At 55.5% G+C, this 57,671-nt stretch carries 45 protein-coding genes (2 of these 45 running past the window's edge); 21 read left to right on the forward strand and 24 right to left on the reverse strand.

Going from position 1 to position 57,671, the window contains the following annotated elements; all coding sequences use genetic code 11:
- The 9 genes from LAO21_01830 to lpxD all read left to right on the forward strand — a co-directional run.
- Window positions 1-1,095, forward strand: partial view of a pyridoxal-phosphate dependent enzyme gene (locus tag LAO21_01830; GenBank protein MBZ5551430.1) — the 3' portion only. The gene continues 363 nt to the left of window position 1, outside the view; the window shows 1,095 of its 1,458 coding nt (coding positions 364-1,458); its start codon lies off the left edge, out of view; the stop codon is at window positions 1,093-1,095.
- Window positions 1,096-1,190: 95 nt separating this feature from the next.
- Window positions 1,191-2,171, forward strand: coding sequence for an aspartate carbamoyltransferase (locus LAO21_01835; GenBank protein MBZ5551431.1), 981 nt, complete (start codon window positions 1,191-1,193; stop codon window positions 2,169-2,171).
- Between the two features lie 248 nt (window positions 2,172-2,419).
- Window positions 2,420-3,400, forward strand: a complete 981-nt coding sequence (locus LAO21_01840; protein MBZ5551432.1) for an ornithine carbamoyltransferase — start codon at window positions 2,420-2,422, stop codon at window positions 3,398-3,400.
- Between the two features lie 78 nt (window positions 3,401-3,478).
- Complete coding sequence (gene arcC / locus LAO21_01845; protein MBZ5551433.1) at window positions 3,479-4,498, forward strand: carbamate kinase; 1,020 nt, start codon at window positions 3,479-3,481, stop codon at window positions 4,496-4,498.
- 230 nt (window positions 4,499-4,728) lie between these two features.
- Window positions 4,729-5,961 carry a threonine synthase gene (thrC, locus tag LAO21_01850; GenBank protein MBZ5551434.1) on the forward strand — a complete coding sequence of 411 codons (1,233 nt, stop codon included), beginning with the start codon at window positions 4,729-4,731 and terminating at the stop codon, window positions 5,959-5,961.
- A 289-nt stretch (window positions 5,962-6,250) separates the two neighbouring features.
- Complete coding sequence (locus tag LAO21_01855; GenBank protein MBZ5551435.1) at window positions 6,251-6,748, forward strand: hypothetical protein; 498 nt, start codon at window positions 6,251-6,253, stop codon at window positions 6,746-6,748.
- Between the two features lie 9 nt (window positions 6,749-6,757).
- Window positions 6,758-7,066, forward strand: a complete 309-nt coding sequence (locus tag LAO21_01860; GenBank protein MBZ5551436.1) for a DUF84 family protein — start codon at window positions 6,758-6,760, stop codon at window positions 7,064-7,066.
- Between the two features lie 12 nt (window positions 7,067-7,078).
- Window positions 7,079-7,651: a thymidine kinase gene (locus tag LAO21_01865; protein MBZ5551437.1), complete on the forward strand. Its 573-nt coding sequence runs from the start codon at window positions 7,079-7,081 to the stop codon at window positions 7,649-7,651.
- 214 nt (window positions 7,652-7,865) lie between these two features.
- On the forward strand, window positions 7,866-8,978 hold the full coding sequence (gene lpxD / locus LAO21_01870; GenBank protein ID MBZ5551438.1) for a UDP-3-O-(3-hydroxymyristoyl)glucosamine N-acyltransferase: 1,113 nt from the start codon (window positions 7,866-7,868) through the stop codon (window positions 8,976-8,978).
- 12 nt (window positions 8,979-8,990) lie between these two features.
- Here the strand turns inward: lpxD and LAO21_01875 are convergent, their stop codons facing one another.
- Window positions 8,991-10,814 carry a VWA domain-containing protein gene (locus LAO21_01875; protein ID MBZ5551439.1) on the reverse strand — a complete coding sequence of 608 codons (1,824 nt, stop codon included), beginning with the start codon at window positions 10,812-10,814 and terminating at the stop codon, window positions 8,991-8,993.
- 262 nt (window positions 10,815-11,076) lie between these two features.
- On the opposite strand from LAO21_01875, the gene LAO21_01880 reads away from it, so the two are divergent.
- Window positions 11,077-12,309 carry a serine/threonine-protein phosphatase gene (locus tag LAO21_01880; protein MBZ5551440.1) on the forward strand — a complete coding sequence of 411 codons (1,233 nt, stop codon included), beginning with the start codon at window positions 11,077-11,079 and terminating at the stop codon, window positions 12,307-12,309.
- Here the strand turns inward: LAO21_01880 and LAO21_01885 are convergent.
- The 9 genes from LAO21_01885 to LAO21_01925 all read right to left on the reverse strand — a co-directional run bounded on the left by LAO21_01885 (window position 12,306) and on the right by LAO21_01925 (window position 28,876).
- Window positions 12,306-12,827, reverse strand: a complete 522-nt coding sequence (locus LAO21_01885; GenBank protein ID MBZ5551441.1) for a GNAT family N-acetyltransferase — start codon at window positions 12,825-12,827, stop codon at window positions 12,306-12,308. The two genes, LAO21_01880 and LAO21_01885, sit on opposite strands and share 4 nt — an antisense overlap.
- Window positions 12,828-12,987: 160 nt before the next feature.
- Window positions 12,988-14,466, reverse strand: coding sequence for an NAD-dependent dihydropyrimidine dehydrogenase subunit PreA (gene preA / locus LAO21_01890; GenBank protein ID MBZ5551442.1), 1,479 nt, complete (start codon window positions 14,464-14,466; stop codon window positions 12,988-12,990).
- Window positions 14,467-15,912, reverse strand: a complete 1,446-nt coding sequence (locus LAO21_01895) for an NAD(P)-dependent oxidoreductase (protein MBZ5551443.1) — start codon at window positions 15,910-15,912, stop codon at window positions 14,467-14,469. It lies immediately after the preceding gene.
- Between the two features lie 74 nt (window positions 15,913-15,986).
- The gene (locus tag LAO21_01900) at window positions 15,987-16,433 is read right to left on the reverse strand and encodes a hypothetical protein (protein ID MBZ5551444.1); all 447 of its coding nucleotides are present in this window, start codon (window positions 16,431-16,433) and stop codon (window positions 15,987-15,989) included.
- Between the two features lie 77 nt (window positions 16,434-16,510).
- Window positions 16,511-18,010 carry an aldehyde dehydrogenase family protein gene (locus LAO21_01905; GenBank protein MBZ5551445.1) on the reverse strand — a complete coding sequence of 500 codons (1,500 nt, stop codon included), beginning with the start codon at window positions 18,008-18,010 and terminating at the stop codon, window positions 16,511-16,513.
- A 114-nt stretch (window positions 18,011-18,124) separates the two neighbouring features.
- Window positions 18,125-19,420, reverse strand: coding sequence for an aspartate aminotransferase family protein (locus LAO21_01910; protein ID MBZ5551446.1), 1,296 nt, complete (start codon window positions 19,418-19,420; stop codon window positions 18,125-18,127).
- 174 nt (window positions 19,421-19,594) lie between these two features.
- Entirely contained in the window at window positions 19,595-20,977 is a 1,383-nt protein-coding gene (locus LAO21_01915) for a glycosyltransferase (GenBank protein MBZ5551447.1), read from the reverse strand.
- 333 nt (window positions 20,978-21,310) lie between these two features.
- A complete protein-coding gene (locus tag LAO21_01920; protein MBZ5551448.1) occupies window positions 21,311-24,688 on the reverse strand; it encodes a carboxypeptidase regulatory-like domain-containing protein in 3,378 nt (1,125 codons plus the stop codon).
- Window positions 24,689-25,528: 840 nt separating this feature from the next.
- The gene (locus LAO21_01925; protein MBZ5551449.1) at window positions 25,529-28,876 is read right to left on the reverse strand and encodes a carboxypeptidase regulatory-like domain-containing protein; all 3,348 of its coding nucleotides are present in this window, start codon (window positions 28,874-28,876) and stop codon (window positions 25,529-25,531) included.
- Window positions 28,877-30,232: 1,356 nt separating this feature from the next.
- Here LAO21_01925 and LAO21_01930 point away from each other — a divergent pair.
- From LAO21_01930 to leuD, 5 genes are all read left to right on the forward strand, one after another.
- A complete protein-coding gene (locus LAO21_01930) occupies window positions 30,233-31,378 on the forward strand; it encodes an isocitrate/isopropylmalate dehydrogenase family protein (protein ID MBZ5551450.1) in 1,146 nt (381 codons plus the stop codon).
- Window positions 31,379-31,443: 65 nt separating this feature from the next.
- A complete protein-coding gene (locus LAO21_01935) occupies window positions 31,444-32,379 on the forward strand; it encodes a hydroxymethylglutaryl-CoA lyase (protein ID MBZ5551451.1) in 936 nt (311 codons plus the stop codon).
- A 242-nt stretch (window positions 32,380-32,621) separates the two neighbouring features.
- The gene (locus LAO21_01940; GenBank protein ID MBZ5551452.1) at window positions 32,622-33,815 is read left to right on the forward strand and encodes a CoA transferase; all 1,194 of its coding nucleotides are present in this window, start codon (window positions 32,622-32,624) and stop codon (window positions 33,813-33,815) included.
- 156 nt (window positions 33,816-33,971) lie between these two features.
- The gene (locus tag LAO21_01945) at window positions 33,972-35,264 is read left to right on the forward strand and encodes a 3-isopropylmalate dehydratase large subunit (GenBank protein MBZ5551453.1); all 1,293 of its coding nucleotides are present in this window, start codon (window positions 33,972-33,974) and stop codon (window positions 35,262-35,264) included.
- Window position 35,265: 1 nt separating this feature from the next.
- Window positions 35,266-35,802 (forward strand): 3-isopropylmalate dehydratase small subunit, encoded by a 537-nt coding sequence (leuD, locus tag LAO21_01950; GenBank protein ID MBZ5551454.1) that lies wholly within the window; start codon window positions 35,266-35,268, stop codon window positions 35,800-35,802.
- 55 nt (window positions 35,803-35,857) lie between these two features.
- Here the strand turns inward: leuD and LAO21_01955 are convergent, their stop codons facing one another.
- Complete coding sequence (locus tag LAO21_01955; GenBank protein ID MBZ5551455.1) at window positions 35,858-36,088, reverse strand: hypothetical protein; 231 nt, start codon at window positions 36,086-36,088, stop codon at window positions 35,858-35,860.
- Window positions 36,089-36,536: 448 nt separating this feature from the next.
- Between LAO21_01955 and mscL the strand changes: the two genes are divergently transcribed.
- The 4 genes from mscL (at window position 36,537) to yedA (ending at window position 40,235) form a co-directional block, all read left to right on the forward strand.
- Window positions 36,537-36,974 (forward strand): large conductance mechanosensitive channel protein MscL, encoded by a 438-nt coding sequence (gene mscL / locus LAO21_01960; GenBank protein MBZ5551456.1) that lies wholly within the window; start codon window positions 36,537-36,539, stop codon window positions 36,972-36,974.
- Between the two features lie 249 nt (window positions 36,975-37,223).
- Window positions 37,224-37,505, forward strand: coding sequence for a hypothetical protein (locus LAO21_01965; GenBank protein MBZ5551457.1), 282 nt, complete (start codon window positions 37,224-37,226; stop codon window positions 37,503-37,505).
- A gap of 114 nt (window positions 37,506-37,619) precedes the next feature.
- Window positions 37,620-39,002 carry a type I glutamate--ammonia ligase gene (gene glnA, locus LAO21_01970; protein MBZ5551458.1) on the forward strand — a complete coding sequence of 461 codons (1,383 nt, stop codon included), beginning with the start codon at window positions 37,620-37,622 and terminating at the stop codon, window positions 39,000-39,002.
- A 243-nt stretch (window positions 39,003-39,245) separates the two neighbouring features.
- A complete protein-coding gene (gene yedA / locus LAO21_01975) occupies window positions 39,246-40,235 on the forward strand; it encodes a drug/metabolite exporter YedA (GenBank protein ID MBZ5551459.1) in 990 nt (329 codons plus the stop codon).
- An 88-nt stretch (window positions 40,236-40,323) separates the two neighbouring features.
- On the opposite strand, the gene LAO21_01980 is transcribed toward yedA, so the two are convergent.
- The 9 genes from LAO21_01980 to LAO21_02020 all read right to left on the reverse strand — a co-directional run bounded on the left by LAO21_01980 (window position 40,324) and on the right by LAO21_02020 (window position 51,028).
- The gene (locus tag LAO21_01980) at window positions 40,324-40,629 is read right to left on the reverse strand and encodes a helix-hairpin-helix domain-containing protein (protein ID MBZ5551460.1); all 306 of its coding nucleotides are present in this window, start codon (window positions 40,627-40,629) and stop codon (window positions 40,324-40,326) included.
- Between the two features lie 16 nt (window positions 40,630-40,645).
- Window positions 40,646-42,430: a cytochrome b N-terminal domain-containing protein gene (locus tag LAO21_01985; GenBank protein MBZ5551461.1), complete on the reverse strand. Its 1,785-nt coding sequence runs from the start codon at window positions 42,428-42,430 to the stop codon at window positions 40,646-40,648.
- A gap of 126 nt (window positions 42,431-42,556) precedes the next feature.
- Window positions 42,557-43,081, reverse strand: coding sequence for a Rieske 2Fe-2S domain-containing protein (locus LAO21_01990; protein MBZ5551462.1), 525 nt, complete (start codon window positions 43,079-43,081; stop codon window positions 42,557-42,559).
- A gap of 303 nt (window positions 43,082-43,384) precedes the next feature.
- On the reverse strand, window positions 43,385-44,161 hold the full coding sequence (gene pgl / locus LAO21_01995) for a 6-phosphogluconolactonase (GenBank protein ID MBZ5551463.1): 777 nt from the start codon (window positions 44,159-44,161) through the stop codon (window positions 43,385-43,387).
- A gap of 83 nt (window positions 44,162-44,244) precedes the next feature.
- On the reverse strand, window positions 44,245-45,426 hold the full coding sequence (locus LAO21_02000; GenBank protein ID MBZ5551464.1) for a glucose-6-phosphate dehydrogenase assembly protein OpcA: 1,182 nt from the start codon (window positions 45,424-45,426) through the stop codon (window positions 44,245-44,247).
- 70 nt (window positions 45,427-45,496) lie between these two features.
- Complete coding sequence (gene zwf / locus LAO21_02005; protein ID MBZ5551465.1) at window positions 45,497-47,032, reverse strand: glucose-6-phosphate dehydrogenase; 1,536 nt, start codon at window positions 47,030-47,032, stop codon at window positions 45,497-45,499.
- Between the two features lie 25 nt (window positions 47,033-47,057).
- Window positions 47,058-48,029 carry a decarboxylating 6-phosphogluconate dehydrogenase gene (gene gnd / locus LAO21_02010; GenBank protein ID MBZ5551466.1) on the reverse strand — a complete coding sequence of 324 codons (972 nt, stop codon included), beginning with the start codon at window positions 48,027-48,029 and terminating at the stop codon, window positions 47,058-47,060.
- Between the two features lie 86 nt (window positions 48,030-48,115).
- Window positions 48,116-50,134: a transketolase gene (gene tkt, locus LAO21_02015; GenBank protein MBZ5551467.1), complete on the reverse strand. Its 2,019-nt coding sequence runs from the start codon at window positions 50,132-50,134 to the stop codon at window positions 48,116-48,118.
- Window positions 50,135-50,209: 75 nt separating this feature from the next.
- The gene (locus tag LAO21_02020) at window positions 50,210-51,028 is read right to left on the reverse strand and encodes an HAD family hydrolase (GenBank protein MBZ5551468.1); all 819 of its coding nucleotides are present in this window, start codon (window positions 51,026-51,028) and stop codon (window positions 50,210-50,212) included.
- A 509-nt stretch (window positions 51,029-51,537) separates the two neighbouring features.
- On the opposite strand from LAO21_02020, the gene LAO21_02025 reads away from it, so the two are divergent.
- Window positions 51,538-51,990, forward strand: coding sequence for a MarR family transcriptional regulator (locus LAO21_02025; protein ID MBZ5551469.1), 453 nt, complete (start codon window positions 51,538-51,540; stop codon window positions 51,988-51,990).
- Window positions 51,991-52,462: 472 nt separating this feature from the next.
- Here the strand turns inward: LAO21_02025 and LAO21_02030 are convergent, their stop codons facing one another.
- The 4 genes from LAO21_02030 to LAO21_02045 form a co-directional block, all read right to left on the reverse strand.
- Window positions 52,463-52,840: a hypothetical protein gene (locus LAO21_02030; GenBank protein ID MBZ5551470.1), complete on the reverse strand. Its 378-nt coding sequence runs from the start codon at window positions 52,838-52,840 to the stop codon at window positions 52,463-52,465.
- 189 nt (window positions 52,841-53,029) lie between these two features.
- Window positions 53,030-53,965, reverse strand: a complete 936-nt coding sequence (locus tag LAO21_02035) for a class A beta-lactamase-related serine hydrolase (GenBank protein MBZ5551471.1) — start codon at window positions 53,963-53,965, stop codon at window positions 53,030-53,032.
- A 34-nt stretch (window positions 53,966-53,999) separates the two neighbouring features.
- Complete coding sequence (locus LAO21_02040; protein ID MBZ5551472.1) at window positions 54,000-55,208, reverse strand: DUF1343 domain-containing protein; 1,209 nt, start codon at window positions 55,206-55,208, stop codon at window positions 54,000-54,002.
- Between the two features lie 344 nt (window positions 55,209-55,552).
- Window positions 55,553-57,007: a sigma-54 dependent transcriptional regulator gene (locus LAO21_02045; protein MBZ5551473.1), complete on the reverse strand. Its 1,455-nt coding sequence runs from the start codon at window positions 57,005-57,007 to the stop codon at window positions 55,553-55,555.
- 240 nt (window positions 57,008-57,247) lie between these two features.
- Between LAO21_02045 and LAO21_02050 the strand changes: the two genes are divergently transcribed.
- Window positions 57,248-57,671: the start of an ABC transporter substrate-binding protein gene (locus tag LAO21_02050; GenBank protein MBZ5551474.1), read on the forward strand. Its footprint extends 1,373 nt past the window's final position; the window shows 424 of its 1,797 coding nt (coding positions 1-424); the start codon lies at window positions 57,248-57,250; its stop codon lies beyond the right edge, outside the window.

The following is a 57,671-nucleotide window of genomic DNA, read 5'->3' on the forward strand; positions in this document are numbered from 1 at the left end:
GGCGAATTCGACCCGGACAAAAACAAGGCCGTCTGGCCCTCGACGGGCAACTTTTGCCGAGGTGGTGCGTTCAACTCTGTGCTTCTTGGATGTACGGGAGTTGCCATTCTGCCGGAAGAAATGTCGAAGGAGCGCTTCACGTGGCTGAGGGAGATCGGCGCTGAGGTGATCGCCACACCGGGCTGCGAATCGAACGTGAAGGAGATCTACGACAAGTGCTGGGAATTGAAAAAGGATCCGTCAAACTTCATCTTCAACCAGTTCGAGGAGTTTGGCAACCCGATCTGGCATTATAATGTGACTGGTCCTGCAATCGAGGAAGTCTTCAACCGGTTGAAGCTCAAAGGGAAGCGCGCGGCAGCGTTCATCTCCGCGACCGGATCTGCCGGAACGATCGCTGCCGGCGACCACCTGAAGAAGCAGTTTCCCCACCTCAAGGTGGTTGCCACCGAAGCTCTTCAGTGCCCGACCCTGCTGATGAACGGATTCGGCGGACATCGCATCGAGGGGATTGGTGACAAGCACGTGCCGTGGGTGCACAACGTTCGAAATACCGATGCCGTAGCGGCGATCGACGATGAGGACTGCATGCGGGTTTTGCGCCTCTTCAATGAAGCCGCCGGCCGGAAATACCTGGAGGGCGAGGGGATCTCCGACGCCGAGGGGGGCATGCTGCCTCTGCTGGGCATCTCGTCGATCGGAAACCTGCTCGCGTCCATCAAAACGGCGAAATATTTCGAGCTCGATGAGCAGGATGTTGTCTTTACGATCTTTACCGACTCGGTCGAGCTGTATGGTTCCCGTCTCAAGGAGCTCGAACACGAACGCGGAAAGTATTCGACGATGGATGCGGCAAAGGACCACACCGCCTCCATTCTGCACCAGGGCATCGATCACTACAAGGAACTGACACACTACGAACGAAAGGCGATCCACAACCTCAAGTACTTCACCTGGGTCGAACAGCAGGGGAAAACCGTGGAGGAGCTGGATGCGCAGTGGAATCCGGACTACTGGCGGAAGCTGCTGGAAGACGAAGTGGTGGAGTTTGACAAGCTGATCAATGAGTTCAACGTCACGGTCGGCCGTGCGTGATGGCAGGGCTGCCTTCGTTTCACGGGCTGGATCGGTGAAAGGAAGGGCGGCTCAGCTGAAAGCGAGATTCACTCAAACACAAGGAGACATTCACCATGCGTAGTTTTATCGGTCGCGATATCCTGTCGCTGAAGGAATTCGAGCGGAGCGAGTTCTTGCGCATCTTTGAAATCGCGGAACGTCTGGAGCCCATCGCGCGCGATCGCCGCAACAGCGACCTGCTCAAGAACAAAACGCTCGTGACGGCGTTCTACCAGCCCAGCACGCGCACCCGTCTTTCCCACGAAGCCGCCATGCACCGCCTCGGCGGGCACGTGACCGGCTTTTCAGACGCGAAGATGACTCGGGCCGGCGATTATTATCAGGAGAGCATCAAGGACACCGTTAAGATGCTTGAGTTCTACGGCGATGTGATCGCCATGCGCCATTTCCAGAAAGGGGCGCCCCAGGAAGCTGCCAAATGGTCCTCTGTACCGGTCATCAATGGAGGCGATGGCTGGGGCGAACACCCCACCCAGATTCTCACCGACCTCTACACCGTTCTGCGCGAACGCGGCCGGATCGACGGCTTGCGGTGGCTCGCCCTGGGGGATATGCGAATGCGCACGATGCACTCGCTCGGATATGCGCTGACCCAGTTCGATTGCCCGGTCACCTTCGTCGGCCCCCCCGCGAATGCGCTCTTCCCCACCTCTCCCGATATGCGAATGCCGGAGGAATACAAGGCGGATTTTCGACAGTACGGTCTGAACTTCAGCGAAGCCGAGCACGTCGAGCAAGCCATTGCGAATGCCGATGTGATTCTGGTCGAGCCGGTGATTCAGGCCGATTATTCACAGTCGCGACAGGAGGCCCCCAAGGAAAGGCCGCTCACGCCGTCGAATTTCAAGATCACCCGCGAACTGTTGGTGAGCAAGGCGAAGAGCGATATGGTGTTGCTCCACTCGCTCCCCCGCATGGACGAGATTCCGCCGGATGTGGACATCACCCGCTGGTCGCGTTACTGGCAGGAGGCATTCTACGGCGTCGTCCTGAAAATGGGGTTGTTCGCGCTCGTCCTGGGCGCTGTCGAATAATCCCCAGCTGGTTTGTTGAATAGTTGAATAGTTGCAAAGACGGGGCGCTTCCATGGCAAAGATCCAACGATTTGAAGATTTGAAGAGTTGGCGAAAGGCCCGTCAGTGGGCTCATGCAATCTACGATCTTACCGAACCAGCTCGCTTCGCCAAGGACTTCCGTTTACGGGATTAGATTCAGGCTGCGGCGGGTTCCGTGATGCATAACATCGCACCATCAAACCAAACAGGAAAGGGAAACAGCAATCATGCAGACATACTTACACGGTCGCGATCTGATCGGAGATCTTGATTTCAGCCGGGAAGAGGTTGAAACGGTGCTTGAGGTCGCCTTCGACCTGAAACGCAAACGCGCCCTGAATGAACCGCACGCACTTCTCCGCGACAAAGTGCTTGCCATGATGTTCTTTTTCTCCAGTACTCGCACGCGCGGATCGTTCGAAGCCGGGATGGCGCAACTCGGAGGGCATGGCGCCTTCATTGAATCGCGCTCGACGCAGATTGCGCACGGTGACACCCCCAAGGAAATCGGCGAGATTTTCGGCCGCTACTTCGACGGGATCGCGATTCGCCACGTCGATTGGAAGCTCGGCAACAAGTATATCAACGAGGTGGCGAAGCATTCCCGCGTCCCGGTACTGAACATGCAGTGCGACATCTACCACCCGTTCCAAATTCTGGCTGACCTGATGACGGTCATCGAGAAGAAGGGACGCGATTTGCGCCGGAGAAAGATGGTGGTCTCGTGGGCGTTTGCCTCGTCGTACCAGAAGCCGATGTCAGTCCCGCAGTCGCTCATCCTGCAAATGCCGCGTTTCGGACTGGATGTCGTTCTGGCGCATCCCCCGGAGTTCAAGCTGATGCCCGAGATCATGGACCAGGCCCGAGAGCAGGCCAGGAAGTTCGGGTCGGGATTCGAGGTCGTCGACGATATGGATGCGGCGTTCAAAGACGCTGATGTCGTGTATGCCAAGTCCTGGGGCGCCATGGTGCACACGTCGGACGAGAAGGAAGGCGCCCGGATTATCAGCAAGTACTCGTCGTGGATTACGGATGAACGGCGATTGAAGCTGGCGAAACCGGACGCGATCTACATGCACCCCCTTCCCGCCGACCGCAACATTGAAGTGACGGACGGGGTCATGGATGGGCCCAACTCGGTGGTGTACGACGAAGCCGAAAACCGCATGCACGTTCAAAAAGCGGCGATGGCGCTGACCATGAGCTAGACGGTCCGAGCGTCGCGGGATTCAGGGGTTCGATTTTTCAACCACGACCCCTGCGACAGAAGGAGGCCAATGAGAGCGATGAAAAAGAGAATCGTCAGGAAGATCAGCCGGCCAGCCGCGAAAAAACCGGCCCGGAGTGCACTGAAACGCAAGCTCGCGGTCATCGCGATCGGCGGCAACTCACTGATCAAGGATTCGCATCATCAGACGGTGGAGGATCAGGAAAGCGCGCTACGGGAAACCGCACGTCACATCGCCGATATGATCGAACAGGGTTGGGATGTTGCGATCGGCCATGGCAACGGACCGCAGGTCGGCTTCATTCTCCGCCGTTCCGAAATCGCAGCCAAAGTCGAGGGGATGCACGAGGTTCCGTTGGATGTGTGTGGCGCCGATACGCAGGGCGCGATCGGATACGAGCTCCAGCAGGCCCTGCAGAACGAGTTGCATCACCGGAGGATCAAAAAGAATTGTGCGACGATCATTACCCAGGTCCTGGTGAATCAACACGACGCCGCCTTCAGCCATCCCTCCAAGCCCATCGGCGGCTTTATGGATCAGCCCGAGGCGATGCGGCGGAAGGACACGATGGGGTGGAGCGTCGTCGAGGATGCAGGACGGGGCTGGCGGCGCGTCGTTCCTTCCCCTCTCCCGGAAGAAATTGTCGAGCTCGAGACCATCCAGGCCGTCCTCAACCAGGGGATCATCGTCATTACGGTCGGGGGCGGCGGCATACCCGTCGTTGATGTCGGGAGCGGCGAATATCGCGGCACGGCAGCAGTCATCGATAAGGATCTCGCGAGCAGTCTGCTGGCACGCGAGGTCAAAGCGGATTTGTTCCTGATTGCGACGGCTGTTGAAAAGGTGGCCATCCACTTCGGCAAACCGAATCAGCAGTGGCTTGACCGGATGACCATGGCCGAAGCGAAACGGTACCTGGCCGAAGGGACGCATTTTGCCAAGGGCTCGATGGCGCCCAAGATTGAGGCAATCCTGTTGTTTCTTGAAGCGGGCGGCAAACACGCGATCATCACGAATCCGGAAAATATCGGCCGCGCCCTGCGGGGTGAAACTGGCACGCACATTCTCCGCGGCTAGGTTCTTTCTGTACGCATCCCGCATGACATATTCAGGGTGCGGCGGGATCGATGGAACCCTGCCGGGGGACTCCGCGAATCCCCTCCTTTCTCTGAGATCCCATCGCCCTCGACCTCGCTTCTCACGAAGCGAAAGTTGGATCCCGGAATCAGGTGCCCGCCCCCCCTGGATCCGCACACCCAGGACTATGCTTTCCACCGGAAACCTGCAACCTGAATCAGGAGATTCTGATGAACTATCATTTTAAATGCATCCTCTGCGGCTCCGAATACGACCCCGGGACCACGCGCTACGTGTGTCCGAAACACGGCGACGATGGCATACTCGATACGATTTTCGATTACCGTGAAATCAACCAATTGACTTCGCCTCGTGCGATCTCCAGTTCGGCCGATTTTTCGGTGTGGCGATACGCGCCGCTGCTGCCGCTCGACAACGCCCGGGAGTCTGCGCCCCCCGTTCACGTCGGTTGGACGCCCCTCTATCGTTCGACGACCCTGGGCCCGCACCTGGGATTGAGCCATTTGCATTTCAAGGACGACGGCCGCAATCCGACGGCCTCGTTCAAAGATCGGGCGAGTGCGGTCGTTGTCGCCAGGGCGCGTGAACTGGGGGTCTCCATGATGACGACCGCGAGTACCGGAAACGCAGGGGCAGCACTCGCCGGTCTGGCCGCCGCAGCGAAGATGCCGTCAGTGATTTTTGTGCCCCAAACCGCTCCCCCGGCGAAAATCGCGCAACTGCTGATTTTCGGAGCGCGGGTCCTCCTGGTCAAAGGAACTTACGACCAGGCCTTTGATCTCTGTCTGGAGGCGTCGAAAGAATTCGGGTGGTATTGCCGGAACACGGCGTTCAATCCGTATACGGTGGAAGGAAAGAAGACTGCGTCCCTCGAACTGTGCGAACAACTCGGATGGAAGGCCCCCGACGCTGTCCTGGTTTCAGTCGGCGACGGTAATGTCATCAGCGGCCTGTGGAAGGGACTGCGCGATTTGCTCATGCTCGGATGGATCGATACGATGCCGAGGCTGCTGGGCATCCAGGCGGAGGGCTCGGCGGCATGCTACAATGCCTGGAAAGCTGGAACGGAAACCATCACCCCGGTGAACGCGCAGACGGTCGCCGATTCCATTAGTGCCGATCTGCCCCGCGATGGCGTGCGTGCCGTGCGTGCCGTGCGTGAGACCCGAGGCGCCTACCTTACCGTGACCGACGATGAAATTCTCGCGGCGATCCCGGAACTCGCGCGGGGCGAGGCTATCTTTTGCGAGCCGGCCGCGTCGGCCGTCTATGCCGGACTGAAAAAAGCAGTCCAGCAGGAACTTGTGAAATCGGATGAGACGATCGTGTGCCTGTTGACCGGAAATGGCTTGAAAGATATCTCGAGCGCAATGAAGGTCGCAGGCGCTGGAACGATCATCGAGCCCACCCTCGGAGCGGTCAAGCAATTGGTCATCGGTTGATCGAGATTCCGGAATGGGCGATCGACCCGGGTGAGGACGACTCGTGGGCCAATGAGGCGTCGAAGTGATCAGTTCCTATTCATCACCTGGCTGCGCAATGCAATCAGCGAGTTGGACTTCGCAAAGATCCACACGAGGGCGACTGCAAGGGCCGCCAGGAGAATCCATTCCCCCACCGGTATCCGTCGAACTTCCAGTTTACAGAAACAATGCACTTCAGTATTCTAAAGGGGGCCAAAAATCCATTGCCTGGTGATGTAACCCTTTCGCAACCGTCCGACACACCCTGATGCTTGCTTACCTGTCCGGCTCAATTGAAAACTCACCCGATGGTGGCCGTGCCTGGCGTGCTGCACTAAAGCCGTTTCTCGCCGGGACGCTCCGGCACGAGGTGTATGATCCCGCCGAGGCGATTCCACAGCTGCTGGGCGCAGAGACCTATGAATCGTTTCGTGCGTGGAAGACCAGCGATCCCGATCGGTTTCGGGCCACGGTGCGTCGAATCATCGCACATGACCTGGAGGTTTTGACCAACCGGGCGAGCTATGTTATCTGCAATTGGGATGAGCACGTCCACAAAGGAGGAGGCACCCAGGGAGAACTGACGGTGGCGTTCCACCGGGCCATTCCGGTCTATCTGGTCAGCCACCTCCCGTTGGAGGGTATCAGTGGTTGGATCCTCGGTTGTGCAGAGTTGATCCTCCCGAATTTTTCTGAATTGCGGAGGTTTTTGCAGAAGAAGTACGGGGAGCCCGCTCTTGATCTGAAAGAGTTTTCCAATCCATGAAGAGGCTTTCTGATCATCCGGGGAAATGAAGGCCGGCATTGCTTTCTCCAAAACTGGGCTTACGTGAGCGACGGCACCCGCGGAGCGTTCGGCGCCAGTGGAATGATTGTCCTTCCCACCCCCATCGCCCGTGAAGTGGTTGACGCACGACGCGAGCTGGGGGAGGTGATCGACGAATTTTCGAACCGTCGCGATGTCCGCAGCAATGAAGGGACCTGGGGGATCCTGACCCGCGATTTGATCTCACGCAAAGACGCCTTCAAAATAGCATTGCTGAATGCATTTGCGCCGTTTTATAATCCGCGCGCCTATCCATGAGAGGCTTCCTCAATGAACGTCACCAAAGGAAATATCGGCTGGATTGAAGTCATTTGCGGGTGCATGTTTTCAGGCAAGAGCGAGGAATTGATTCGAAGGCTTCGCCGCGCTGAGATTGCCCAGCAACGCGTCCAAATTTTCAAGCCGAAGATCGATGCGCGTTACAGCGAAGAGCATATTTACTCCCACAGTGACGTGAGGATCCGGGCCGAACTCGTGAGCGATGCCAAGGAGATTCTTCAAAGGACGGATGCCAGAACTGAAGTCGTGGGAATCGACGAAGGACAGTTCCTGGGCGATGACCTGCCCCGCGCCGCCGATACGCTGGCCGATATGGGCAAACGAGTCATCGTGGCGGGGCTGGATACCGACTATCTCGGCAAACCGTTCGAGCCGATGCCGGTTTTGATGGCCATCGCCGAGGAGGTCACCAAGACGCTGGCCATTTGCATGCGGTGCGGAAACCCCGCGATGCACACGCAGCGGTTGATTGAGAGCGATGAGCGCGTGGTGGTGGGCGCCAAGGGGATGTACGAGGCCCGATGCCGGCGGTGTTTCGAACCCGGTGTCGCCAAGAAGAAATAGCACGTTCCAGGAAGGCCCGCTCCAAGAGGCGGGCAGGATTCACAAACGCGATGGGTTTGGGAGTCTTTGAACGATTCTTCTGTTTCTGTGTATTGCCGTGCGGCGGCATGACTTTTCCTCCCGATCCACTCTCTCATCCCATCGATCCTGCGTGGGCGTGACCTTCATCAGTTCTCAATCGAATCTCCAACGAATTTGAGAGGTCCCGGTGAGAATGACAGTCAGAGAGCTCGCGGTGCGATTGGCTGGAAAACTTCTGGGGCCGGCCTCCCTTACGGTGGATGGCGTTTCGTCGCTGGAGAATCCCAAACCCGGCACTGTGGTGTGGGCCGATTCAGACAAGAATCTGGCCCGAGCCCTCAAAGGAACGGCGGGGGCGATCATCCTGGCCGAATCTTTGACGGACAAGGTTCCCCCTTCTTCGAAATCGGACCAAATGCCGAAGGCCCTCATCCTGGTTCCCAATCCCCGGCTGGCCTTTGCACAGACCGTCGCTTTGTTTCATCCCCGCCGGATGATTTGTCATGGAATTGATGCAACGGCTCGCATTGCCTCGACGGCCCGACTGGGGCCCGACGTGGCGATCGGCGCCCACGTGGTCATTGATGAGGCGGCCTCCATTGGCCCGCGATGTGAGATAGGGGCAGGAACCTTCGTGGGAGCAGACGTGCGCATTGGAGAAGAGTGCCGGATCTTCCCCGGCGTGATCCTTTACCACGACGTCACCCTCGGCGCGCGATGCATGGTGCATGCCGGCGCGGTCATCGGCAGCGATGGGTTCGGATTCGTTCCGAATGAAGGACGGTACGAAAAATTTCCCCAAGTGGGGACTGTGATGATTGGCGATGACGTGGAAATTGGCGCGAACACGACGATCGACCGCGGGGCGCTCGATGCCACTCGCATCGGCCGCGGGACCAAAATCGATAATCTGGTCCAGATCGCCCACAACGTGGAAATCGGCGAAGATGTGGTGATCGCCGCGCAGACCGGGATTTCAGGTGGAACCGTGATTGAAGATCACTGTGTCATCGGCGGCCAGGTCGGCATGGGGGACCATGCCCGGGTCAAACGCGGGGCCGTGGTGGGAAGCAAAGGCGGCATCCTGCCCGGCAAGATCATCCGTGAAGGACAGGTCGTCTGGGGAATTCCAGCCATCCCGCTCGACGAGTACAAGGTGATCAACGCCCTCTGGCGAGGACTGCCAAAACTCAAGAAAGACGTTGACGCGCTGAAGGCGGCCCGGACCGCGACCTCGAAGCCGAAGAAAGTCAGGAAGTCTTCCTCCCGTCCCCGATCCGGGCTTTCCGATTCCCGGAAACGTTAGACCTCATTTCAACTAACGAACCTTCGAGAATGCACTTCCCACCTTGTCGCTGTCGTAGTTGTAGACCACAATCCGGAGGTTCTGGTTGGGCGCCTGCAACGGAAGGCGCATCGAGAACGGGATGCCTTCCTTCAACACCCGTTGGTAGGTTTCTTCGCGCAGATTCATCTCCATGGTTTCCCACTGATCGCCCAGGGTTCTCCCCTTTGAGTCCCCGTAAAAAACGGTGATGTAAAGCTTCCCTTGGTGGAGTCCGTTCACCGTCCGGAATGGAACCCTTGACGCATCGACTTTCATATCGATCACGACCACCGGGTTATCCGGCATAGACCTGTCTTCCCGCGACTCCGCCTTGAAGGGAAGGTCCTTGACGTCCTGGGTGTATCCGGCGGCGGCTGTGATGCGGCTGTAGGAAAGAAAGGCCTCACGGTCAAACGGCTCCAGGGTCTCGCGGGCATAGTACCCGTGCCGGAAGGAGACTTTGACATCGGGACGGTTGACCCGAACCGTGATGCGACGATATTGTCCGTTCCAGTCGGTGTTCTTGGGATAGTATCCCAACAGGTATTCCCCCCGGGTCACTTCATTCACTCGTGCCAGGGCGTTAGAAATGTTTTCATGAATGGAGGCGAGTCCGCCAGTCATTTGGGAAATGTTGCGCAGGCTGGAAAGCGCAAAGGTTCGGCTGAAACTCCCCAGGTTCATCTGCGGTGAATTCGGGTTGCCTGGACCCTGGATTCGGCGAGGTAGCGCTCCGGTACTCGCACCAAAACTCGGATTGAGGTACACCCCGCCGGTTTGGAAGGTGTCGATCGACACCCGAGCATCGTTCGCCATGGCGGCGATACTCTTGTCATTTTCCAGCCGGGGGAGGAACAGGCCGTTTTCAGAGAAAAACAATAAGTGTTTTTCTCCCTCAAGGTACCGGAGGTACTCGATCGAGGTGTAGATGTTCTGGAGATCCTGCATGGTCATGGCGTTCGTACTTACGTATTCCTCAAAGGGCAGATCAGTGAGCGCATTGGCCTGAAGCTGGTCGAAGGACGACACGGAGGAAACGGAGGTTCCAAGGGCGTTGTCGGCTTCCATCCGCTGCAGGGTGGTGCTCACCTCGTTCGTATCTCTCGCCAGCTGGCCGGAATCGGTGATACGTCCCGGAGGGACCTGGCGGGACGCGAGGGCCCCGGGAGCTTCAAAGATCTTGTCGATGTCGGGTTGGAAGGACTTCGGGATCTCCTTGCTTCCGTAAATGGCGGCGAGTCCGCTGAAACGAAGTTCCATGTGTGATTCGATCTTCTCATGAATCTTCTTGTACCGCTCGAGCACCAGGGCGATCTGTTCATGATCAGTGGCGAAATCGGTCGCACGATTATAAGCGAACACCGCCACACGATCCTGAGGCAGAAGGTCATTTCGCACAAACTGGATCAGGGCATCGACACCCTTGAAAGGCCGTTCCAGTCGACCCCGCCCAAGCAGAATCAAGAAGGTTCGAGCCGTCTGCGGCACCAGCTCCAGCCGGGGAACTTTTCGAAGAAGAGGCTTCTCCGGGGCCTGGGACGCAGTCGCGGTAAATGTTTCCAAGGAGAAATGCCGGATGTCCTGACGCGCCCCGTTTTCCAGCACGATGAAATCCTCCTTTTTCAGATCGAGGACAGGATGGTCATCCTTGTCGGTGACCCGGACGTTGACCGGAATCAGCGTCACACGGATGCGAATGGTTCCCGGAGGGGCCGGCTGCTGGGGTCCGCCCCCGAAGAGGGAGAAAACGGCAATTAATAGACTGCAGAATGCGGTCACGACCAGAATTTGTTTATATAAGAAGGTGTTTTTCACTGCTGGCCTCCTTGGCGATGTTCGACCGAAGCGAGGAACAAGAAAGACTCCACCTCGAAAAAGGAATCATTCCACATCTCTTTATACAGGAAATCCGGGGAATAGATTAATCAGGAGCGGGAAATTCATCGGTCTCGATCCGATTCGTCTTCTGAGTCAATCCATCCGCTCCCCATCCAATTTGATTGACTCCCTTTGTTAATTTAATCACAATTGGGCGAACAGTTCAAGATCGGTCCTCTTCCCGTGTCTGAGGCAGAAAATGACCTTCAAAGATGAATTTGCGGACATGCGCCAACGCCTTTCGGATTTTGCCGGACAATTCAAGCAGACGGCAAAGGCTCCGAAGGAAGAGCGAAGGGGCCCGACCGGGCATCGCCGCGTGGACACGGTGTACTGGAATCTGCGGGAGCTCTTCACCAAGGACGTCACTGGCCAGGACCTCCGCAAACTGGTCCAACACGACACGCGCGAGACGTTTAACTATTTTACCCGGGAGATCGACTTTGATTCCCTGCGGCGTCTTCACTGGTACAAACGATACCCAACGGCTTTTTGGAGAATCTTCCAGGCGCTGGCTTACCGGCTCAGCCCGCCGCGGCGCATTGCCTTTGCCGTCGCAATCCTCGGTTTACTGCTGGGTTTTATCGAGGTCTTAGGTCAGGGCAAAATGGGTATTCTTTTGCCCGATACGTCGGGGAGGGTCTGGTGGTTCATCTCGATCGTGCTTCTGATCGTTCTCCTGTGCATGGAATTACGGGACAAGCTGGACCTCAAAGGTGACCTCGAGATTGCCCGGCAGATCCAGCTGGGCCTTGTCCCGTCGAAGCCCTTTGTACAGGAGGGCATCACCATCCATTGCCACATGCGGCCTGCGAACACCGTGGGGGGAGATTACTTTGATATTATCGAGTTGGATGAAAGCAGCGTCGGGTTTGTCATTGGCGATGTGGCGGGCAAGGGAATGCCGGCGGCATTACTCATGGCCCTACTGCAAGGCAGTCTTCGCACGCTCATTACGGCAGGGTTCCGCGGCTCCGAGCTGATCGCAAAGCTCAACGAATATCTCTGCACGAATATCCCCTCCAATAGCCTGGTGACTTTTTTCTATGGGGAATTGACCACAGCGACCGGCGAATTTCGATACGTCAACGCGGGCCATAACCCGCCGTTTGTGATCCGCCATGACCAGTCCATGGAACGCCTTCCCGCCACTTCCATCCCCCTGGGAATCAATCGTGAGGCCCGCTTCTCTGACAACGCCGCCCAGCTGGCACCCGGAGACCGCCTGTTTCTCTTCACCGATGGTGTCACTGAGGCATTCAATACGGAGGAAGTGGAGTACGGCGAGACAAGACTGACGGCGTTCCTCAAAGCGCGGAGCAATTTGTCAGATGATCAACTCATTCAAGCTCTCATTGCCGACGTGCTTTCCTTTTGCGGAAATGCAAAACCTCATGACGACATGACGCTGATGAACATCAAGCGCTCCTAGTGACGACCCCGGGCATCGGAGCTTTCCCGCTGAAAGCCGCCAGCGATGGCCGCAATGTCGTCCCGCGTGAGCCGATAGACCTTCCAATCATTCAGCCACCGTGCCCCCAGCCGTTCATAAAAACGGAGGGCGCCTGTATTCCAATCAAGCACCGCCCATTCCATGCGACCGCAGCCGCGGCGTTGCGCCTCCCCAACGAGATGCGTGAAAAGGGCGAGCCCGACTTTTCTCTTCCGGTACTCCGGCAGAACAAAAAGATCCTCCAGGTAGAAGGTGGGCAGGGCCAGGAAGGAGGAGTAGGTTTCGAACGCCAGGGCGTAGCCGACCGCTTTACCCTCCACCCGGGCCAGCCAGGTTTCGAACCGGGGCCGCTCGCCAAAGCCGTGCTCCAACAATCGCGCGCGGGCTTCCCCTACGGGTTTTTGGAGCTTTTCAAAATCGGCCAAGGCGTCAATGAGCGCGAGCAGGATTGAGCCCTCCTCGCGGGTGGCACGGGTGATTTCGATGGAGTCGGACAAGGGGTTTCTCCGGAGATGCTGAACTCTGTAATCCTGAAATCGCGCCGGTTGCGGTGACCGGATGAGGGAGAGTTCGCTGCGCAATGGCGTGATCAAGACGGGCTCAGCCCTCTGTCTACTTCCTCTTCCATGACAGTGGTCTCCCGGTGCCGGGTGTCCCTCAGGTCCCCGCCTTGGCGAGCTTCTTGGCGCGATCGGTCCAGGATTCGAACGGTTGACCCGTCCGCACCTCCTTCATGGTAATGCAGCTTTCCACAGGGCAGACCAGCCAGCACAAGTTGCACCCAACGCATTCCTCCTCGTCCACGTGAGGGACACGGTTCGACCGGGCGGCTGCCGGGGCCTCCTCGGTCGAGGAACGCAGCGTCGTGGCCGGTGGGGGGGCCTGACCCTGTCTCCCATTGCCGCTCAGTCCGACATACCGGGTCGTGATTCCGCGGCCGTGAAGAACGGGCTCGTGCACATGGAGGGGATGATGGGCCGGCGGCGCGAGGAAATTCATTGCCGCTTCCTTTTCATCCCGTGTGGGCGCCTCCCTCCCTGCACCTTCAATGTGAATACACTGGTGGGCCGCATCCCAGCATGCGATATGACAGAGATCGCAACCGATGCATTTCTCCGGATCGATCGACGCGATGATTTTGTAGTTGAGATCGAGATGGCCCCAATCCTTCATTTTCGCAATCGAAGCCCCTCGAAAATCATTGAGGACCTTGAACCCCTTGTCATCCATCCAGTTGGAAAGCCCGTCAATCATGTCCTCGACGATTCGGAACCCGTAATGCATCACCGCTGTACACACCTGGATGGAGGTACAGCCGAGGAGGATGAATTCCGCGGCGTCCTGCCACGTCGCAATCCCGCCAATCCCGCTGACCGGAATCCCGATTTCGGGGTCCGCGTTGAGGGTGTGCACCATGTTCAGGGCGATCGGTTTGACTGCAGGGCCGCAATAGCCGCCATGGGCGCTCATCCCCGACACCTTGGGGCGCGGGGTTAGATCGTCGAGATCGATGGAGGTGATCGAGTTGAGGGTGTTGATGGCGGAGAGGCCATCGGCTCCTCCCTTGCGGGCGGCGCGCCCGATCTGAGCGATGTTGGTCACATTAGGCGTGAGTTTGATAAGCACCGGCGTCCGGGCTACCTCCTTGACCCAACCGGTGATCATCTCGCAGTATTCCGGCACCTGTCCCACGGCACTTCCCATGCCGCGCTCGCTCATCCCATGGGGACACCCGAAATTGAGTTCCAGTCCGTCGGCCCCGGCGTCTTCGGTGCGCTTGACAATGTCGTGCCAGGTTTCCCGTTTCGAGTCCACCATCAACGACGCAATCACCGCATGATGGGGAAATCGTTTCTTGACTTCGTAGATCTCGCGCAGATTGTCTTCAATCGGTCGGTCGGTGATGAGTTCAATGTTATTCAATCCCATCATGCGCACGCCGTTGTAGTCGATCGAGGAATAGCGGGAGGTGGTGTTAACAATCGGTTCCCCGATCGTCTTCCAGACGGCGCCCCCCCAGCCGGCATCAAAAGCGCGCATCACCTGGAACCCGGAGTTGGTCGGCGGCGCCGACGCTAGCCAGAAAGGGTTGGGCGATTTGATGGTTTTCGCAAAAGTGACCGATAAATCTGCCATTTATCTCACCTCTCCACGGTGTAGAGACCCCCCGTCGGATCGCTTCGACACCTTCGTTTGAATCCACGCCTCAATCCCATGGGCCGCTTTCTTCCCATCGGCGACGGCATCCACGACCTCCTGGCCTCCATTAATACAATCCCCGCCCGCAAAAAACCTCGGATTCGAGGTCTGGTAGGTGATCTCATCCACGACGACACGGCCGTCTCGGGATCGCTCCAGACGCGGGATAGCCTTTAAGAAGTCCTCGTGTTGGGTCTGGCCCAGTGATTTGATGACCATGTCGCAATCGATGAAGAACTTTGATCGCGGCACCGGCTCGGGACGACGACGCCCCGTCTTGTCCGGCCTTCCCAGGTGCATGGTCACACACTCGAGTTTTTCAACAGTTCTATTTCCATGAATCTTGACGGGCTGTGTCTGCCAACTAAAAATAATGCCATCCCTTTTGGCAAGCTCGTATTCGTAAGCGAAAGCCGGCATCTCCTTCTCGCTGCGGCGGTACACCATGCGCACTTCCGGGGCGCCCAGGCGGACGGCCGCCGTGGCCGCATCAATAGCCGTGTTTCCCGCGCCAATGACGCTCACGCGCTTCCCCACCTTGCACCTCGTCCGATTTGTTTTGTAATCCTCGATGAAGGTCAACGCGTCCACCACCCCATCGAGATGCTCTCCAGGGATTTCCAAATCATGGGTGTCGCCCAGTCCGATCCCGACAAAAATAGCGTCAAAATCCTGCTCAAGTGATTGCAGGGAAACCCGGCGGAGAACCGAAGGTGAGATCGAATCCCGCTTCGCCCCGCTGCTGTGCCCTCCGATCTCGACCCCGCATTCGAATTTCACACCCAGCTTCCGGACGAACTCGACTTCCCGGAGTGAATCCGTCGGGGTAAGCTTGTACTCGGCTATCCCATAGGTATTCAATCCCCCCGCGAGGGGCTTGCGCTCAAAAATGGTCACCGCATAACCCAATTGGGCGAGCTCGGCAGCGCAGGCCAGGGAAGCAGGACCACCGCCAATGCAGGCGACCTTCCTTCCATTTGCCCTTCCGGGCACGAAGGGGTGAAACTGGTGATCATTCGCCCAATCCATCGCGTGACGCTGCAGGAGCGCGATTTGGATCGGCTTCTCGTTGTGATGATTCATCACACACGCCCCTTCGCACAACACTTCGACGGGGCACACCCTCGAGCAGCTTGCCCCCAAAATGTTGGCCTCCAGTACGGTCCGCGCGCTGCCCCGGAGATTTCCTGTGGCTATCTTCTTAATGAACTTGGGAACGTCGATGTGCGTGGGACAGGCGATGGTACAGGGGGCATCGAAGCAGAACAGACAGCGCGAGGCCTCAATGACGGCCGAATTCGCGGTGAGCGGAGGATGGATATCGGCAAAATTCCGATTGAAATCTTCCGGTGAAATCTTCACGAACTTGTTCTTGTTTGCCATGATTGAATCTTCTGCTGACCGATGAGGTCCAGGAATTCTCAGCGTTGTCAGCGAGCTCTGCAGTCAATGCGGTCTTAGGTGAACCACCACCCCCACAGATTCTTCCAGAAAGGTGCGATGAAATCCGGAAACAGGTAGCCGGCGGCAAGAAAGGTCAATAAGAAGTATCGCATGCGAGCCGTCGAGTCCCCGGTCTGCTTCTCGTGAGGCAGCGAACTGATCCCCAAAAGAAAAGCAAACGAAAGCAAATAATAGATCCATGGCCGGCCCATAGGCCGGGCCGCCAGGCTCGCCCGCGTGAGAGCCGCCACACAGGTCGCGTAGAGATAACTGTTGATCACCAAGAGAACCGGTTCGCTCCGCCTGATCAGTTGTTGTTTTCTTTCTTCCGAGCTCTTCTTGGCGCTATAGCCGATGACGGCTTGGAAAACGCCCAGCACGACGAACGTGATCAAGTAAATGAGCCCGACAAACAGGATTCCCACAGTGACCAGCGTGAGGAGATACTTAAACAGGGCCATGGTCCATCGGGCAGATCAAGACGGTATCAGTGCGAGGGAGGAATTCTCTTTTCTCCCCGACTGGCCGCGACTGTGGGTTAATACAGGTTTCCCTCGCGCTTCGTGCCGGTAAAGTCAATATAAACGGTCTTTAATTCACTCCAAAACTCAATGGCGGTAGAGCCCATTTCGCGAGCGCCCACGCCAGTAGCCTTGATTCCACCAAAGGGGAGTTGGGCTTCTCCCCCGGGCGTCCCCGAGTTAACGTGCGTAATTCCTGATTCAATGCGTTCAATAAACTTGAAGATCCTGGAAGCGTCGTTGCTGTATAGGGCGGAAGACAGTCCGTATTTCACTCCGTTGGCCACAACCAGGGCCTCCTCGAAGTCTTTCACCCGAATGACGCTCAGAACCGGGCCGAAAATCTCCTCCTGGGCGATCCGCATCTCCGGTTTCACATGATCGAAAATCGTTGGCTCCATGAAATATCCCCTGGAGTATTTTTCGCCCTCACATCGTTTTCCCCCAATTCTCAGCCCGGCCCCTTCGCGCTTCCCGATGTCAAGATACTTGAGGACCGTCTCCATCTGGCCTTTATCGACAGAAGGCCCCATGGCAATTCCGGACTCCAATCCATTTCCGACCGTCACCCTCTTGGTTCGCTCCACCAACCGCTCCACGAAGGTGTCGGCAATCTTCTCGACGACGATGGCACGGGAGGTAGCGGTGCAACGTTGTCCCGTCGAACCAAAAGCCCCGGTCACGGTCGACTCCACGGCCAGCGGCAGATCAGCATCCTCAAGAATCACAATGGGATTTTTTCCTCCCATCTCACACTGGCACTTAATCCCGCGCGCCGCCCCCTGATTATAAAGCCGGCTGCCAATGTCGTTCGATCCCGTGAAGGAAATGGCGCGGACCTTGTTGTTATTGACCAGTTCTTCGCCCACGTCCCCGCCGCTGCCCAACACCAGATTCAAAACACCGGCGGGGAGGCCTGCTTCGGCAAAAATTCCGGTCACCAGGGTAGCGGTCCATGGGGTCAGAGTCGCCGGCTTGAAGACGATGGTGTTGCCACACACCAACGCCGGCGCTATCTTCCAGGCGGGGATGCACACGGGAAAGTTCCAGGGTGTGATGCAAGCCACCACCCCAATCGGCTGACGCAAGGTGTAACAAAAATTGCTGGGAAGCTCCGAAGGTATGGTCTCACCCTTGAGACGCCGCCCCTCGGCCGCCGCGAATTCCACGCAGTTGATCCCCCGCGCCAGCTCGCCCAATGACTCGGAGAGCGTCTTGCCCTCTTCCAGAGTGAGCGCCCGGGCGAGCTCGTCCCTGCGAGCCGACATAAGTTGGGCCGCCTTCATCACCAGATTCCCCCGCACCGGCGCCGGGGTATTCCGCCATCCCTCCAACGCCTTCTCGGCGGACTCCACCGCCTGCCGCGCTTCCTCCCGCGTCGAAAGGATCACTTCGCCGAGAATTTCCTCGGTGTTCGCGGGATTGATGTTGGGGACGCGGTGCGATGACCGGGATTCAACCCATTGTCCGTTGATATAGTTCTTGTAAGTGGTGAGCGCAACCGTTGATTTAGTCATGGGATACCGTCAATAGCAAAGATCCAAAGGCACGGTGGAACGGTAAACATTGACGACCATCCGCTCTCCCAATTCTCTCTCCATGCCTCTGTGTCCCCGCGGTGTAAGTTTTTTTCAGTTTCTCTGAATTTCCGAGAAACTCTTATCCAGTGCCTTGATGAAGTCGTCCACGTCCGATTTCCCGATATTCATGGGTGGAGAAATCCGGAGGGCATTTCCATACAGGCCGCCCTTGCCCACCAGGATTCCATTCTCCCGTGTCCGTTCCATCAACGCACCGATCTCTTTTGTGGCCGGTTCTTTCGTTTTGGGATCGCGCACCAACTCCAGCCCCTGAAGGAGTCCCATCCCCCGCACTTCCCCGATCATCGGGTATTTCTTCTGCAGCTCAAGCAAACGGTCGCGGAGATGCGCACCGACCACCGTGCAGTTTTCCTTGAGCTTGTTTTCCTCGATGAAATCCAACACCGCCTTGGCTTGAGTCATGGTGATCGGGTTCCCCCCGAAGGTCGAAATGGTCAGGCCCTTAAGCGAGTCTGCAATCTGCGGCTTCGCGATAGTCACGCCCACAGGGGCCCCATTGCCCAGGCCTTTGGCGCTGGTGATCAGGTCAGGCTCGACCCCCCAGTGCTCAATGCCAAACCATTTGCCCCCGGTACGACCCCAGGCGGTCTGGACTTCGTCACTGATGAACAGGCCGCCGTACTTCCGAACAATATCGGTAGCAATTTTGAAGTACTCTTTGGGGGGAGTGATGAACCCTCCCACCCCCTGGATGGGCTCCGCGATGAAAGCAGCAATTTTCCCTGACGTCGTCGTCCGGATCGTCTCTTCCATGTCTTGGGCGCACTTCACCTCACAACTGGGATAAGTCAACCCGAATGGACATCGATAGCAATAGGCATTTACCGCGTGAACGATGCCCGGGTTCGTGACCCCGCCAAGTTTCCAGGACGCATGAGCCGTCAGCGTCATGGCCAAGGCCGACCGCCCGTGATAGGAGTGTCGCAGGGCGATCACTTCCGAGTTCCCGGTGGCGCAGCGAGCCGTCACGATGGCGGTTTCATTGGCCTCGGTCCCGCTGTTGGTAAAGAACGTCTTGGTGAGCTTCCGGTTGGGGGTAATCTCCGACAGCCGTTTCGCCAAAGCCACCTGAGGCTCATTGGCAAACACCGTGGAAACATGTTGCAGCTTGTCGATCTGGCGGTGCACCTTGGCGTTCACCTGTTCGTTGCAGTGTCCCACGCTCACGGTAACGATACCGCCAAAGAAATCGAGATACTGTTTGCCGTCGATGTCGTAAACAAACTGACCTTTGGCGTGATCGACGACGAGGGGCTTTTGGTAATAGGTAAAGACCGCAGGGAAAATGAACTCTTTCTGGGCAAGAATGATTTCGTCCTTGTTCATCAGGGCTCCTTGGTCAAAGTGGGATTGAGATTACGACCTGGCATCCAGGTCCGCTAGACGCTGCCGCGGGAAAACGCTATTTTGCCCCTTATGCATCCAATTATCAAGATGTGTTCGCGCCAGGGCTCCGCGCGGGGGAAGATCACGCTCGCGAAAGAACAGCCAGCCGGAGAGTCACCCCGCAGATCGATACACAATGACTTCCGGGTCGTATGCGATGAGCTGCTTCAGTTGTCTCGTGATGGTCCAGGCCAGGGCCGAACCGTCAAAACATTCCGGAGGGGCGAAATCTTTCACAACACGGTCAATGACTGCCGTTCGAACGAAGAGGTTGTTCCCCATGCCATCCCCTCCTTTCCGTGGCGCCTTGGAGATGTAGCGGTAGCGGAGCGAGTCGTTGCCCAGCAGCGTCCCGATCCAGCGCCAGGCAGGCTGACGGGGCAAGTCCAGCTGGGGTGGAATCAGACGCGGTCCACTGACCGCAGCAATCTGAGGATCACCGAAGTTTCGCACGGCGCGAGCCATCCAGTTTCGCACCGGTAATTCTGAGGCATCGAGGAATGCGATGATCTCATAGCGAGCGAGCTTTCTGCCTGAATCTCGCTTCGCACACGGCCGTCGATCTCCCGTTTCAATCACCTTCAGCAAGGGATGGATCTCAAGGCCCTCCTTGTGATTTGACACAAGGATCACCTCGAATGCTGCAGGATATTGTTGATTCAAACATCGCTCCACACATCCCTTCAGCGATTTCTCGTCTCCCCTGGCTGCAATGACGATCGAGATTGCCGGAAATTGCGAGGGAGTGAGATGAGACCGGTCATAGTACCTTAAGACATGCATCCGATAGAAGATTGCCAGGGTGTCCCATCCCGTTCTCCACAGATCACCCAGGGTGATTCGCCCGAAACGAAGGATTCGGCTGAAACTGAGCTCGACCGGCGCCTCCACAATTCGATACCCCAGCCGGTGCACGTTGGCGAGCAGTTCCACATCGAAGGCAAAACGCTTGCACACGATCTTGGAAAAAACGTTTTCCAGTACATGGTATTTGAAGAGCTTCAATCCGGTTTGGGTATCTTGCAAGGGCAGGTTGAAGAGGAGACGGTGAAAAAAACTATAAACATGGCTAATCAATACCCGCTTCCAGGGGTAATCGATCTTTGACTGGGGGTGTCTCTTGCTGCCGATGACGACATCCGCCGTCTCTTTTTGGAGTTTCTCAAAGAAAAAGGCAATCTGGCGGGGGTGAAGATCCAGATCCGCGTCCAGGAAGACGACATATCGCCCGGTTGCGAGCCCGAAGCCTTCTCGGAGCGCGTATCCTTTACCGACGTTTTCATCGTAATGGAGCGGCCGGATGGCGGGATATGCCTTTGACGCCGATTGAATCTCAGCGTAGGTGTTATCAGAACTCCCGTCATCGACAGCAATCAGCTCGAAATCCGGAGCAAAGGTGGACAGAAATTCACAGATCTCACAGAGATTCTTTCTGATCCGGTCCCCCTCATTAAAACAAGGGACAATCACAGATACCTTGCCTGCAACTTGCTCCATTCAACGCCTTTTGATGAGGAGATGCGGTCGGTCGAACGCCGCCAAGAATATCACACAAAAGAACCGGCGGTATATCGGAGGGTGGATCCCGGAACGATCAATTTGAGAAGTCGCCGGCAATACCCCCCTTTTTAAGACCCCTTCAACCCTTAAAGAAGAACCTCTCCAAAACCTGGAAGGAGTGTTCTTCTGTAGGGGTGCATAGCTATGCACCCCTACCCCAATCCGAAACCAGCCCCAAAACCTGAAATAAGCGGATCCAAAGCACAAAAAAAGGCCTGGAGATCAAACTCTCCAGGCCCCGAAATGTTCTCCAGGTACGCCGACGCTAATTCAGAAGTTAAACTTCAAACCAAACTGGATGATACGCGCGTCACGGGCTGCGGTGACCAGCCCATAAGTGGAAGATCCCAAGGTGGCCCCAATGCTCGACCAGTTTGTGTGGTTGAAGGTATTAAAGGACTCTGCACGAAACTGTATCTTCATCTTCTCTTTAATGTTGAAGTTCTTAAATACTGACATGTCCCATTTCTGATAGCCGGGGCCCCGGATGGTGTTCCGGCCGGCGTTGCCCGGTCGGATCTGGCCCACGGGCACGTCCGCGAAGCATGCGGTGTTGAACCATTGCGTGAAGCCATGGGACGCATTTGCATTCGGGTCGCAGATCTGATCCCCGCGCGGTCCAGCACCGCTTGTTCCCAGGATTCCGAGTCCGCCGGGATCCGTGCCCAGCGAGCTGTCGGAGGCGTTAAACGGCAACCCGCTGGCGGCCGAGAAAATACCCGAGATCTGCCACCCCCCCAACGTATGACCGATAAGACCTTCCTGGTTCTTCAACCACGGCAACTCGTAGCTCCACGAAGCAGTAAATACGTGGGTGCGATCCAGCGGCGAGAGTCCGTAGTCAGCCGCGCGATTGTAGGTATTCATTGACGTCGCAACGTCCGAGCCCGCATCCGTCAGTGACTTCGACCAGGTGTAGCTCATGGTCAGGAAGCCATTGCTGCTGAATTGTTTCTTCATTGACGCCTGCAAGGAGTTGTACCTTGATTTGAATGCCGTTTCGATGGCGTTGATGGGCCCGTAGCCACGAAAAGGACGAACGGAATTCAGCTTTGGGTCAGTCGTGCGGTTGAAGGGTGTGCTCGCGGAGGTGAGCCCCGCCGCAACCCCCACTCCCACAGGCACCTCATTGATGTCCACACCCCCGATCAGGTGCACGCCCCGGGACCCAAAGTATCCGACATCGAGAATGATCTGGCGGGCGATTTCGCGCTGAATATCGAAGCTCCACTGCTGCACATAGGGTGTCTTATACCCCAGAGGCGCTGCGCTGAGCGTCGGGGGAGCGACCGAATTCACGACAGTCCCGCTTGCCACGCTCTGAGTCGTCGTGTTGTTGATGGTAATGGTTTGCACGGAAGCCGGGTTGTTAAACACCAGGTTCTCGTAAACATTCCCGACCTGCACGGTTTCATAGGCGATGCCGTATCCCGCACGGATCGACGTCTTGCCGTTCCCGAACGGATCCCAGGCAAACCCGATCCGCGGTGCAAAGTCGTGATTGTTCTCGTTCGTTATCTTGCTTCCGAACGGCGAATTCTTGTCGTTGACGATGATGCCGTTCAACGGGTCGCCCGTGCCTGGCACCAGGTTGCCACTTGAATCCACCTGCGGGGCCTTAGCAGGATCCCACAACGCAGGGTCGAAGTTGTTCAAGAACCCGTTCCCGTCGATGGGCTGACGAAAGAGAGAATATCGTAACCCGAGGTTCAGCGTGAAATTCCGCCGCACGCGGAAATCATCCTGCACATACATTTCCCATTGGTTCTCATGGATGTCGGGAGTCAGGTCTCTTGCTGTTTGAGTAAAAGAGGTCACATTGCCAAGCAGGAAATTTGCCCATGACTGCGCCAGCGTGGTAGTGCCCTTCGGAGTCAGCGTACTGGAGGTAGTGAAACTGAAGGTCCCGACGTTGTTGCCTGCCTGGTTCTCCTGCTTGTTGTACTTAAAATAGGTTACCCCGGCCTTGAGGGTATGCTTGCCCAGGGTCTTTGTTATGTTATCGAAAAAGTTGTGGTTCCGGTTGTAGTCGCGGTACGGTCCGAAACCGTTGATCCCCGAAAGTGTTGTGAAGCTCACGGAGGGTATTCGACCCAGCGTCACCGGGAACGGCAGAGTTGCTTTGATGTCAGGCGAATTCGCGGATGCATTCAGCCCCACCGGGTCACTGAGCACTGCCCCGTAAGAATACGCGTAGCCAGCCTCATTGATCAGGGTGGGTGACAGGCTCCCTGTGACGCGGATGACCAACCCTTTACCCGGCGAGTTGGTATCCGTGGTGGAAACACCGGGGAGCGCCGCGCCCGTGAACAGGCCACGAGGCTCTTCTGTCGGAATGGAGTCCTGGAGGTAGCGTCCCGAGACCGACCAATTGTTGGAGAAGATGTGATCGATCCGAATCAGCTCCTGGCGGGCGTTAAAGATGTTTCTCAGGTTCAGATTGATGTTGTTGTTGGCCGCTGCATCGGGGACTTGTGAGAAGATGTCCTTAATGTATGCCGCAGCCAAAGGGTCAATGTTGGTGATCTGAGTGGACGTTTGGAGGCATGTATTCCCGGAGTACTTCACGCAGACGGGAGTCGGAAAGATCCCCTGTTTTTCCGCAGCCGTTGGAGCAGTGCCCTGGACTGAGGTGTAGTTGATCACCCGACGAAATTCTTCCGAGAAAAAGAAAAACGTCTTGTCCTTGCCGTTGTACACCTTGGGTATAAACACCGGTCCCCCGAAGGTGTACCCAAAGTTGTTATAGCGCAACGGTGGCACCTTGGGATTGCCGTTGGCATCGAAGGGAGCCACCTTGTTGGCGTTGTTAAAAAAATTGTTGGCGGCCAAAACGTTGTTGCGGAAGAACTCATAGGCGTCGCCATGGTATTGGTTGGTTCCGCTCTTGGTAATCACGTTGATCATCCCACCGGCGTCCCGGCCGAACTCGGCGCTGTATTGTCCGCGGAGGACCCGGAACTCGGCAATCGCGTCCACACTGGGATAATTGAGCAAGGTCAGGTTGGCCCCGCGGTCCACGTTATCCGCGCCGTCGACGGTCCAGGAGTTCTGGCTGGTGCGGCCGCCATTGATGGCAAAATTCACGGCATTGGACACGCCGGAAAGGGGGTTCGATACCCCGATGTAGATCTGGTCGCTGGTGCCTGTGTACACAACGCCCGGCATCAGACTGACCAGTTGCTCGTAATTGCGGGCGTTGAGCGAGAGCTCCCGGACCTGGCTTCCGGTAATGAGCGTCTGCGACGTGGTCGATTGAAGGTCCACCTGCGCAGGGTTCGCTTCAACGGTCACCTCCTGCTGGACGTCGCCTATCTCCAGGTTCAAGGTCACGGTCAGCTTGTCGTTGACATTCAACTCGATATTCTTCTGGGTGGACTTCTTGAAGCCTTGCGCCTCGACAGTGAGCGAGTAGCGCCCGATTGGGAGCAGGGGGGCACTAAAGTTGCCTTCACTGTCCGTTTCGATAGTGCGCATCACCGCGTTGCGGTCAGTGTTGGTGAACGTAACCTTTGCTCCGGGCACAACCGCGCCTGACGAGTCCAAGACCGTACCCACGATGGATCCGGTGACATCCTGGGATACGGAAGGACTGGCACAGAGAATCATGCCCAAACATAGGAAGAATGTGAGGGTCGGCCTTAACATTGTGCTACCTCCATAGCGGCAAATTGTGGTTTTAATTGAGTTGTCTCGTGTCCCGCCTGGCTAAACCAAGCTCGCAAGAGAATACAAGGGTGAGGGAGCGAGAGAAACGGGAACTTCCATGCCGTCTCTTGCCTCTGAGATCGCCTCAATAACTTCATCCTCTAGGCCTAAGACACTAGAGCAACATGAGCTTTTGTCTTTGATTTCGGAGTTCCTGCATTTGATTGTCCAAACAGCCAGCGGGGTCACTTGTGGTAATAACTTTCTCGTAAAACCTGGACGTTCGGTTATAAGCCATTTATTTTCTGCATATTAATACAGTTCCTTTGTTCGACGTTGCAGACTGCAAAGTGATTCCTACTGAACTCCTATCTAAGGATTTCTCACAAAATCCCAGACTAATTCAAAAATTAAGATTGGGACTATGAGATTTTGGAATTGTCATTCCCAAGGTGATACGGTTTGGCGCCATGGCATCACTATCATCTGGATCACCTGGCGAGGAAGGAAATGCCGTTTTGCGGAACAGAAACCCAGGTGCTTCCCTTGGCCGGGCCAATCGGGGGAGCAAACTACATCCTGACCCTGTAGCCCTTCTCCAATACGAAGATGGGATTTGCCGTTGATGATCCCTTGTCAAACTCTCCAGAGGAGGAGAGGCTCACCTCGTTAATCAATGAGTTGCCAGTTAATGCGGGGAGTCTGACCAAGAAAATAATCATCCATGCTCTGAAGTTGCGGGTGAAAATTTTCTTCTAAAATACCCCTCAAAACGAAAAAAGGCCTGGAGATCAAGCTCTCCAGGCCTCGAAGCGCATTTGCAATATTCCTGTGAAAAAACTAGAAACTAAACTTCAACCCGAACTGGATGATCCGAGGATCACGCGTGCTGGTAATCTGTCCGAAGTTACTTGCCGTGACGTTGGTACTCACGGCGAGTGGGTTTGTGTGGTTGAAGACATTGAACATCTCAGCCCGGAACTGAATGTTGAGAGGTTCACGGACTTTGATGTTCTTGAAGATGGAAAAATCCCAGCGACCATAACCGGGCCCGAGGATCGTTCCACGACCCGCATTTCCCGGCCGTGTCACTTTCGAAGGCACATTGGCAAATGCGGTGGTATTGAACCACTGCCCGATGGTATTCGGCGCGCCATTGTTGGGATCTCCAACCATGTCCGGACGAGGGCCTGCCGCGCTGGTGCCAAGGAATCCGATACCGGCCGGATCGACACTCGAAGTGGTTGCCGTCAAAGGATTCCCGGAGGCATACGTTGTAATCCCCGAAACCTCCCAACCTCCAAAAACGTGCCCTATTGCACCTTGCTGATTCTTGAACCAGGGAAAGGCATACACGTAATTGGCGGTTAGCACATTCGTTCTATTCAGCGATGCCAGACCATACTCCCCGCCGTGGCGATTGAAGAAGTCCTGCGGAGCATTGCTGCGGTCAGACTGATTGTCCGTCAGGTTCTTCGACCACGTGTATGAGAGATTGAACAATGAGCTGCCACTGAACCGCTTCTGCACACTCACTTGAAGGGAGTGGTAGTTCGAGTTAAACCACGTCTCCAGAGAGTTTATTGCCGCGTATCCCAAAAACGGGCGGAGAGCGTTGAGTTGGGCTTCCGACGCGGTGGTGAACTGGGTTCCCGCAGGAACGATGCCTGCAGCAATGGCTGCGCCCGGACGCACTAGGTCAAGATCCACGATTCCCAGTAGATGTGTGCCCTTGCTCCCGAAGTATCCCACATCAACCACCAACCCTCGAGAGATCTCCCGCTGGACATCCAAACTCCACTGTTGAACATAAGGCGTGCTTGCATCCACCGGTGTTCCGTGCACCGTCTTCGGCGCCAACGACACATTCGGGGTTCCTGCGGTCGGGTTTTCAAAACGCGTGTTGCTAATGTTTACGCTTTGTACGAAGGGAGGATTCGCAAAAATATTCTGTTCGTAAACCCCAAACAGGATCGAATCATAGAAGATTCCATACCCGGTCCGAATTGCGGTCTTGCCATCTCCAAAGGGATCCCAAACCAAGCCGATGCGGGGAGCAAAATTCTTATTGCTCTCGCTCCCAACTTTGCTGCCAAAGGAAGAATTCTTGTCGGCGATAATGATCCCGTTGTTAGGATCAAAGCTTCCCGGAAGGATATTGCCTGACACGGGATCAATCTTGGGTGCGTTCGCAGGGTTGTATGTCGACGGGTCGAAATTGGTCATGAAACCCGCTTTGTCAATGGGCTGCCGGAACTGTGAATACCGGACGCCATAACTCAAGGTCAGGTTCGGCCGGAGGCGGAATTCATCTTGAGCATAGATCTCATACTGGTGAGTTCGGATATCCGGGGTCAGATCCAAGGAGGCTTGGGTGAAGGAGGAAACATTCCCCAGAAGGAAGTTCGCCCAGCTCTGCTCAAAGTTAGTCGCTGCGGTGGGCTTCCCAGTGTTGGCAAAATTAAAGACACCCTGGTTGCCGCTTCCAGCATTCTCTGTCTTCTGATAGTGGTAGTAAGTGAATCCAAACTTAGTGGTATGTCGTCCCCAGATCTTCGTCATATTGTCCCAGATATTGTGGTTCCGGTTGTAGTCCTGGTAGGGGCCGAAACCTGAGAGCCCGGAGCCGCCCGTGAAAGTCAGGTTTGGAACCCGCCCCAGTGTCACTGGGAAGGGCAATGGGATTTTGACATCCGGAGACGCGCTGGACGAATTCGATCCAATGTCGTTGCTGATGATGGCGCCGTAAGAGAAGGCATATCCGCCCTCATTCAGCCATGTCGGTGATAACGTCGAGGTCAACCGGAATGTCAAGCTCCGCCCCGGCGAATTGGTGCTGGTCGTGGCCACCCCTGGCAGAGCGCTGCCTGTAAAGAGGCCTCCGGGTTCTTCGGTGGGTATCTTATCCTGAAGGTAGCGACCCGAGAGGGAGAGTCTTGGACCAAAGATATGATCGATTCGGATCAGCTCCTGGCGAGCATTAAAGATATTCCGAAGCGGAACAAACAGGTTATTGGTCACAGCGTTCTGGGGGTCCGGAACACCTGAGAATATATCCTTGATGTAAGCAGCCGCCACGGGGTTGATGTTGGTGATCTGTGTGGCGGTCTGAGTGCACGTACTACCCGAAAAAGCCACGCACACCGGATGCGGAAAAACCCCGCTCTTCTCCGCGGTCGTTGGCACGGTGCCATTGATCGTTCCATAGGTGATTACTCTTCGAAATTCCTGCGAGAAAAAGAAGAAGGTCTTGTCCTTGCTGGTGTTGTAATGGTTGGGAATGTAAACGGGTCCGCCGATCGTATATCCAAAGTTGTTGTAACGCAGTGGCGGCCGCTTAACATTATTGGCATTGTTGAAGAAGGTGTTGGCGGAGATCACATCATTGCGGAAGAACTCGTAAACGTCGCCATGAAACTGGCTCCCACCGGACTTGGTGATGACGGTGACCTGTCCGCCCGCAGCTCTTCCGAACTCCGGATTGTATCCCCCGCGCAGAACTTTGAATTCCGCGATCGCATCGATGCTGGGGTAATTCAGCAGTGTCAGATTCGAACCACGGTCCACATTATCAGCTCCATCGACCGTCCAGTTGTTCGCGCTATTGCGGTTCCCATTGATCGCGAAGCTGACGACATTGGTCTGCCCGGAGGGGTTGGTAGTCCCGATGTAAAGCTGATCCGCAGCGCCCGAGGAGACACCGGGCATCAGCGCCACCAATTGCTCGTAATTGCGATTATTCAAGGAGAGTTGGCGCACCTGGGTACCCGAGATCAAGCCCGCAGCGACCGGGCTCAACAATTCAACCTGGACCGGCGAAGCTTCCACCGTTACCTCTTGAGAGATCGCCCCCACTTCTAAAGCCAAATTAATTGTCAGCTTGTCATTGACGTGGAGTTCAATCCCGGTCTGCACAGTTTTCTTAAAACCTGGAGCTTCTGCCGACATGGAATAGTGGCCAATTTCCAGTTGTGTGGCTACGTAACTTCCGTCGGCATCCGTCGTCAAGGTTCGCACTACAATGTTCTTGTCTAAGTTTGTGATGGTGACCGTGGCGCCAGGAATCATGCTGCCACTAGGATCCTTCACAGAGCCGGTAATATTGGCTGTAACTGTCTGTCCGAACGCGGTTGCCGCCCAAAGAAAGACGAACAGGCATGCAACAAGCATTACGAGTCGCTTTTGCATAGAACTACCTCCTAAGTGTGGGAAATGCTTTAGTTGAATGATTTGATAAATTGCAGTGGTCAAGACTGAACCACAAAATGGGAAGAATTGCCACAAAACCCCAATGGAGCTTGCTTTGATGAATTGATCAATTCAGCGGAGAAGTCGAGTCTAAGGGTATCGCAACCATTGCCCTTAGTGCTTAAGGTAAGTCCGTGGCTGACTTTTTCAATCCAACCACCCCTTGAACCCTGCAGTTATGAGGCCAAAGCATTCACTGATCGTTGCCCGCGGAAAACGCAGTTCTAGCAAACTCGTTCTGCTCTGAATAAACTCCGTCAACTCATTTATTATCAAAATGTTCATTGGACCTCACGGATAATTTAGCGAGCACACAAACCCGAGCCTTTGGCCCTATTTTCCAATTCAGCAGCGAAAGTTCCAGTGTGAGTTCGACCCTGATATTCATAAATCTGGAGGTGATCTACAGTTTTTGGTAGGCCACCAATTGGTATGTGGTCCAGTGGTTCAAAGACCATGTTCAGTAAACCGGTTCTCTCAGTAGTCTTCCTTGGTTCCCCAGAGCCGGATCCATGAATTCCTCAGAACCAAGGTTTCCTCTGTCTTTGACCCGCAAGGCAATTCTCCACATCAGGTAGTCGTTCCCCTGTTTCTTCTTGCAGGGTCAAAGGATCCCAACATAGAAAATCCACAACCATGACCATTTCAACCCGTTGTGATTTCTCCCTCATTGGAATCGTGGGTGCTAACGTCTGCGGCGTGGATCGTGATGGCGACGAGGGGGAAAAATCTCACGTGAATGTCAGACTCAGAATTCAAAATGATCGAAGCGTGGTCTAACTCCTCGGTGTGACCACTCTATGGGAACAACACCCTATCCGCACCATGAAGGGAGGTGCGACGTTCAAGTAACTTCCTGACCTTGTCTTTTGACTGGGGCGAGTCCTCTCGCCCCAACCATCTGGTCCTGAACACCCCATTGCATCATTCAGACATGACATTCATTCCTAGCGGGCGATTGCTGTGTTTTTCTCAACAAAAGTGCAGCCCCGAGATAGGATTTGAATTCAACCGTCTGTTAGTGGTAAGATTTGTGTGAATTCTTGCACAAGGCGAGCATTCGTTGAGTGGAGGAAGTGAGATTTGCATTGGCTTGAGGCTTTATACGGAGGCAGTTTTTAGGTTTGGCAGGATTGGAGCGGCTGAAAAGGCCGTTTAAGCCCTGATTTTTAAACTATCCCCGAATTGATACCGTCCTCTGAAAAGTGAAGTCGGTCTTTGTCCCGTATCTTCAAAACCAGGAACTGGACATCATTTCTGACCAAGCCAAACTTCCGTGTTGAATAAGGAGTCGTTATGTCCAAATACAAAATCGCATGGTTGCCGGGAGATGGAATCGGCGTCGAAGTTCTGGAAGCGGCAAAGATTGTCCTGGACGGATTGGCACTGGATGCGGAGTACATTCACGGCGACATCGGATGGGAGTTCTGGTGCAAGGAGGGAGACGCTTTCCCGCTACGCACCATTGACCTGCTTAAGAATGTCGATGCCGCCATGTTCGGGGCAATTACCTCTAAGCCGGTGAAAGCAGCGGAAGCCGAACTCGCCCCGGAGCTCAAGGGCAAAGGCCTGGTCTATCGCTCCCCCATCGTCCGGATGCGGCAATTGTTCGATCTCTATATCTGCCTGCGGCCGTGTATTGCCTATCCGGGGAATCCCCTGAATTTCAGGGAAGGGATCAACCTGGTGGTGTTTCGAGAAAACACCGAGGATCTGTATTCCGGCGTAGAGTTCAACCCGGTTCCGAAGGAATTGTCTGACACCTTAACGAAGCTCTCCAAGCCCTTTGCGGCCTTCAAAGATCTCCCCGCGGATCAGTATGCAGTTTCCTGCAAGATTAACACCCGCAAGAGTTCGGAACGGATCGTGCGGTCGGCCTTCGAATTTGCGCGACGATTCAAGCGCAAGAAAGTCACGGTTGTCCACAAGGCGAATGTGGTGCGTGCGACCGATGGACTGTTCTTCGAGATTGCCAAGGAAGTTGCCAAAAACTACCCCGAGATCAGGATGGATGATGCCAATATTGATGCCATGACCATGTGGTTACTCAAAAATCCATTCAACTACGACGTGCTCGTTGCTCCGAATCTTTACGGGGACATTATCTCCGATTTGTGCGCACAGATGGTGGGCGGCCTCGGGTTTGGATGCTCTGGAAACATCGGAGACAAGCTTGCCGTGTTCGAGCCGACCCACGGCTCAGCCCCCAAATACGCGGGCCAATACAAAGTGAATCCCATCGCTACGATTTTGGCCGCTAAGATGATGCTCGATTGGCTTGGAGAAACGGAGAAAGCCAGAAATTTGGAAACGGCCGTTGCTCAAGTGATTCAGGAAGGTCAAGTGCGGACTTATGACATGGGGGGGACCAGTAAGACCCTCGAAATGGCGGAAGCCATCGCTGAAAAGTTGGAAGTAGGAGCACTGACAGGGACGCATTAAGGCATGAGACAGCATGACCCAGTCGTAGGGGCGCATTGCTATGCGCCCCTACACAGGAACACATTATGAACCCGATCATCATTCACGAAGTCGGTCTACGCGACGGACTCCAAGTGGAAAAACAGATCGTTCCCACGGAAGAGAAGATCAAATGGAGTGAAGGCCTCATCGAATCGGGGGTCGATATCCTTCAACTCGGGTCATTTGTTCATCCCGAGAAAGTCCCTCAAATGGCCGACACCGACAAGCTTTTCACCCACTTCAGCCAGCCCGGCAAGAGATCGCGGGCCGTTATTCTTTCGGGGCTCGTCTTGAATGAGAAAGGCCTCGATCGCGGGTTGGCCTGCGGGGTCGAGCAGTTCTGTATGGGAGTCTCTGCGAGCGACACGCACAGCAGGAAGAACACCGGGATGGGGACAGATGAGGCGGTCCCACGCATCATTGCCATGGGCAGGAAAGCCATCGAACAGAGGAAGCTCGTCCAGGTGTCGGTTCAGTCAGCTTTTGGATGTGGCTATGAAGGGATCGTCCCTGAAGAGAGAGTCCTCAACATCGTCAAACAGTTTCTAGATGCGGGCCTGAGGACGATCAGCCTGGCGGACACGGCGGGCCATGCCAATCCCCTGCAGGTGGAACGACTCTTTGGCGCGATTCGTACCCTCGATCCCGCGATTGATTGCGCGTGTCACTTTCATGATACCTACGGACTGGCGATGGCCAACTGTTATGCCGCTTTGAAAGCCGGCGTGAAGTACTTTGAATCGGCCGTGGCTGGACTGGGTGGCTGCCCTTTCACCGCGGTTGCCGGAGGCAACGTATGCACCGAGGACCTGGTTCATTTATTCCATTTGTTAGGACTCCGTCAGGATGTCCATTTGGACCGCCTCATTGAAACGGCCAAACGAGTCAGCCAATTCTTCAAACGAGATCTTCCCGGGACGATTTATAAGACAGGGGCCATTCCTGCTTGTAAGCCTGAGGAACTGGCCACGACAAGGTAAATTCAGTTCGGTCCTTGATGACCATGCTACCGAAGTCAGAAGTCGGAGGTCAGATGTCAGAAATCAGAAGGAGGGCATGTGCTTTGCGCCCAGATCTTCAAACGGCGGAATCAGGAATTGAATTCCGACATCCGACTTCTGACTTCTGAATTCAATATCCAGAAGGAAAGCCATTCGACTAAGCCAGAGGCCACAACAATTTCACGTCTCCTTAGATTGATTTACACACGGAGTCTGCAATCATGAAGCTTTTGTCCGGCGTACGGGTCCTGGATATGACCAATGTTCTTGCGGGACCTTTTGCAACCATGCATCTCGCTCTGCTGGGGGCCGAGGTCATCAAGATCGAAAACCCGGTGGGCGGCGATCTGGCGCGGAAACTGGGTAATGTCCCCAAACTCAACCAGCAGTTGATGGGAACCAGTTTCCTTGCTCAGAATGCCAACAAGAAATCGCTCACCTTGAACCTCAAGGGAGACAAGGCGAAGGAGATTTTCAGGAAGTTGGCAGGGACGGCGGATGTCCTGGTCGAAAATTTCAGACCCGGGGTCATGGATCGCCTAGGCCTTTCTTATGACAGCTTGCGGACACTTAATCCAAGGTTGATTTACTGTGCCATTTCGGGATTCGGTCAAACCGGCCCGGATGCCTCTAAACCCGCTTATGATCAGATCATTCAAGGGCTGAGCGGGGTTATGGCGATCAATGGGGACGAGCGTTCGAACCCCTTGAGGTGCGGGTTTCCGGTGTGTGACACGGTCGGCGGCCTCAACGCGGCGTTCGCGATCATGGCCGCGCTCTACCACCGGGAACGGACTGACGAAGGCCAGTTCATCGATGTGGCGTTGCTCGACTCCATCATGCCGCTGATGGGATGGGTTGCTGCCAATCTCTTGATCGGAAACCAGCATCCAGCCCTTCTGGGAAATGACAATTTTACTGCGGCGCCGTCGGGCACGTTTGTGACCGGAGATGGTTACATCAACATTGCCGCCAATCAACAGGACCAATGGGAGGCCCTCACCGAAGTCCTTGGCGTTCCCGAGTTGAAAACGGATCCCCGCTTTCAGGAACGCGACACGCGCAAGAAGAATCGCAAGGAGCTGACCCCGCTCGTCGAAGCCAAATTGAAGAGTCAAAGCACCCGTCACTGGGTGGAAGAGCTGAACAAGCGGGGAGTTCCTTCGGGGGAGATCCTGAGTCTGGAAGCTTCACTCAACGCCCCCCAAATCAAGCACCGGCAGACGATCAAGAGTATTAAAGACGAGCACCTCGGAGAGCTTAAGCTCTTCAACTTGACGGCAAAGTTCGAAAGGACGCCGGGAGACATCTGTTGTCCGCCACCTCGGCTTTCAGCAAACACTGAGGAAATACTCAATCGATTGGGATACAGTCAGGAGGAAATTAAAGCGTTTAGGGAAGAGCAAATCATTTAGCATGTGTATAAATTCCAAATCCCAATATCCAGATTCCAAATAAGTTCCAACTTCCAAAATCCAATGAGATTCAGCGCAAGCAAGACTAAGGTTGGCGATTTGGATTCTGGAATTTGGTTCTTCTACCTCAGTAGGTCTTAAGGAGAAATTAACATTATGGATATGACAGTCGTTCAAAAAATACTCGCCCACGCCACGGGGCAAGCCTCGGTCAAAGTCGGGGACGTTGTAGAGCCCGCAGTCGACCTGGCGATGTCGCATGAGAATGGGGCGCTGGTCATCAATCAATTCACCGAAATTTACCAGGGCACGGGACTGCCCTCTCGCGTTTGGGATCCATCCAGGATCGCCATTATTCTCGATCATCGTGTGCCGGCTGAGAGTTCCAAGACGGCGACGAACCAAAAGAAGGTGCGCGAGTTTGTCAAGGCGCAGGGCATCACTAAGTTTCACGACATCCGTGGGGACGAAGGCGGAATATGTCACCAGATCCTTCCCGAAAATGGCTATGTACGTCCGGGCGCCGTGGTGGTCGGCACTGACAGCCACACCACCAGCCACGGGGCGCTCGGCGCCTTTGCGTTCGGGGTCGGCGCGACCGAGATGGCCAGCATCTGGACACTTGGAACAGTTTTGAACGTCGAGGTCCCGGGAACAATCAAGGTAGTGGTAAACGGAGAATTTTCTCCCTATGTTTCGCCCAAGGATCTCATTCTCCATCTCATTGGGAAGCTTTCTGCCGAAGGCGCCAACTTCAAAGTCATCGAGTTTCACGGGGAGACGATCCGGAAGATGTCGACTTCCGGGCGGCTCGTGCTCTGCAATATGTCCGTGGAGGCAGGCGCCACCTCAGGGATTGTCCCGGCCGACGAAGAAACGCAACGATATTTGAGGGAGGAAGCTGGAGTCGGGGAAGCTCTAGATATGGTTTCGCCCGATCCTGAAGCGGAATACGAGCAGGTCATCGAGATTGATGCATCCCAGCTTGTCGTTACCGTGGCCTGTCCGCACACGGTTGATAATGTGAAACCGGTTCTCGCGGTGCAGGGTACCGAGGTCCATCAGATTGTTATCGGCTCTTGCACGAACGGCCGCCTCGATGACCTTGCCATTGCCGCCAAAATCCTCAAAGGTCGAGAAGTGGCGAAGGGCGTGCGTATGTTGATCTTCCCGGCCTCCTGGCGAATTTATAAAGAATCGCTGGCCAGGGGATATCTGACCGACTTGATCGATGCCGGCGCAGTAGTGATGAACCCGGGCTGTGGTTGTTGCCTGGGCGTCCATCAGGGCGCGCTGGCCGACGGCGATGTGGCGCTTTCCACAACCAATCGCAATTTCCAGGGAAGAATGGGGAATCCGAAATCTGAAGTTTATCTCTGCTCTCCTGCCGTTGCTGCGGCGAGCGCCATCACCGGGGTCATCACTGATCCGGGCAAAGGAGCCAATTGAAATGACGACTCAAATGAAAGCTCAACCCGCCACGATCGTAGGCAGAGTCATCCTCAAACTGGGCAATGATATCTCAACCGACGTTATTTATCCCGGTCGCTTCATGGCTACTGTGTTGCCTGCGGAAACCCCGCAATATGCCTTCGCCGACCTTGCGGAATTCAACACCCAATTGAAGAAGAAAGCGTTCCCACCCCACAGCATCCTTGTCGGCGGCAACAATTTTGGGTGCGGATCCTCCCGCGAACAGGCTGCCTCGACGCTCAAAGGGCATGAACTGGTGATTGTCGCGAAAGGCTTTGCGCGGATCTTCTTGCAGAACGCCATCAACCTCGGCCTGAGAACCATCGTGTGTCCGGAACTGGAAGCTTCGGAAGGGGACGATTTGGAAGTCTCGGAAGGACGAGTGGTGAACCGGACGACCCTGAAGAGCTATCCGACCGTGGCTCTACCGGCGGCCCGCCAGGCGATTATTAACGCCGGAGGATTGATTCCTTACACGCGAAAGAGATTGTTGGAAAAGGTGGGAAAGAACTGATCGAGACGAACCGGGCGGTCCTCGCCTCTATAAGGCCGGATCGCCCTGTTCCTCCCTAGCCCCGGCCCCCGTTGTATCTTCGCAACTCTTCCTGATCATAATCACAAATAAGCTTCTCGGGATCCTTCGCCTCAAAAGCTTCCTGGTTCAGCCAGATCCTGACCCGCCCATTCTCTGATTCACACACGATTTGATCTGCGTGGACGTACTGCCCCGTCAACTGGCCAAAATCATTAAAAACATATCCCGGAATCAGCGGCTGAATATCCTTAAAGGCAATGATCATTTCTATTCATTCCCCATTTTCTGTCCACAATAACAATCCGATTGCATTTAGGAGTAGCGGGCAGATTCCATTCCTCCGCCGCAAGAAGGGGCCTCAATACTCACGACGCGCCAGCCACAAGGACTGCAAAATCTAAACCATCCAAAGAAAAAGTACAACACCGATCCAGTGTTCATGACTGGAAAGGGCGTGGCTGAATCTCAGGCGGAAAGATGATCGGAACTGCGGACTCATCCATTCCCCTACAGTCCGTAGGCCGCAGGAGATCTCGTGCTCCCTCTCCTTCAGCCGAGGCGAACAATTATGGTAGAATGAAAATGTATTCCCATCGATTTTGTTTGTTCTCCATAACTGTCACTCAACGGCGTTTCGGTCCACCGAAGGCGAGAGCTCTGGCGGCTGATCTCCGGGGCTCGGCCTGACCAAAATCCACAACGGGAGGCTACAAATGTTGAAAGAATTCAAAGAATTTGCAATGCGCGGCAACGTGCTCGACATGGCTGTGGGCATCATCATTGGGGCGGCCTTTGGCAAGATCATCACTTCGTTCGTAAGCGACGTCCTGATGCCGCCCATTGGACTGCTGCTCGGCAAGGTGGATTTCACGAACATGTTTTTCGATCTCTCCGGCCAACACTTCGCCAAACTGTCCGAAGCCAAGGCTGCCGGGGCCGCAACCCTGAATTACGGTCTGTTCATCAACACGATTATTGACTTTCTCATTGTGGCCTTCGTGATTTTTCTCCTCATCCGGCAGGTGAATCGAATGAAACGCCAACCCGAGCCGGCCCCCGCAAATTCCAAGGAGTGTAATTATTGCGTGTCGACTATTCCCCTCAAAGCCACCCGCTGCCCTAATTGCACTTCCGAGTTGAAGGCAGCCTGAAGGCTCGATGCTTTGCGCGCCCATGTTACGGGACCAACCCGATCCCGATGTTGAGTCTTTGACTGGAGGCCAGCAGACCCGGGTTTTCGCGAAATGTGGCATAATTCCCCAATGAGTGATCGTACGGAGCTAACCTTTGTTCCGGCAGCATCCGCAGAAGAGATTGAACAGGCCAGGACGCTCTTCAAAGAATGTGCCGCATCCCTGGGCGTCGATCTCTGTTTTCAGGACTTCAACCAGGAGATTCCCATGAGTAGCGCAGGTGCCGTTGTAGCCGCTCAAGCTGCGATTGCCCAGGCCATCAGGGCCTCCGGGGCCATCGTTCGCGTTGAGCCGTCCGATTTCACGACCATCATCTGGAAGACAGAAAACCCCCTGATCGTTGCTGCAGAAGGAGGATTTCTGAAAACGAGCTTCCAGTATCTGAGCGCATATAAAGGACTCATTTTCTATACGAAGTCATCAATTCCGTTGGAACTTGGAAATCGTTGCGAGCTCATAAAAGCCCGGAGCATCTGGATCCCCGGATAGAAGAATCGGCAAACTGAAATTACGTTGAGGGTTCTCCGGAGGACCGTTTCTTTCCACCAGATTCCACAACAAATTCTGGATGGAACTACTCATTCACCTTTTTTGGAGGTGTTCATGGCAGTTGGATCTCTGCAAACCTGCAACAATCTGATCAAGAGTAAGAAAATCGAAGTCATCGACATCAAATGCATCGACCTGGTAGGACATTTGCACCATATTTCCTTGCCGGTCTTTCCAAACATCCTGACCAAGCTTATTGAAGAAGGGGTTGGATTCGATGGATCAAGTTATGGCTTCCGCAAGGTCGAGAACAGCGACATGATCCTGATCCCGGATTTGACTACCGCCGTCCTCGATCCCTTCCGCGATGCACCCACGTTGAGTTTTTATTCCAACGTGTTCCTGACAGACGACAAACGCACTCCCTTCTCGCAAGACAGCAGGGCGCTTGCTCGCAAGGCCGAACGGCTTCTGAAGGAAATAGTACCCGCCGACAAATCGTGGTGGGGGCCGGAGTTTGAGTTCTACATCTTTTCCAAAGTCCGCTTCGATACCCGCACCGCGTCCTCCTTTTATGAAGTTGAGCATGCCGAAGAGTTCTTCCGGAATGCGTACCACGCGGTCAATCCCTTTGATGTCTACGACGATTTTCGCGACGGGGCCAGCAAGCTCCTCAAGGAGTTCGGCATCGAGGTCAAGTACCACCATCATGAGGCCGGAGAGCGAGGACAGCAGGAAATTGAGACGTATTTCACGGATCTGCTGACGACGGCGGACAATGTCGTGACGGCGAAATACGTTCTCTTCAACCTCGCCCGCCAGCGGGATCTGTTCATCACGTTTATGCCCAAACCCATGTATCAACAGTCGGGCAACGGCCTTCATCTTCACCTTTACCTCACCCGCAACGGCAAGAATGCATTCTACAAGAGGGGCGAGTACGGGAACATGAACGAACTGGGGCGCTTCTTTATCGGCGGGATGCTGAAGCACGGGGCCGCGCTTTCAGCCTTTACGAATCCCAGCACCAATTCCTACAAGAGGCTGGTCCCCGGGTTCGAGGCACCCGTGGCCCTAACGTACGCCCAGGGGAATCGCGCCTCCGCCATCCGCATTCCCAAGTACGTTACCAATCCCCAGGAAACCCGCTTTGAATACCGCCCGCCGGACGCCACCGCCAACCCCTACCTCTGCCTGAGTGCCATGTTGTTGGCGGGGATTGATGGGGTAGTGAACAAGATCGATCCGGTCAAGGAAGGATTTGGCCCCTTCGATGAAGATCTCTCGCCGGAGACGATGAAAGGACACATCCATTTTCTGCCCCGGAACCTTGAAGAAGCGCTCGACGCCCTGGCCATAGATCATGAGTTCCTCAGACGCGGGGGAATTTTCACGGATGAACTGCTCGATCAGTGGGTAAAGATCAAACAGCAGGATATAAAATCCATCGGGACGATGCCCCACCCGTTCGAATATAAGCTGTACTTCAATCTGTGAAGCATATCGGCTTCTCCGCAAAACAAACCTTCATGGCGGTTTGCGGGGTAAGTCTTGACGCCGTTTTGGAGGGGTTCTGGGCTAAAAAGGTCAGATAACCCTCGAGAGACTGGACGATAACCCCACCGGGGTCTCTCACCTTGAAACCCTCCTGTACATCTTGTCTATCCGTGTTAATGAGTGATCACGGCTCTGGGTATGCCTGAAGCGCAAAGATCATCGCATCCATCGAAGGCCTTGCTCATGGCTGCTTTCGGATCGGTGTACTTCTTCTGGGGTGCGACCTTCCTCGCCATCCGTTTTGCCATTGAAACGCTGCCTCCTTTTTTCATGGCGGGCACGCGTCACTTTGTGGCGGGTGTGATCCTTTATGTATGGTCTCGTCTCCGTGGTGCTCCCCCTCCGACCCGTGCTCACTGGAAATCGGCGGCCGTGGTGGGCATTCTCCTACTCTGTGTCGGGAATGGGGGCGTGGTTTGGTCGGAGCAGCGTGTTCCATCCGGGATTGCCGCACTGATGGTCGCGACCATTCCCCTTTGGATGGTGCTGCTGGGTTGGCTCTGGCACCGTTCTCACCGGCCGGGACTTGGCCTTTCGATTGGTTTGATCATGGGGTTCGCCGGGACCGCTATGCTTGTTGTCCCATCGGGAAGAGCGGGCGGAGGTCATGTCGATCCATTGAGTGCCGTGGTGCTCATGGTCGCCTCCATTTCATGGGCCAGCGGCTCGCTTTACTCTCGCAGGGCTCACCTTCCTCCTTCACCCCTGCTGGCAACGGCAATGGAGATGCTCGCGGGCGGCGCGGTCCTGCTTATAATGGGAGGTGCCTCGGGTGAGTGGACCCGGTTGCATCTCGAAGCGTTATCTGCCAGGTCATTTCTTGCCTTGATCTACTTGATCACCTTCGGTTCGTTGGTAGGTTTTACTGCCTATATCTGGATATTGCGGGTTTCGACCCCCGCCCATGTTTCGACCTACGCCTACATTAATCCGGTGATCGCTGTTCTGGTCGGCTGGGCCTTTGCGGGAGAACCGCTGACCTTGAGAACACTTCTGTCGACAGCCGTAATCGTCACGGCCGTCGTGCTCATTACCACCTTCCGCGCCAAGGAAGCTGGCGTCACGAGTAAAGAAGCATTATTGCCGGCCGAAGAGTGCCCCGCCTTGCCGGACAGCGCTCTCTCTCCACTCAATGAACCGGATGAGAAAACGAGTGCCGCTTCGAAACGATGACTCGCCAACGGGGCATGCGGCGAAAATATAACGGCAGGGGCCGATGTCAGAGTGGTTTCTGGATCTACGCCGTCGGGGTTGCTTCGGGCTATTTCCGGTCCTTCCAGTTCCACCATTTAAGAAGCTGTGGCTGATGTCGGTCATGGGAGGCGTAGTAGACGGCACAACGAAGAACATACAGCATGCACCGGTCCACCATCATCCCTTTCTGCCTGCAATGTTTGATATACAACTTCTCCGGATTCTGGTTTCTCAAACCTTGAACGGATCGAAAACCGAGATTCCATAAATCCACCGCTATACTCTTCCCTACCCCGGGTATCTGTTGAAGTCCCTTCAATGCCGCTACTCTGCTCATTGGCTCACCCACTTGTCTGTGTTCATCTGCGCACATCTGTGGATCATTATAGCTACTGCAACTTCGACAGCCAATCGACGATCGCCTTCTTATCGTCCGCGCTCAGTTTCGGGAAGCTTGCGGGCATCGGATCTTTCAGTCCGTACGCGCGGGAATCATCCAGCAGCTTCAAAAGATCCTCCGGAGATCGCTGCGGTTTTGCGGTGATACCTGCTAGAGACGGACCAATATTCCCGCCGGCATCATTGCCATGACAGAATGCGCAGGTCTTCATAAAAGCTTCGGGAGGATGCGGGCCGGCAGCTATTTTTTCAGCTCCCTTTGTGGAAGGAGTTGGAGCGGCGACCTTTGGGGTGGGCGGAGGGGTGCTTTCGACCACCCCTCCCCTTGCCTCCGACAACTGGTCGAGTGAATGCAGTTTCAGCAGCCAATCCGCCAAATCACTGCATTGATCAAGGCTGAGCTGTTGAAACCGAGGCATGGAATCCGGGGAGGGCTCTCTCGCATGGCCGGATATATATTTCAGAAGGAAGTCCTTCGAGAGCTGGCGTGACGAGGCAAGGCGGATTAACGATGGCCCCAGGGCGCCTCCCGTGGCATCACGCCCGTGACAGTTGGCACAATTGGCGAAATAGATTTTCAAAACTGGATTTCGAAGGTTGCCCATGACCGGCACCATGGGAACCTCGATGGGAAGCGAGCGGCCAATCTCCTCCGGTTGGAAAGGCGCCTCCAAGAAAGCCGCCTCCTCGCGCTTCTGGCTCTCAACCTGGGCGCGAAGATCGGGATTCGCGCCATCCTGATATTTGGACAGAATCACCAGGCCTCCCGCCCCGAGGAGTCCCAATAACATCAGCCCCGTGGCAACAGGCCGCCGCAGGGGGTGACGCTCTTCTTTGCGGTCGAAAAATGGGAGTACTGTCAGGATAATAAAAGCGATCCCAGGCAACAACACCGCTGGAACCAGTGTCATGTTGCCGGGGAAGTACTTCAGCAACTCAAACAACGGCAAAAAGTACCACGGGGGCCGGGCAAGATAATCCGACGTCGGATCCGCCTGTTGGCCCAGGGGCGCCTTCAGTTTCAAAGAGAGAATCACCAGCACAATGAAAATAAACAGAAAAACCAGGGCGTCTAAGAAAACCTGTCGTGGGTAAAACAGGTCGGTGCGAGCATCCTCGCGATGGTGGTAAGGACCCGCCGGACCGGACCTCCTGAAGAACACCACGTGAGAACCCGCCAAAAGGATCAGGACCAGCGGCAGAAGCCACACATGGAGTGTGAAAAAACGCGAGAGCGTGAGTGTTGTAATTTCTCTTCCCCCGAGCATGATCCGCTGCACCAGGGGGCCGCCCATAGGCACCTCGCCCATGATCGATGTTCCCACCTTGGTCCCGAAGTATGCTTCCTGGGTCCAGGGCAGCAGGTATCCGGTAAACCCAAAGGCCATCACGAGCAGCAACATGAGCAGGCCGCTGATCCAGAGGAGTTCGCGTTTCTCTTTGTATGCTCCAAACAGAAAAGTTTGCGCGAAATGGAGGATGACCAGAATGATGATGGCACTGGACCCATAATAATGAAGCCCCCGCAACAACGCTCCACCGGACACCACTTTCTGGATGAATGCAACGCTGGCATGTGCGTGATCGCTGGTGGGGGCGTAGTACATCGTCAAAACGATCCCTGTAAAAAACTGGAGTGCGAGCAACAAGAGAACCCCGCTGCCAAATACATAAGTCCAGCGCGCGCCGCCCCGGATCGGTTCGTCGTTGATCTTCCGGATCAGGCCTTCCACGCCCGTCCGCTCATCCAACCAGGAATAAAGTTTTCTCCACACGGCTTGCTGTCGACTCGACTGGTTTTAGGAAATAAAACGGAGGTCCAAGACTGCTCTCCTGAGCTTCGAGGATCAGAACTCAGGGGGGCTGGTCACCGAGGATCCGGATGCGTCGGCGCCCCCGGTTCATGAAATGATCTCTTTCTCAGCAATACTCTGTTTGAAGAACTCATACTTCACCTTGAGGACACCCTCTTCAATCCGATAATCGAGGGTATCCAGCCCACGGAGAGTGGGACCCCCCTGGCGTTGCCCGTCGCGAGTCCACGCACTCCCGTGGCACGGGCACATGAATCCATTCGATGCCGCATTGACAGTGCATCCCAGATGAGGGCAGGTGGCTGAAAAAACGACCACCCTGGATCCATCGCGCAGAATCCAGATGAGGCGTTGCGAGTTGAACTTTCCCCACCCCGCGTCCTGTGAGATGACAACGCTCCGCTTGACAGGCTCATGTTCAGGAATGTCTTCTAAAGGGCACACGACCTGCCAGTTCTGTTCCTCAGAGGCCTTCCGGAAGGCCGGATACAATGCATATTTCCCGGTCGCGACGCCCACCACCGCAGCCACAAAGGCGCCAATCAAACCCGTCATCTTCCCCAGGAATGAGCGGCGATCTGAGACGGGCACTGAATTTGACGGTTTGGACATAACCTCTCCTGGCCCAACACCTCGGGCGTACAAGGAATCTTCAAGACCTGATCGAGACACGATCCCAGCAACACTCATTATCCCACATCAGCTCCCCAGTGCACTGTGAGATGCATAACATGGCCGAACCTTTCTCTCAAGGTAAAGTTTGAAATGAATGTTCTATGGAAAAGGGGTGGAGATCGCCGATGTGGCGGCTGATGATGCAGACCGCGAGAAGATTGTGATCGCTTGGACTGGACTCCTCAACGGAAGGTCCTGGAGGTCCGATCTCTTTTGAGGTCGCCGCTCCGCGAGGGCCCCTCATTTTTCCGGTTGAAGCTCCGCCGCCGCCTCTCGATCCACCATCCAGGAAACTTTCCCATCGACGGGGTGGATGAGCTGTGCCGGATAGGTCTCGGGTCGAAAATTGCCCTCCAAAACTTCGCGGAGGGAGGCAGCCTTGTCGGTCCCCGCAACAAAGAATACGATCTGAGCGGCGTGATTCAGTGCAGGAGGTGTCAGCGTGATGCGATAGCATTTGAGTTTGTCCACCCAAGGGGCCGCGACCAGCAACGTCGTCTCGTGCAACACCAACGTGTCGGGAAACAGGGAGGCGGTATGTCCGTCCGGCCCCATCCCCAGCATAACAAAATCAAACCGCGGCCACTCACCCTCGCGGAGACTGAAAAAGGATTTCAATTCCTCCGCATACGCCTTCGCCGCCTCAGAGGCGACGGTCTTCTCAGCAGGGATGCGATGAATATTGGTCAGGGGAGGATTCACCTTGCTTAACAAAGTTTCGCGAGCCATTCGAAAATTGCTGTCCTTGTGGATAGGTGGGACCGACCGCTCGTCGCCCCAAAAAAAATGGACTTTCTGCCAATCGGTCCGTGAGGAATAAGGTGGGGTTGCCAGCAGGGAATAAAGGCTCCTGGGAGTCGAGCCGCCAGAAAGGACGACGGTGAATCGGCCCCGAGCCTGGATCGCCCCATCCGAGGCGGTGATGAACCGCTCGGCGGCGGCATGAGTCAATTCGTCAAGGCTGCTATAGATTTCGATCTCACGTTTCAAGGCGTTCGATGGCTGTTGTGCAGACATAAACTAAGAAATCCTGATTCTCCTTGTTTTTCAAGCCCCTCTCGGCACGACCGACGCCTCCGTGCCCCTGCGGGTCGTTCGTCTCAGGGCCGCTTCAATGCCCTCACCAGGGCCGCCGCCATTTGAATGGATTCCTCATAAATTTGGTCGTGGCTGAAGATTTCCAATTGACGGGCGATCAGTTCCACCTCGTTGTAAATTCGCAGAGGAACGGTGCGAAGGAAGGGGGGCAGGTTCGCGAACGCAATTTCCGTCTGCGCGCAATTTGGATCCTCTCCCTTGCCAATGCGAAAAGTTGTCGACCACTCCTCCCCTGTCCTCAATCCAAACGAGACCAGGTGGCCGGACAACTCCAACCGGGCGTCTGCCGGCCGAACCACCGCCGTGATGCCGTGGCCTCCCGCTTTAGGGCACAAATGAAAGCGACGTTCCTCATTCCCGATCTCCGCGCCGAGCACTTCCCAATGCAGTCGGCTGCCAAGCCATCCCAAAAGCAAATAGGCTTGCGGGGGGACGCCAGATCCGTCCACGACACGCTTGTTGTACTCCACGGTAACGTGTTCGATGTGTTCCAGATGATCCCGCAACACCGGGGGATCGAAAAACTGCGACGCCAGCTCACGCCATTGCATCAGCCGATGCCACGCCACATCGCTTACCGCCGACCGGCTGTGATGGGCCTTGATATATTCCTCCAACTGCGCAAAATCAGACTCGGGTGACGCAAAGGTCTTCGAATCCAGAATCAAACGATCGCAAACGCTGGAAATGGCCTTCAGAAACTCGCTGTCAAAAAAACGGCCCCCTTTCCACCACACGAACACCGGCAAATCGGATATCAGGAATGGGATCGTTGTGGCCGCCAACTCCCTCCCTGCCCCGCCTGACCCTCGAAGTGAGATCTGCTCACAGCACATCACCTTGCTGGCCGGAGAGGGCCGATGACAATGCGCGGAGATCCAGGCCTCCATTTTGAGGTTATCCTCCCCTGCGACGGCAGTGACCACAATTGCACGACAGGGATTCTGGACCGTCAATTCGCTGATGGTTTCAGTCAGTGAGGACTCCTGGGTCGCGTCTTCGGTCCAGACAACCAGATTCAGGACGCTGGCTCGTGCCACAACTCCCTCGGATTCCGGATCCGTGGAATCCGCCTGCGCGGCTCCCTTCCAGAGTTCACGCAGCTCTTCCTCGATTGCAGGGATGTCCACCTCAAGTGGCTGCCCCTTCAATACTCCACCCAGCGGGTTCTGGGATGCGTCCATTGGTACCTCCAGTTCGGGATCAGCGCGACCTATCCAAAGACCTCCTTCTTAGGAAGCCAGTGAGACGGGCTCACAAACGCCGCCACCTGCGTCCATCCTTGGAAATCAAATCATCGGCTTCAGCCGGGCCCTGGGAGCCGGCCTCATACTGGGGCAAATCTTTCTCCGTTGACTGGCGCCAGGACGTGAGATAGGGCATGATCACTTTCCAGGCCGCTTCAACGGCATCCCGGCGAGCGAACAGGGTGGCATCACCCCGCATGCAGTCATGAAGCAATCGTTCGTACGCTTCAGGCGTCTTGACTCCAAATGAGGTACCGTAACGGAATTCCATGTTGACCCAGCGGATATGCATGGATTGGCCGGGAAGCTTCGCACCAAAACGAAGGGTGATTCCCTCGTCCGGCTGAATTTTTAAGACCAGGATGTTGGGCTCAAGCTGGTCATCGGCAGTCTGTCCAAAAAGAAGGTGCGGGACACTCTTGAACTGGATCGCGATCTCGGAAACTCGCTTGGCCAGCCGCTTTCCCGAGCGCAAATAGAAGGGGACGCCCGCCCAGCGCCAGTTATCGATGAAAAGCTTGAATGCGCAATACGTTTCTGTCAGAGATGCCGGATCAACACCCTCCTCCTGGCGATAGGCGGGCACCTGCTTCCCGGCGACAAACCCCTGGGAATATTGTGCGCGCACCGAGTACTTCCGGGCTTCTTCTCCCGAGACCGGCCGAATGGCCCGCAGGACCTTGGTTTTCTCATCCCGGATGGCGTCGGCATCCATCGCGGCAGGCGGTTCCATTGCCACGAGGTTCAACACCTGCAGCATATGATTTTGAATCATGTCGCGCGCGGCCCCTGATCTCTCGTAATAAGAGGCACGATGTTCCACTCCCAAGGTCTCGGCCACGGCGATCTGCACGTGATCGATGTACCGCCGATTCCAAATCGGCTCAAAAATCCCGTTGGCGAATCGAAAGACCATAATGTTCTGGACGGTCTCCTTGCCCAGGTAATGATCAATGCGATACACCTGATCTTCTCTGAAGACGCTGTTTACTTCCTCATTCAGAGCATGGGCACTATCAAGATCTCTCCCAAAAGGTTTTTCGATAATGATTCGGGTCCAGTTCTTGGATCCGCTCCCGGCCACCATCCTGGCCGCCCCTAATTGTCGAATGATTTCAGAATAGGCATCAGGCGGCGTCGAGAGATAAAACAAACGGTTGGTCTGGGTCCCTCTCTCACGGTCGATCCGGGCAAGGAGTTCTCCCAGCTTCTTGTATCCCGAAGCATCCGAGAAATCGGATTGGCAATAGAAAATCCCCTCTTCAAAGGACTTCCAGACGGGTGTCTTGAGGCGTTCGTCTTCAATGAACTCGCGCTGCACCTGGCGAAATCCGTCATCGGTCCAGGACTTACGCGCGAAGCCTACGATGCCAAACGAGGGAGGAAGCAATTGATTTTCTGCCAGGCTGAAAAGGGCCGGGATCAGCTTCCGTTTGGTAAGATCTCCCGATGCCCCAAAAATGACGACGACGCACGGATCCGCCGAGCGCTCCACTTGCAATCCCTCGCGAAGCGGATTAGTCAGCAGTGTGGTAGATGTCATGATCTCCTCGGTATTCAAATCGGAATCATTTTGCCGCGGCCTTGACGGCGTGTCCGCCGAACTCATTCCTGAGCGCCGCCAGGACTTTGGCGGAGAATGACTCCGGCTGTCGCGAGTGGAACCGTTCGAAGAGGGAGAGTGTTATGACAGGCGCCGGCACATTATGCTCCATCGCTTCCAGGATGGTCCACCGGCCTTCGCCAGAGTCTTCAACATAGCCCTTGATGTTCTCAAGGTGAGGGTCCCTTTCCAGGGCATCCTGGGCCAGTTCCAACAGCCAGGAGCGGACCACGCTGGCGTGGTTCCAGAGCTTAGCAACCTGGGGAAGATTCAGATTGAACTGGGAGTTGTGGAGAATCTCAAACCCTTCTCCGTAAGCCTGCATCAGGCCGTATTCAATTCCGTTATGCACCATTTTGACATAGTGGCCCGCCCCGGAAGGTCCCACAAAGGCATAGCCATCCTCAGGTGCCAGGGTCTTAAAGATGGGCTCAATCTTCTTGAGAACGGCGGCCTCGCCTCCAATCATCATGCAGTATCCATTCTGCAGTCCCCACACGCCCCCGCTGGTTCCACAGTCCACAAAGTGGATGCCGCGATCAGCGAGTTCCTTCCCGCGACGGATACTGTCTTTGAACATGGAGTTGCCGCCGTCGACAAGGGTGTCACCCTTCTGTAGAAGCGATGCTACCTCGTTGATCGTGTCTTGAGTAGGAGTGCCCGAAGGGACCATCAGCCAAATCACCCGTGGCGGGCTCAGTTTCGATACCATTTCCCCGACTGAGGCGGAGGCAGTTGCGCCCAAGGCCGCCGAGGCCTTTACGACCTCCGGGTTTCGATCAAAGGCGACGACCTTGTGCCCGCCTCGGAGCAGCCTCTGCACCATGTTGCCGCCCATTTTGCCCAATCCGATAAATCCTAGTTGCATGGATTCACTCCTTTCCTCAACCTGCTTTGTCCGGATTTCTCCTGCGCTCACCCAATGGAGTCTGAGCATTCCATAGTCAAATGTTCTCGGCCGCAGAACACTGCAACCAGCTTCTCCTGAAATCTATTCCCACCGTCCAATATCGTACGTAGCTCTCACCGGTTGACCAGTTTTCGGGCGCGAGCTACAACGTTGTCGACAGTGAATCCAAAGGTCTCCAGGATCGCCTTAAGGGGGGCCGAGATGCCATAACCATCAACGCAGATCATGTCCCCGGCTTCCCCGATCCATTTCTGCCAACCCATGGGTCCGGCCATTTCTATAGCCAATCGTGATTTCACCGCCGGGGGCAACACGGAATCGCGGTAAGCCTGCGATTGCTGCTCAAACAGCTCCCAACTCGGCATGGAGACGATCCGCGCTCGAATCCCCTTTTTCGCCAATTCGAGTCGACTGTCGATTGCCAGAGACACTTCCGACCCTGTGGCGATCAGAATAAGATCAGGCGCTCCCCCTTCTGCCTCTGCAAGGACGTAGGCGCCCTTCAGGAGGCCGGTCGCCGGCGCATATTTTGCCCGGTCGATCGGTGGAAGTTTCTGCCGCGTGAAAATAAGGGCGGTTGGCGACTTCCGGTTCTCGAGGGCAAACCTCCAGGCCTGGGCAGTCTCGTCACCATCGGCGGGACGAATCACGGTCAGGTTATGAATCGCACGCAGGGCGGCTAGGTGTTCGACCGGCTGATGCGTGGGACCGTCTTCCCCCAGTCCCAGGGAATCATGGGTGAACACAAAAATGGACGGATACTCGCTGAAGGCAGCCAACCGGATAGGAGGGCGCATGTAATCGGAAAATTGCAGGAACGTAGCGCTGAAGGAGATCAATCCGCTCAGGGCAATCCCGTTGGTAATCGATCCCATGGCATGCTCACGCACTCCGAAGTGAAAGTTTCGCCCCTGGTAATTCCCTTTTTCAAAATCCCCATAGCCCTTCAAGAGCGTGTCCGTCGAAGGGGCCAAATCCCCCGATCCACCCAGCAGCCAGGGGACGACGGGGGCGATCGCGTTCAGCACCTTGCCTGAGGCCTCGCGCGTCGCCAGGGATCCGGCCGCGACCCCGAAGACGGGCAGCGATTTTTCCCACCCATCAGGAAGTCTTCCTTCCTGAATCTGACTCCATTGTGCAGCCATTTCGGGGTAATTCCGGGCATATCGATCAAAGGTCGACTTCCAATCCGCCTCCATGATCTGGCCCCGCCGGGTGGCCTCGCGAAAGTGTGCAAGGACCTCAGGAGGAACATAGAACTGCGCCTCCTCTGGCCAACCCAGGTTTCTTTTCGTGAGCTTCACTTCGTCTGCTCCCAGAGGAGCCCCGTGAGCCCCCGCGGTATCCTGCTTGTGAGGACTCCCAAAGGCGATATGGGTTCGGCAACAAATGATGGAGGGGCGCTCCTTTTCGTCGCGTGCGACTTCAATGGCTTTGTGGACTGCCCCGATGTCATTGCCATCCACCCGCTGCACATGCCACCGGTAGGCAGCGAAACGCTCATCGACGCTTTCCGTGAAGGCCAGTGCCGTGTCGCCCTCGATGCTGATGTGATTATCATCGTAGAGATAAATGAGGTTTCCCAGGCCAAGGTGCCCGGCCAGCGACGCCGCTTCCGAGGTCACGCCCTCCATGAGATCGCCGTCACTAACGATGGCGTAGATGTGGTAATCGACAATGGAATACGGCGGGCGGTTAAATTGCGTCCCCAAAAATTTCTGCGCGATGGCCATGCCGACGCCATTGGCGAACCCCTGGCCCAGGGGTCCCGTGGTGCACTCCACCCCCGGCGTCACGCCGTATTCCGGATGGCCCGGCGTAATTGATCCCGCCTGTCGAAACTGCTTGATCTGTTCCATGGGAAGGTCGTATCCGGTGAGATGAAGCAATGCATAGTGCAACATGCACCCATGGCCGGCGGAAAGGATGAAGCGGTCCCGATTGGCCCACTTGGGATTGGCGGGATTATGATGCAGAAAACGATCCCAGAGCACATAGGCCATCACGGCCGCGCCCATGGGCATGCCCGGATGACCCGAGTTCGCTTTCTGAACCGCGTCCATCGCCAATGCGCGAATCGTGTTTATGCAAAGCTCGTCGGTCTGTTTTCGATCTGCAGCCACGACACTCATGCGTCCTCCTATCCTCTCACCAACTCTTTCTTGCTTTCAGGGCCTGTGGCGCCCGCTGCCTTCCCATAAGATCCGCTATCTCCCGGCTGCCATGGCGCCCCCAAGGATGTGCTTCTCGATTCCGTCCGCGAAACCTTCTTCCGCATTCGACGTCGTCACATATCGGGCTGCCTTCTTGACGGCCTCACTCCCATTGCCCATGGCAATCGAGAGACCTGCCCGCGCAAACATCTCCACGTCATTCGGCCCGTCACCGATGGCGGCGATTCGATCGGCGGGAATCTGAAGAATCCGGGAAAGACTCGTGATTACTGAGCCTTTGTTGGCGCTCTTGACGGTGATGTCGACAAACCGGGGTTGTGATTGCGTCGCTGCAAGTTCTGTCCCCAGCTTCTGGCGGATCCTCTGCGCACACAACGCGACAATCTCCGGCTTCCCGACCACTGTCAGTTTGGGACAGTCTTCAAACCCCTCTTCAATCCCTTCGACAATCCTCGCCGCGAATCCCACGGTATGTTCTTCACGTTCGACATACTCATCGCGACGCCGGGCAAACCATTCCCATTCCCGATAAGCCCAAAGGTTCAGATCAAATTCTTTGGCGATGACCCATACCTGGTTGATCAAAGCCACCGGAATCACCTGCTTTTCGAGCACTCTCCCCTCTGGCGTGGCCACCTGGGCACCATTGAATGGAGCGAAGGGGAGCACGATCTCGAGCGCTTTGAGGAGCATCTCGAGGCCGCGCGGAGGACGAGAACTCGCAATTGTAAAACCGATGCCATGCTCCTTCAGCCCAAGCACAACCCGCTTTGTCCGGGGCGTGATCTCATGGTTGGATGTAATCAGGGTTCCATCGACATCAGAAACCACCAAACTGATCAGGTTCGTCATAATCTTGAAATGCGAACGTTGTCTGCCAAAGGTGAATCTCCTCGCACCTTCCCCCGCTTCATCGGACGGACTTGAGGACTCCACCCGCGCTCCATTAACGACCCCACAAAAGTGGTCAGCCCGACCCCTGCACTCGCTGGCCCTCTGCAACAGAGCAAATGGCCGTTGCGCCTAATCCAAATAGTGTCTCCTTCGATGAAGCGAGTCTCTCACAAGTCAAATTGAAAATCAATCAACGGGCCTTCTGACTCTTGAGGGCCCCTCCGTGGTTGTCTGAAAAGCGCCCTGAAGCCCGTGGGAGTTCGCGTTTTTGACTCTCTTCGCGCTCTCCACTATAATTCACCGGCCTTGACCTGAAGCGGGGGATGACTGACCTGCCTGCGCCGCCGGTGGTTGACACGCGAAGGTCACCCTGCGTCCGGGCCTGCGCTCGCTTGGCATTGAACCGTTGCTCACAATATCGTCCAACGATATAATACTGTCCAGATGATTCGGCGGGAGGTCCCGGGATGACCGCAACCTTTCAAATGCCCTTAACGAAGCGACAATTCGAGCGGATTGCCGCCTTCCGGCATGCCTTGCGCCGCTTCTTGCGACACAGCGAAAGGGCGGTTCGCAACCAGGGGGTCACCCCCCAACAATATCACCTTATCCTCGCCATTAAGGGGTTCCCTAAACGGAACTTCGCTTCGATCGGAGAACTCGCTGAACAGCTCCAGCGCAACCATCACAGTGTAGTTGAGCTGATCAACCGGACCGAGCGGCTGGGCCTGGTCAAGCGGCGGCCCAGCACGGAGGATCGCCGCCAAGTTTTCGTTGAGTTGACTGTCAAGGGAGAACGGATGCTGGAACGATTGATCCATGAACATAGGGCAGAGTACCGCATTCTGCATTCAAGCCTGACGACGCTCATGGAAAGCCGTGTGGGATCAGGTGGACAGAAATTGAGTCAGTGGGGTTAGGGGTCCGTATTCCAGGTCGAATCTCAACCCCCACAACAAGAGCGGCGGTAGCTTGCCGGGCCTCCCCCAATTCCCAATAGACTTTTCCTTGCCTCTCCGGATCCCAAGCCCATCGAGGGAATAAAGCTTGCCTCGTCCTTCGTGAATTGAAGAGAAATAAAAACGGAGGAGACCGCCGATCTCCCCCGTCTTATGGGTGGGCACTTATTTTACAGAGGTAATTTGAGAGAGGACTGGGGATAGGAGAGCAAGTGAAAACTTCAACCCGCTTATGATAAGATGTCCTTAAGATACGCATGATTTAAAGTCCGTCTCGTCGAACCCTCTCAAGACCCACAATACTCAGACCACGAAACAATTTCAGGTGCAACCGGGTGTTGATGAAAGTCGTCCAGTTGAAGATCTCCTGACGACCGAGTGAACTAAATCAAAAAATGAATTTCAGAACTGAGCAGCCTTTAGATGGGGAACATTAGACGAGGGGAGGAGCACGTTGGGCGCGTGAGGAAAAACTCTCAATAAACGGCAAAGACGGTTCGGGGATTTGGCAACATTCGACCCTTGAGGGAACCGGGTCCAGATTGACCGGGGTCGCCGGAGGGGTGCTATCGAAGGTGGACCACAAGCAGGCGATACAGACGGTCTCCTTCTCTGGATCTGTGCTTCGAGAATCCTTTTGAAGAGACGCCGCGGACGGGATCGCATCAAACAAATGAGCAATGGAAAGATGGCAAACGTGAAAATCGTCGGCCGTCGAAAAGGTGGGGAACAACAAAAACACCAGGGCCAGGAGGCTCAAGAACGAGGCGCCGCGATTCTTACGAAGTAAGATGATCACCGGTCTGTTCATCAGAGTGGTTCACCCCGACTTTTCAGGGCGCCTGGGGTGGGGATCCTTCTTGCCCTCCGGGAGGTCACGTGCCCCTCTCTATTTACACCATCTCCCTCCTCCCCTTGGGGAGAGAGCCTTTGAGCCACAACCTGAGCAGTCAGAAAACGTATCCTAGTTCCGGTGAACCTAAAATTCAAGGAAAAACTTTCAAGGCGTGGCACCTGCTTTTTCGAAATGTTCGAAGAGCACCCTGGCCAGCTGGGCAATCGTAAGAGTGGCGGCATTGTCAGGAGTCCACCGGGCGTCCGCGGAATTCCATGTGAAGATCGCCATTAGATACGTCCCTCTTCGGGTGAAGACCAATCCCACATCGTTCCGGACACGATCCAACGCCCCCGTTTTATTTGCGACCTGAATCCCGCTTGCGTTTTCCCCCAGATCGTCATAACTGATGTAGCGGGGAATCTGATCGCGGTCCCGCTGCTTCTTAAGGATGGAAATCATGGCTTCGGAACTGGCCTTGTCGACGAGGTCGCCGCGCGCCAGCATTTCCAAAAGCTTGAGCATGTCTGCGGGCGTAGTGACACCCAAACCAAATTTCTTCTGTTCCTCACTTGGCTTCGGCGGCGGGAGGAATACTTTTTTGAAAAGCCTTGTATGAACCAGCCCCAACCTTTCCATCCGGGAGTTCACGGCATCAATGCCAACGGAATCGATCACCATGTTCGTCGCAGTGTTATCGCTCAAGGCAATCATCAAAGTGAGCGCGTCCCGCAGGGGCAGGATCAAACCATCGGAAAGGTCCTGCAAAATACCCGAGCCCTGAACCAGGTTCGCTTTATCCAGCAAGAGCAGTGAATCGAGTGGCGTTCGGCCTTCCTGCGCCTGATAAAACGCTTCTACCATGATCGGGAGTTTGATGACGCTGGCGGTCTGCACTTCTTCGCGGGCATTAATCTCTATGAGTTCACCGGTGCGGAGATTCTTGGCGGCAAGCGCGACGTTTCCTTTAGAGCCGTTGATAATTTGCTGAAGTTGAACGCGAGCGTCCGGGGTGTTTGCTCGTCCATAGTCCCATTGTCCCCACGTTAGAAAGAGAATGAGAGTGGGAACCGCCAACCGAAGAATCTTGAGGTAACGCATGCAGTCACCTTTGGAAGGATGAAACTCCCGAGTGTTATTTATAGATGAGATACTTTTCGCGGATTTTCTTGAAACGGTCTTCATCGGCCGACAAAAAGCGGTGAAGGCTCTTCATATCAGCGCCATTCCCCAGCTGTTGCAAAAGCGCTTCGCTACCCAGGAGCGGGAGAATTTTCTCGATCTGAAACTTGACGGGATAGAGTTGCTGCAGGGCTGACACAACGGCCAGCATCGCCTTCCCCGTATCGAACGAATCCCGCTCCACCACCATGAGAAAGATGCCGCCACAAGATTCATTCGCAAAGGGCCGGGCACTTGGAGTGAAGTGAATTGGATACACCCGCAACCCGGCCACTCGTGCGGCGAGAACTTTTTTTGCCAGCTGGACCCCGTCAATCCAGGGAGCGCCCAACACCTCAAAGGGAGTGTCGGTTCCACGTCCGACGGAGACATTGGCCCCCTCAACAACCGCTACCGCGGGGTAGAGGAGTGCTTCGTTCATATTTCGCAAGTTGGGCGAGGGAGGAACCCATGGGAGCCCGGTCTCATCGTACCATTGCCACCGACGCCACCCCCGCATCTGAATCACTTCCAAATCCGCCCCGATCTTCTTTTCCTCATTGAACAGTTGAGCCAATTCGCCCACCGTCATGGCATGGCGGGTCGGCATCCCGGGAAAATAGCCCACAAAAGACGCATGCTTGGGATCGAGTGCCGGGCCTTCCACACGCAGCCCTGTAATGGGGTTTGGTCGATCGAGCACCACATACTTGAGATGGTGCTGTGCCGCGGCTTCCATGGTGTAGGCCAGGGTCGTAATATAAGTGTAAAAACGGGCCCCCACATCCTGAATGTCGTACACGAGGGTATCGATTCCCTGCAGCATCTCATCAGTCGGCCGCCTCTGCTTCTCTGAATACAGGCTGTAAACGGGGAGATGGGTCTTTTCATCCACGGTGGAAGTCACCGGCCGGTCTTCGATGCCGCGAATCCCGTGTTCCGGAGAAAAAAGCGCGACCAACTTGACACCCGGCGCCCTCGAGAGAAGGTCAATGGTGCTGGTCCACCCGCGGTCGATGCCGCTCTGGTTTGTAATCAACCCGATTCGACGTCCCTGAAGTTGAGAAAAGTCGGAAGCGATGAGGACATCCAATCCTGTCTGAATGTCGCCGGCAGCCATTGTCATCGGCAACAGGATCAGGAAAAACACGCCCAGAACGAGGGATCGAATCACGGCGGCCAACAGGTACCGCTCCTCTAGAGAGCTCGGTCGCCACCTAGCCGGAATCCGCCACCCAGCCCACCACTCAGCGCTTGTGCCACTTAAAAGTGGGGCGTTGATCTTCAAACACTCCTGAACATGCCCAGGTATCAGTGGATTTGGGCGTCCCGGCGGCATGATGTCAAACTCCTCTCCCTTGTCACACAGACCGTCTTGTCTTATATCGTTTTGCGGATGGAAATGTCAATTGGCAAGCACTCGAAGCCAGATTCTCATCGGGCGGGGGCAGAGTGAGCGCAGGACCTCCCTCCTCAATTCCAAGAGGGAGGTCCTCTGTGCGTGGGGGATATTTGAGTCGGATGACTCTAGTAAGCCTCAAGAAATTTGTCGAGATCGTACTGTTTGATCTTGCGGTAGAGCGTCTTCGGGGAAATGGCAAGCAGTTCTGCGGCCTTGCCACGATGCCAGTGGGTCTTTTGGAGAACACTTGCGATTTGCCGCTTCTCCATTTCGACGAGCGACACCGCGTCGCCGGCGTACCCTTCAGTCTCTCTCCCGGGGGCGGATATGTACTCCAGGATGTCCTCCGGCAAATCCTCGACGTCAATCAGCATGTGCGGGGAAATCAGCAGGACGCGCTCGACCATGTTCCGGAGTTCCCGCACATTGCCGGGCCATGGATAACGCTTCAGGAGCTCCATGGCCGGATCTGAAAAGCGCCTCTGGTGCGTTCGATCAAACTCCTCGAGAAACTGGTGGAGAAGGAGAGGAACATCGTCCCGCCGCTCCCGGAGAGGAGGAATCTCAATGTTGATCGTATTCAACCGGTAAAATAAATCTTTTCGAAATTTCCCCTCTTTGACCGCCTGTTTCAAATCCTTGTTTGTCGCGGCCAGGATGCGGACATCCACAGTGATCTGTTTTGTCCCGCCGACACGGTAGAACGACCGTGTTTCTATGACGCGAAGAAGTTTGGTTTGGAGGACTGGTCCGATCTCTCCAATCTCGTCCAAGAACAGTGTTCCTCCCGTCGCCAGTTCGAACAGACCCGGTTTCGAGCTGTCGGCTCCCGTGAAGGAGCCTTTTTCATACCCGAACATCTCACTCTCCAGCAAGGTTTCCGGGATCGCGGCGCAACTAATATCTGTAAACGGATTGTTACAGCGCAAAGATTCGGCGTGAATGGCGCGGGCAATGACTTCCTTTCCCACCCCACTGTCACCGGTGAGCAGGATCGTCGAATTACTCTTGGCCACGCGAGTCACCAGCACCGCAATCTCCTTCATTTTTGCACTTCGAGTCAACGAAGGGATGATACATTGGGGACCCCGGGGTCTCCTGATGGCGGGATTGTTTTCGATAACCAGTCGGCGCTTCTCGTAGGCTCGATTAATTGCATCCTGGAGGAGTGGGAGACGGAGAGGTTTGGTCAGGAAGTCCACCGCGCCCATCCGGATGGCTTCCACAGCAGACTCCACGGCCGGCTGGCTCGAGACCAGGATCACCTCCGGGCCATTCTCCTGCGCTTTGATCTTGGAGAGCAATTGCAGCCCGGTCATCCGTGGGAGCATCAATTCGGCGACGAGAACGTCAAACTCTTCGCTCTGGATCAATTCCATCGCGGAGAGCCCGTTGTTCGCCACAATGAAAACATAATCCTTCTGCGGATAGTGCTGCTGCAGGAGACGTATCGTCGTCAAATCGTTGTCGACTACAAGAACCCTCATCTTCTTTGGATGGGTGTCGCCGACCGCTGAATCCTTCACGGTGTCGGGGCCCCCCGCAGACATCGCATCTGTCTTATTTGACGAATCGCTCATAATGTTGTTCACTGGAGTAAAGTGTTCTAAAATGCGTTGGAGTGTGTCCCTCCTGATTGGCAGACTTTCCGAGGAGGCGACTCTAATTACCTTTTCGTCATCTTGCACCGAAATCTTTACTTAGATTCTTTACGAAATTGTCACAACCCAAGTCAAAAGTTCACAAATTGTCTCTTTTTGACCTCCCCGCGCCCCATGAGGTTGCTATTACTTCCTGTTCTCAAATCATGAGGAGTACCCATGAATTGCAGAATTACCAAGCGTTGGCTGGGCCTTGTTCTCCTGTTCCTCAGCTTATGGTGGACATTCAGCTGCTCTCGAAAGCAGCCGGTTCAGGACGTACTGGAAAACTGGGGGCCTCTCTCCAAGGATGCCCTCGTGATGGAGGGAACGGCGGGACAATACGGTGGGACATTGGTCACCGCCATCGGCCAGGAGCCTCGCTCCTTCAACCGCATTGTCTCCAGTGATACGGCCACTGCGGATATCGCTGATCGGATCTTTGCGGATTTGATCCATATTAATCGTGAAACACAACGCCCTGAGCCATCCTTGGCGAAATCCTGGGAATACTCTCCGGACAGGCGGAGCATGACCATGCACTTGAGGGAGGGAATCCTTTTTTCCGACGGACGCCCGTTTACAGCAGACGACGTGATATTCA

It is taken from the genome of Terriglobia bacterium (assembly GCA_020073085.1).
GTDB lineage: Bacteria > Acidobacteriota > Terriglobia > JAIQFV01 > JAIQFV01 > JAIQFV01.

Excerpts from the sequence above, each read along its gene's own strand:
- LAO21_01835 (MBZ5551431.1), top strand. The coding sequence starts at position 1,191 with ATGCGTAGTTTTATCGGTCGCGATATCCTGTCGCTGAAGGAATTCGAG.
- LAO21_01840 (MBZ5551432.1), top strand. The coding sequence starts at position 2,420 with ATGCAGACATACTTACACGGTCGCGATCTGATCGGAGATCTTGATTTC.
- arcC (MBZ5551433.1), top strand. The coding sequence starts at position 3,479 with ATGAAAAAGAGAATCGTCAGGAAGATCAGCCGGCCAGCCGCGAAAAAA.
- thrC (MBZ5551434.1), top strand. The coding sequence starts at position 4,729 with ATGAACTATCATTTTAAATGCATCCTCTGCGGCTCCGAATACGACCCC.
- LAO21_01855 (MBZ5551435.1), top strand. The coding sequence starts at position 6,251 with ATGCTTGCTTACCTGTCCGGCTCAATTGAAAACTCACCCGATGGTGGC.
- LAO21_01865 (MBZ5551437.1), top strand. The coding sequence starts at position 7,079 with ATGAACGTCACCAAAGGAAATATCGGCTGGATTGAAGTCATTTGCGGG.
- lpxD (MBZ5551438.1), top strand. The coding sequence starts at position 7,866 with ATGACAGTCAGAGAGCTCGCGGTGCGATTGGCTGGAAAACTTCTGGGG.
- LAO21_01880 (MBZ5551440.1), top strand. The coding sequence starts at position 11,077 with ATGACCTTCAAAGATGAATTTGCGGACATGCGCCAACGCCTTTCGGAT.
- preA (MBZ5551442.1), bottom strand. The coding sequence starts at position 14,466 with ATGGCAGATTTATCGGTCACTTTTGCGAAAACCATCAAATCGCCCAAC.
- LAO21_01895 (MBZ5551443.1), bottom strand. The coding sequence starts at position 15,912 with ATGGCAAACAAGAACAAGTTCGTGAAGATTTCACCGGAAGATTTCAAT.
- LAO21_01900 (MBZ5551444.1), bottom strand. The coding sequence starts at position 16,433 with ATGGCCCTGTTTAAGTATCTCCTCACGCTGGTCACTGTGGGAATCCTG.
- LAO21_01905 (MBZ5551445.1), bottom strand. The coding sequence starts at position 18,010 with ATGACTAAATCAACGGTTGCGCTCACCACTTACAAGAACTATATCAAC.
- LAO21_01910 (MBZ5551446.1), bottom strand. The coding sequence starts at position 19,420 with ATGAACAAGGACGAAATCATTCTTGCCCAGAAAGAGTTCATTTTCCCT.
- LAO21_01915 (MBZ5551447.1), bottom strand. The coding sequence starts at position 20,977 with ATGGAGCAAGTTGCAGGCAAGGTATCTGTGATTGTCCCTTGTTTTAAT.
- LAO21_01920 (MBZ5551448.1), bottom strand. The coding sequence starts at position 24,688 with ATGTTAAGGCCGACCCTCACATTCTTCCTATGTTTGGGCATGATTCTC.
- LAO21_01925 (MBZ5551449.1), bottom strand. The coding sequence starts at position 28,876 with ATGCAAAAGCGACTCGTAATGCTTGTTGCATGCCTGTTCGTCTTTCTT.
- LAO21_01930 (MBZ5551450.1), top strand. The coding sequence starts at position 30,233 with ATGTCCAAATACAAAATCGCATGGTTGCCGGGAGATGGAATCGGCGTC.
- LAO21_01935 (MBZ5551451.1), top strand. The coding sequence starts at position 31,444 with ATGAACCCGATCATCATTCACGAAGTCGGTCTACGCGACGGACTCCAA.
- LAO21_01940 (MBZ5551452.1), top strand. The coding sequence starts at position 32,622 with ATGAAGCTTTTGTCCGGCGTACGGGTCCTGGATATGACCAATGTTCTT.
- LAO21_01945 (MBZ5551453.1), top strand. The coding sequence starts at position 33,972 with ATGGATATGACAGTCGTTCAAAAAATACTCGCCCACGCCACGGGGCAA.
- leuD (MBZ5551454.1), top strand. The coding sequence starts at position 35,266 with ATGACGACTCAAATGAAAGCTCAACCCGCCACGATCGTAGGCAGAGTC.
- LAO21_01955 (MBZ5551455.1), bottom strand. The coding sequence starts at position 36,088 with ATGATCATTGCCTTTAAGGATATTCAGCCGCTGATTCCGGGATATGTT.
- mscL (MBZ5551456.1), top strand. The coding sequence starts at position 36,537 with ATGTTGAAAGAATTCAAAGAATTTGCAATGCGCGGCAACGTGCTCGAC.
- LAO21_01965 (MBZ5551457.1), top strand. The coding sequence starts at position 37,224 with ATGAGTAGCGCAGGTGCCGTTGTAGCCGCTCAAGCTGCGATTGCCCAG.
- glnA (MBZ5551458.1), top strand. The coding sequence starts at position 37,620 with ATGGCAGTTGGATCTCTGCAAACCTGCAACAATCTGATCAAGAGTAAG.
- yedA (MBZ5551459.1), top strand. The coding sequence starts at position 39,246 with ATGGCTGCTTTCGGATCGGTGTACTTCTTCTGGGGTGCGACCTTCCTC.
- LAO21_01980 (MBZ5551460.1), bottom strand. The coding sequence starts at position 40,629 with ATGTGCGCAGATGAACACAGACAAGTGGGTGAGCCAATGAGCAGAGTA.
- LAO21_01990 (MBZ5551462.1), bottom strand. The coding sequence starts at position 43,081 with ATGTCCAAACCGTCAAATTCAGTGCCCGTCTCAGATCGCCGCTCATTC.
- pgl (MBZ5551463.1), bottom strand. The coding sequence starts at position 44,161 with ATGTCTGCACAACAGCCATCGAACGCCTTGAAACGTGAGATCGAAATC.
- LAO21_02000 (MBZ5551464.1), bottom strand. The coding sequence starts at position 45,426 with ATGGACGCATCCCAGAACCCGCTGGGTGGAGTATTGAAGGGGCAGCCA.
- zwf (MBZ5551465.1), bottom strand. The coding sequence starts at position 47,032 with ATGACATCTACCACACTGCTGACTAATCCGCTTCGCGAGGGATTGCAA.
- gnd (MBZ5551466.1), bottom strand. The coding sequence starts at position 48,029 with ATGCTCAGACTCCATTGGGTGAGCGCAGGAGAAATCCGGACAAAGCAG.
- tkt (MBZ5551467.1), bottom strand. The coding sequence starts at position 50,134 with ATGAGTGTCGTGGCTGCAGATCGAAAACAGACCGACGAGCTTTGCATA.
- LAO21_02020 (MBZ5551468.1), bottom strand. The coding sequence starts at position 51,028 with ATGACGAACCTGATCAGTTTGGTGGTTTCTGATGTCGATGGAACCCTG.
- LAO21_02025 (MBZ5551469.1), top strand. The coding sequence starts at position 51,538 with ATGACCGCAACCTTTCAAATGCCCTTAACGAAGCGACAATTCGAGCGG.
- LAO21_02030 (MBZ5551470.1), bottom strand. The coding sequence starts at position 52,840 with ATGAACAGACCGGTGATCATCTTACTTCGTAAGAATCGCGGCGCCTCG.
- LAO21_02035 (MBZ5551471.1), bottom strand. The coding sequence starts at position 53,965 with ATGCGTTACCTCAAGATTCTTCGGTTGGCGGTTCCCACTCTCATTCTC.
- LAO21_02045 (MBZ5551473.1), bottom strand. The coding sequence starts at position 57,007 with ATGAGCGATTCGTCAAATAAGACAGATGCGATGTCTGCGGGGGGCCCC.